Source organism: Hymenobacter sp. DG25B, from assembly GCF_000801315.1.
Taxonomy (GTDB): domain Bacteria; phylum Bacteroidota; class Bacteroidia; order Cytophagales; family Hymenobacteraceae; genus Hymenobacter.
Genome location: NZ_CP010054.1, coordinates 1,205,270 through 1,262,940, shown reverse-complemented (window position 1 = coordinate 1,262,940; position 57,671 = coordinate 1,205,270). Strand labels below are relative to the sequence as shown.

Annotated in this window: 44 protein-coding genes (1 of these 44 cut by a window edge); 29 read left to right on the top strand and 15 right to left on the bottom strand. The window is 58.2% G+C overall.

From position 1 onward, the window contains the following. Positions 1-215: 215 nt before the first annotated feature. The gene (gene msrB / locus PK28_RS05430; protein WP_044512205.1) at positions 216-761 is read right to left on the bottom strand and encodes a peptide-methionine (R)-S-oxide reductase MsrB; all 546 of its coding nucleotides are present in this window, start codon (positions 759-761) and stop codon (positions 216-218) included. Positions 762-1,103: 342 nt separating this feature from the next. Here msrB and typA point away from each other — a divergent pair, with 342 nt between their 5' ends. Then, a complete protein-coding gene (gene typA, locus PK28_RS05425) occupies positions 1,104-2,912 on the top strand; it encodes a translational GTPase TypA (RefSeq protein ID WP_044512202.1) in 1,809 nt (602 codons plus the stop codon). Positions 2,913-3,053: 141 nt separating this feature from the next. After that, positions 3,054-3,800, top strand: a complete 747-nt coding sequence (locus PK28_RS05420) for a YqjF family protein (protein WP_197070481.1) — start codon at positions 3,054-3,056, stop codon at positions 3,798-3,800. A 26-nt stretch (positions 3,801-3,826) separates the two neighbouring features. On the opposite strand, the gene PK28_RS05415 is transcribed toward PK28_RS05420, so the two are convergent. Further along, positions 3,827-4,099 carry an acylphosphatase gene (locus PK28_RS05415; protein WP_044512200.1) on the bottom strand — a complete coding sequence of 91 codons (273 nt, stop codon included), beginning with the start codon at positions 4,097-4,099 and terminating at the stop codon, positions 3,827-3,829. 144 nt (positions 4,100-4,243) lie between these two features. Here PK28_RS05415 and PK28_RS05410 point away from each other — a divergent pair, with 144 nt between their 5' ends. Beyond that, on the top strand, positions 4,244-6,436 hold the full coding sequence (locus tag PK28_RS05410; RefSeq protein WP_044512197.1) for a TonB-dependent receptor: 2,193 nt from the start codon (positions 4,244-4,246) through the stop codon (positions 6,434-6,436). A 70-nt stretch (positions 6,437-6,506) separates the two neighbouring features. Then, complete coding sequence (locus PK28_RS18865; protein ID WP_156126251.1) at positions 6,507-7,184, top strand: hypothetical protein; 678 nt, start codon at positions 6,507-6,509, stop codon at positions 7,182-7,184. Here PK28_RS18865 and PK28_RS05400 read toward each other — a convergent pair. Then, a complete protein-coding gene (locus PK28_RS05400; RefSeq protein WP_044512194.1) occupies positions 7,181-7,996 on the bottom strand; it encodes a TrmH family RNA methyltransferase in 816 nt (271 codons plus the stop codon). The genes PK28_RS18865 and PK28_RS05400 overlap by 4 nt on opposite strands. Before the next feature lie 91 nt (positions 7,997-8,087). Here PK28_RS05400 and PK28_RS19520 point away from each other — a divergent pair, with 91 nt between their 5' ends. From PK28_RS19520 to PK28_RS05365, 7 genes are all read left to right on the top strand, one after another. After that, positions 8,088-9,620, top strand: coding sequence for a sensor histidine kinase (locus tag PK28_RS19520; protein WP_052430524.1), 1,533 nt, complete (start codon positions 8,088-8,090; stop codon positions 9,618-9,620). A 17-nt stretch (positions 9,621-9,637) separates the two neighbouring features. Then, positions 9,638-10,048 carry a response regulator gene (locus PK28_RS05390; protein ID WP_044512191.1) on the top strand — a complete coding sequence of 137 codons (411 nt, stop codon included), beginning with the start codon at positions 9,638-9,640 and terminating at the stop codon, positions 10,046-10,048. 225 nt (positions 10,049-10,273) lie between these two features. Further along, entirely contained in the window at positions 10,274-11,158 is an 885-nt protein-coding gene (locus tag PK28_RS05385; RefSeq protein WP_044512188.1) for a hypothetical protein, read from the top strand. Positions 11,159-11,189: 31 nt separating this feature from the next. Further along, entirely contained in the window at positions 11,190-11,915 is a 726-nt protein-coding gene (locus PK28_RS05380; protein ID WP_044512185.1) for an endonuclease III domain-containing protein, read from the top strand. 60 nt (positions 11,916-11,975) lie between these two features. Beyond that, a complete protein-coding gene (locus PK28_RS05375) occupies positions 11,976-12,176 on the top strand; it encodes a hypothetical protein (protein WP_044512183.1) in 201 nt (66 codons plus the stop codon). Positions 12,177-12,179: 3 nt separating this feature from the next. Beyond that, positions 12,180-12,455, top strand: coding sequence for a DUF167 domain-containing protein (locus tag PK28_RS05370; RefSeq protein WP_044512180.1), 276 nt, complete (start codon positions 12,180-12,182; stop codon positions 12,453-12,455). An 11-nt stretch (positions 12,456-12,466) separates the two neighbouring features. Next, entirely contained in the window at positions 12,467-13,264 is a 798-nt protein-coding gene (locus PK28_RS05365) for a ZIP family metal transporter (protein WP_044512178.1), read from the top strand. A 2-nt stretch (positions 13,265-13,266) separates the two neighbouring features. Here the strand turns inward: PK28_RS05365 and PK28_RS05360 are convergent, their stop codons facing one another. The 4 genes from PK28_RS05360 to PK28_RS05345 form a co-directional block, all read right to left on the bottom strand. Continuing rightward, positions 13,267-14,658, bottom strand: a complete 1,392-nt coding sequence (locus PK28_RS05360; protein ID WP_048826290.1) for an ammonium transporter — start codon at positions 14,656-14,658, stop codon at positions 13,267-13,269. A gap of 293 nt (positions 14,659-14,951) precedes the next feature. Next, a complete protein-coding gene (locus PK28_RS05355; protein ID WP_231576223.1) occupies positions 14,952-17,702 on the bottom strand; it encodes an alpha-L-rhamnosidase-related protein in 2,751 nt (916 codons plus the stop codon). A 105-nt stretch (positions 17,703-17,807) separates the two neighbouring features. After that, positions 17,808-19,010 (bottom strand): threonine synthase, encoded by a 1,203-nt coding sequence (locus PK28_RS05350; RefSeq protein ID WP_044512175.1) that lies wholly within the window; start codon positions 19,008-19,010, stop codon positions 17,808-17,810. A 64-nt stretch (positions 19,011-19,074) separates the two neighbouring features. Continuing rightward, positions 19,075-19,980: a LysR family transcriptional regulator gene (locus tag PK28_RS05345; RefSeq protein ID WP_044512172.1), complete on the bottom strand. Its 906-nt coding sequence runs from the start codon at positions 19,978-19,980 to the stop codon at positions 19,075-19,077. A 240-nt stretch (positions 19,981-20,220) separates the two neighbouring features. Between PK28_RS05345 and PK28_RS05340 the strand changes: the two genes are divergently transcribed. Continuing rightward, on the top strand, positions 20,221-20,778 hold the full coding sequence (locus PK28_RS05340) for a hypothetical protein (protein WP_044512169.1): 558 nt from the start codon (positions 20,221-20,223) through the stop codon (positions 20,776-20,778). 155 nt (positions 20,779-20,933) lie between these two features. Here the strand turns inward: PK28_RS05340 and PK28_RS05335 are convergent, their stop codons facing one another. After that, complete coding sequence (locus PK28_RS05335) at positions 20,934-22,493, bottom strand: ArnT family glycosyltransferase (protein ID WP_044512167.1); 1,560 nt, start codon at positions 22,491-22,493, stop codon at positions 20,934-20,936. A 261-nt stretch (positions 22,494-22,754) separates the two neighbouring features. Here PK28_RS05335 and PK28_RS05330 point away from each other — a divergent pair, with 261 nt between their 5' ends. Both PK28_RS05330 and bamE read left to right on the top strand, forming a co-directional pair. Continuing rightward, on the top strand, positions 22,755-28,301 hold the full coding sequence (locus PK28_RS05330; RefSeq protein ID WP_197070480.1) for an alpha-2-macroglobulin family protein: 5,547 nt from the start codon (positions 22,755-22,757) through the stop codon (positions 28,299-28,301). Between the two features lie 233 nt (positions 28,302-28,534). Continuing rightward, a complete protein-coding gene (gene bamE, locus PK28_RS20340) occupies positions 28,535-28,810 on the top strand; it encodes an outer membrane protein assembly factor BamE domain-containing protein (protein ID WP_156126250.1) in 276 nt (91 codons plus the stop codon). Positions 28,811-29,016: 206 nt separating this feature from the next. Here bamE and argH read toward each other — a convergent pair whose 3' ends face one another. From argH to argB, 3 genes are all read right to left on the bottom strand, one after another. Then, entirely contained in the window at positions 29,017-30,318 is a 1,302-nt protein-coding gene (argH, locus tag PK28_RS05320; RefSeq protein ID WP_044512162.1) for an argininosuccinate lyase, read from the bottom strand. Between the two features lie 158 nt (positions 30,319-30,476). After that, positions 30,477-31,559, bottom strand: coding sequence for a M20 family metallo-hydrolase (locus PK28_RS05315; RefSeq protein WP_044512160.1), 1,083 nt, complete (start codon positions 31,557-31,559; stop codon positions 30,477-30,479). Next, positions 31,547-32,329 (bottom strand): acetylglutamate kinase, encoded by a 783-nt coding sequence (argB, locus tag PK28_RS05310; protein ID WP_044512159.1) that lies wholly within the window; start codon positions 32,327-32,329, stop codon positions 31,547-31,549. The genes PK28_RS05315 and argB overlap by 13 nt, the downstream gene beginning before the upstream one ends. 645 nt (positions 32,330-32,974) lie before the next feature. Here argB and PK28_RS20085 point away from each other — a divergent pair. The 12 genes from PK28_RS20085 to PK28_RS05250 all read left to right on the top strand — a co-directional run bounded on the left by PK28_RS20085 (position 32,975) and on the right by PK28_RS05250 (position 47,483). Further along, on the top strand, positions 32,975-33,559 hold the full coding sequence (locus tag PK28_RS20085) for a GNAT family N-acetyltransferase (protein ID WP_044512156.1): 585 nt from the start codon (positions 32,975-32,977) through the stop codon (positions 33,557-33,559). Continuing rightward, the gene (argG, locus tag PK28_RS05300) at positions 33,559-34,746 is read left to right on the top strand and encodes an argininosuccinate synthase (RefSeq protein ID WP_044512153.1); all 1,188 of its coding nucleotides are present in this window, start codon (positions 33,559-33,561) and stop codon (positions 34,744-34,746) included. The genes PK28_RS20085 and argG overlap by 1 nt, the downstream gene beginning before the upstream one ends. After that, positions 34,736-35,716: an N-acetyl-gamma-glutamyl-phosphate reductase gene (gene argC / locus PK28_RS05295; RefSeq protein WP_044512151.1), complete on the top strand. Its 981-nt coding sequence runs from the start codon at positions 34,736-34,738 to the stop codon at positions 35,714-35,716. The genes argG and argC overlap by 11 nt, the downstream gene beginning before the upstream one ends. Before the next feature lie 177 nt (positions 35,717-35,893). Continuing rightward, entirely contained in the window at positions 35,894-37,057 is a 1,164-nt protein-coding gene (locus tag PK28_RS05290; protein ID WP_044512148.1) for an aspartate aminotransferase family protein, read from the top strand. A 195-nt stretch (positions 37,058-37,252) separates the two neighbouring features. Beyond that, positions 37,253-38,338: a glutamine-hydrolyzing carbamoyl-phosphate synthase small subunit gene (gene carA / locus PK28_RS05285; RefSeq protein ID WP_044512145.1), complete on the top strand. Its 1,086-nt coding sequence runs from the start codon at positions 37,253-37,255 to the stop codon at positions 38,336-38,338. 165 nt (positions 38,339-38,503) lie between these two features. Beyond that, a complete protein-coding gene (carB, locus tag PK28_RS05280) occupies positions 38,504-41,740 on the top strand; it encodes a carbamoyl-phosphate synthase (glutamine-hydrolyzing) large subunit (protein ID WP_044512142.1) in 3,237 nt (1,078 codons plus the stop codon). Positions 41,741-41,817: 77 nt separating this feature from the next. Further along, positions 41,818-42,183: a hypothetical protein gene (locus PK28_RS05275; protein WP_044512139.1), complete on the top strand. Its 366-nt coding sequence runs from the start codon at positions 41,818-41,820 to the stop codon at positions 42,181-42,183. Positions 42,184-42,228: 45 nt separating this feature from the next. After that, the gene (locus PK28_RS05270) at positions 42,229-43,173 is read left to right on the top strand and encodes an N-acetylornithine carbamoyltransferase (RefSeq protein ID WP_044512137.1); all 945 of its coding nucleotides are present in this window, start codon (positions 42,229-42,231) and stop codon (positions 43,171-43,173) included. A 105-nt stretch (positions 43,174-43,278) separates the two neighbouring features. Further along, the gene (locus PK28_RS05265) at positions 43,279-43,602 is read left to right on the top strand and encodes a hypothetical protein (RefSeq protein ID WP_044512134.1); all 324 of its coding nucleotides are present in this window, start codon (positions 43,279-43,281) and stop codon (positions 43,600-43,602) included. Positions 43,603-43,909: 307 nt separating this feature from the next. Continuing rightward, positions 43,910-46,144, top strand: a complete 2,235-nt coding sequence (pbpC, locus tag PK28_RS05260) for a penicillin-binding protein 1C (RefSeq protein ID WP_231576222.1) — start codon at positions 43,910-43,912, stop codon at positions 46,142-46,144. Between the two features lie 209 nt (positions 46,145-46,353). Next, positions 46,354-46,926 carry a YMGG-like glycine zipper-containing protein gene (locus PK28_RS05255; protein ID WP_044512131.1) on the top strand — a complete coding sequence of 191 codons (573 nt, stop codon included), beginning with the start codon at positions 46,354-46,356 and terminating at the stop codon, positions 46,924-46,926. Positions 46,927-47,015: 89 nt separating this feature from the next. Beyond that, positions 47,016-47,483: a YybH family protein gene (locus PK28_RS05250; RefSeq protein ID WP_044512128.1), complete on the top strand. Its 468-nt coding sequence runs from the start codon at positions 47,016-47,018 to the stop codon at positions 47,481-47,483. 91 nt (positions 47,484-47,574) lie between these two features. Here PK28_RS05250 and PK28_RS05245 read toward each other — a convergent pair whose 3' ends face one another. The 3 genes from PK28_RS05245 to PK28_RS05235 all read right to left on the bottom strand — a co-directional run bounded on the left by PK28_RS05245 (position 47,575) and on the right by PK28_RS05235 (position 50,168). Then, the gene (locus tag PK28_RS05245; protein ID WP_044512125.1) at positions 47,575-47,973 is read right to left on the bottom strand and encodes a DUF779 domain-containing protein; all 399 of its coding nucleotides are present in this window, start codon (positions 47,971-47,973) and stop codon (positions 47,575-47,577) included. A 30-nt stretch (positions 47,974-48,003) separates the two neighbouring features. Further along, positions 48,004-48,360, bottom strand: coding sequence for a hypothetical protein (locus tag PK28_RS20335; protein ID WP_156126248.1), 357 nt, complete (start codon positions 48,358-48,360; stop codon positions 48,004-48,006). A gap of 281 nt (positions 48,361-48,641) precedes the next feature. Next, entirely contained in the window at positions 48,642-50,168 is a 1,527-nt protein-coding gene (locus PK28_RS05235; protein WP_044512121.1) for an aldehyde dehydrogenase family protein, read from the bottom strand. 243 nt (positions 50,169-50,411) lie between these two features. Between PK28_RS05235 and PK28_RS05230 the strand changes: the two genes are divergently transcribed. Together PK28_RS05230 and PK28_RS05225 are read left to right on the top strand one after the other, a co-directional pair. Then, positions 50,412-51,341, top strand: coding sequence for an AraC family transcriptional regulator (locus PK28_RS05230; RefSeq protein WP_044512119.1), 930 nt, complete (start codon positions 50,412-50,414; stop codon positions 51,339-51,341). 81 nt (positions 51,342-51,422) lie between these two features. Next, complete coding sequence (locus PK28_RS05225; protein ID WP_071885045.1) at positions 51,423-52,676, top strand: MFS transporter; 1,254 nt, start codon at positions 51,423-51,425, stop codon at positions 52,674-52,676. Positions 52,677-52,745: 69 nt separating this feature from the next. On the opposite strand, the gene PK28_RS19515 is transcribed toward PK28_RS05225, so the two are convergent. Next, positions 52,746-56,225: an Ig-like domain-containing protein gene (locus PK28_RS19515; protein ID WP_052430523.1), complete on the bottom strand. Its 3,480-nt coding sequence runs from the start codon at positions 56,223-56,225 to the stop codon at positions 52,746-52,748. 813 nt (positions 56,226-57,038) lie between these two features. On the opposite strand from PK28_RS19515, the gene PK28_RS05215 reads away from it, so the two are divergent. Continuing rightward, positions 57,039-57,671 carry the 5' portion of a hypothetical protein gene (locus PK28_RS05215; protein ID WP_044512116.1) on the top strand. It continues 45 nt past the right edge of the window, so only the first 633 of its 678 coding nucleotides appear in the window; the start codon lies at positions 57,039-57,041; its stop codon lies beyond the right edge, outside the window.

The following is a 57,671-nucleotide window of genomic DNA, read 5'->3' as shown; positions in this document are numbered from 1 at the left end:
AGGAGCCCCCGGCCAGCAGAAAAGGAAGAGAGTATTTCATGGAAGTAGCGGCAAATGCCGGCCCGAAAGCGGGTAGCTATGCTACAACGCAGCCGCCGGAAAGTGCGTTGCTTTTTAGCTCAAGCCATTATGAAGCCGGCTTGGTTTCCTTAAAAACAAAACGGCTCACCAGCATACATAGCCAGTGAGCCGCTTCAGTAGAAAGATTTAGTGGGTTATTTCGAAGGCACGAAAGCCATACCATCAGAATCCATGCAGTAGCGCAAGCCGGTAGGTTTGGGGCCGTCGGTGAATACGTGGCCGAGGTGGCCGCCGCAACGGGCACACACAATTTCGTCGCGGCTCATGCCTAAGGTATTATCCGAAGTGACTTTCAGGCTGGCTTCCGAGGCGGGTGCCCAGAAGCTGGGCCAGCCCGTCCCTGATTCAAACTTGGTATCGGAAGTAAACAGCAGGTTATGACAGCCGGCGCAGTAGTAGCTGCCTTTGGCGTGGTTATCAAAGTATTTATTGGCAAACGCCCGCTCCGTACCCTGCTGGCGCAGAATATAGTATTGGGCCGGCGTCAGCTGAGCCTTCCATTGGGCATCGGTTTTGCGCACCGGAAACTCGTCGGGGCGGCCGGTGCGGGGTTTGGCCTGCGGATAGGCTTTGGCTGCCGCGCCGGTTTGGGCTTTGGCTACGGGCGCATTTTTCTTTTGGGAGCAGGCCGAGCTTAGAGTAAGCACCGATAAAAGCAAAATCAGAAAGGAGGAGCGCATATCAGGAAAGGAGAAACAACAAATGGGAGGAAAAGCAGGCCGGCTAAAGCCATTTGCCTGCACGAAGAACATACGAAGCTGCCTCCCGGTTCGGGTTTACTTCCGCATAATCGGCCTGGGTTTATCTGCCCGCAGAAGCAGCGTATATATTCCTGGCTTTGGGTTAAAAACAAGGAATTGTATTCACCTGCTGCGTGTTACCTGCCCCGAGCCCAAAGCAACGACCAGGCAAAAAGCAATTGACCGGTTTCGGTCGGTTTAATCTTCATTGCTCAGTAGCAATTAATTACTGTGCGCTTTTGCCGCAACATTCCGTACCTTTGCGGCCGGAAAACCCATTGTATGCAGAACATCCGTAATATCGCCATCATCGCGCACGTTGACCACGGCAAGACCACGCTCGTGGACAAGATCATTCACGCCTCCAAGCTGTTCGACGAGCACCAGCACTTCGACGACCTGATCCTGGATAACAACGACCTGGAGCGTGAGCGAGGCATTACTATCGTTTCTAAGAACGTATCGGTACGTTATAAGGACGTTAAAATCAACATCATCGACACCCCGGGTCACGCCGACTTTGGTGGTGAAGTAGAGCGGGTACTTAAAATGGCCGACGGCGTACTGCTGCTCGTCGATGCCTTTGAAGGTGCCATGCCCCAGACCCGTTTCGTACTGGGTAAAGCCATCGACCTGGGCCTGAAGCCTATTGTGGTGGTGAACAAGGTGGACAAAGAGAACTGCCGCCCCGACGAGGTGCACGAGCAGGTTTTTGACCTCATGTTCAACCTGGGTGCCAACGAAGACCAGCTGGACTTCGTGACCCTGTACGGCTCTTCCAAGCAGGGCTGGATGAGCACCGACTGGAAAGTAAAAACCGACAGCATCATTCCGCTGCTCGACGCCGTGGTAGCTTCCATTCCCCCCGCTCCTACCCTGGACGGCACGCCCCAGATGCAGGTTACCTCGCTCGACTACTCGTCGTTCGTGGGCCGTATCGCCATTGGCCGCGTGCACCGCGGCACGCTGAAGGAAGGCGCTAACATGAGCCTGGTGAAGCGTGATGGCACCATCAAGAAAGTAAAAATCAAAGAGCTGCAGGTGTTTGAAGGCCTGGGTCGTACCAAGGTTTCGGAGGTTAGCTCCGGCGAAATCTGCGCCGTAACCGGCATTGAAGGTTTCGATATTGGTGATACGCTGGCCGATGCCGAAAACCCCGAAGGTCTGGCCGTAATCAGCATCGACGAGCCGACGATGAACATGCTGTTCACCATCAACAACTCGCCGTTCTTCGGTAAGGAAGGTAAGTTTGTGACCTCGCGTCACTTGCGTGACCGTCTGTTCAAGGAGACTGAGAAAAACCTGGCGCTGCGCGTAAAGGAAACCGATAAGGAAGACACGTTCCTCGTGTACGGCCGCGGTATTCTTCACTTGTCAGTACTCATCGAGACCATGCGCCGTGAAGGTTTTGAATTGCAGGTAGGCCAGCCCCAGGTACTGTTCCGTGAAGACGACAACGGCAACCGCACCGAGCCCATCGAGCACCTGGTAGTAGACGTACCAGAAGAAACTGCCGGTAAGGTGATTGAGCTGGTGACGATGCGCAAAGGTGAGCTGACCATCATGGAGCCGAAGGGCGACCTGCAGCACCTGGAGTTCAACATTCCCGCTCGTGGCCTGATTGGTTTGCGTAACAACGTGCTGACCGCCACCGCTGGTGAGGCCATCATGAACCACCGCTTTGCTTCCTACGAGCCCTACAAAGGCACTATTCCCGGTCGTATCAGCGGTTCGCTGATTGCTATGGAAACCGGCCCCGGCACCGCCTACACCATCGATAAGATGCAGGACCGTGGCGAGTTCTTCGTGGAGCCCGGTGAGGAAGTGTACGCTGGCCAGGTTATCGGTGAGCACACCCGCCCCAACGACCTGACCATCAACATCCAGAAAGGCAAGAAACTCACGAACATGCGTGCTTCGGGTACGGATGACAACGTGAAGATTGTGCCTAAGCGTCAGTTCTCGCTGGAAGAAGCCATGGAATACATCCAGAAGGATGAGTACCTGGAAGTAACTCCCAAGTCGGTGCGGATGCGTAAGATCCTGCTCGACGAGAACGAGCGTCTGCGCTCGGCCAAGAAAATAGACTAAGCTTTTATCTGGCTGATGGCTTCTGGCTGTTGGCAGATGCATAAAAACAAAAAGGGGCGCAGCCGTTGGCTGCGCCCCTTTTTGTTTTCCGACAACTCCTTCCGCCCTTCAGCTGTTAGCACTACCTATTCCCGCCGCGCCTTGTCTGACCTTTCTGTTTCCGCTTCTCCGCCCGGGCTGCCCTTGATGCGGCAGCGCTGGAGCCAGCTGCTGTTTGCGCACTGGCCCATGCCGCCGGAGCTGCTGCGTCCCTACCTGCCGGCCCGCCTGGAGCTGGACCTGTTTGAGGGCCAGGCATGGCTGGGCGTGGTGCCCTTTACCATGAGCAGTATTCGCCCGCTGGGGTTGCCGGCCATACCGGGCCTTAACCGGCTGCACGAGCTGAACGTGCGCACCTATGCGCGCCTGAACGGCGTACCCGGGGTGTGGTTTTTGTCGCTCGATGCCACCCAGCCGCTGGGAGTGTGGGCGGCGCGCACGCTGTTTCATCTCCCCTACCTGCACGCCAGCATCAGCCTGACCGAAACTGCCGGCACTCTCCGGGCCGTGGCGCGGCGGACGCACCGCGGAGCAGCGCCCGCCACGTTTGCCGCCACCTGGACGCCCGGGGCTCCCTTAGCCACAGCCCGGCCCGGTTCGCTGGCGCACTTCCTAACCGAGCGGTACTGCCTCTACACCGCCGGACCCGATCTGATGCCCGGAGTAGGCAGCGGGAATCTCTGGCGGGGCCGCCTTTTGCATGAGCCCTGGAAACTGCGCGAAGCCACTCTCACGGAGTGGGAATCCACGCTGGTGGAAAGCCACGGCCTGCCTACGCCAACGGGGGCTCCGCTGCTGTACGCCGCTGATGCGCTGGACGTGTGGGTGCAGGAGTTGCGGCACATCTGAGCCCATTCGGCGCCCCAGCCGTTGCTTTAGCGGCGTACTTCAAAGCCGGAGTAGTTCTGCGCGGGGCCACTGGCCACTTCTACTTTATCTACCCGGGCCGCGGCCGGGCCCTGGTGGCACCAGGCTTCCAGCTGATCCAAGGCAGCCGGTGGGCCTTCCGCTTCTATAGTCACGGTAGCGTCGGGGTTGTTGCGGGCATACCCGGTAAGGCCCAGCTGCTGCGCCTGCTGCCGGGCGCTCTGGCGGAAAAACACGCCCTGCACGCGGCCGTAGATGTGGAAAGTGCGATGTGCGGTCATGCAAGCGGTTGTGAAATGAGGCGAAATCCTGATGCCCACTGCTTACGGCGGATGCGGCGCAGTTGATACACCTGCATTTTCCGCGGCGGCGCAGCAGTTCTCCGGAATTAGCTCCCTCCTTTACAATGGTTTTCCGCTCTTCCGATGCGCTTATTACTTCCGTTAGTCTTCTGCTTTAGTCTGCTCACCAGCCTGGCAGCGCAGGCCCAGCACCCGGTCAGGGTAGTGGTGCGCGACAGCCTGACGCACCTTCCTCTGCCCGGCGTGAGCATGGCAGTAGCGGGCACCGGCCTGGGCACTACCTCCAATGAGCAGGGCCTGGCCACGCTGGCAAACGTGCCGGGCGAGGCCGTGGAACTTACCTTTGTTCTGCTTTCTTACCACACCAAAACCCTCACTATACAGCTACCCCAGCCGGCCGGGCCGCCTCCCACGGTGGTGCTGGGCCCGGGCAACCTGGAGCTGGCCGAGGTAGTAGTAACCAGCACGCGCACCAACTCCCGCATCGAGGACCTGCCCACGCGGGTGGAAGTGCTGGGCGCCGAGGAAATGGAGGAGGAAGGCAGTATTAAGCCCGGCAACATAGCCTCCCTGCTCGGCGACGTGGCCGGCATGCAGGTGCAGCCCACCTCAGCCACCACCGGCAATGCCGACCTGCGCATTCAGGGCCTGCAGGGCAAATACACCCAGCTGCTGCGCGACGGACTACCGCTGTTTGGGGGCTACGCGGGCAGCTTCGGCATTCTGCAGCTGCCCCCGCTTGATCTGCAGCAGGTTGAAATCATCAAAGGGGCCTCCTCTACGCTGTACGGGGGTGGGGCCATTGCCGGCATGATTAATCTGATTTCGAAGGAGCCCCGGCTGGGCCGCCCCGAGCGGCAGGTGCTGGCCAACGTTTCTACCCTGCAGGAAAGCAACCTGAACGGCTTTTTCGCCGCCCGCAGCCCGCGCCGGGGCTACACCCTGTTTGTGGGCGCCACCCGCCAGCAGGCGGTGGATGTAAACGGGGATGGGTTTTCCGACGTGCCCCGCCTGCGCAGCCTGACGCTGCACCCGCGCCTGTTCTTCTACCCCGCCAACGGGCACGGCAAGCTTGTGGTGGGCTACACCGGCCTCTACGAAACCCGCCGGGGCGGCGACATGCAGGTGCTGCGCGGGCAGCCCGATGACCAGCACCAGTTCTTCATCAACAATACCTCGTGGCGGCATACGGTGGACGGGCGCTATGAACACACCGCCGACGATGGGCGCCAGCTGACTCTGAAGAGCAGCCTGAGCTACTTTAGCCGCGACGCCCGCACCAGCACTACCGGCCTCCACGCGGGACAGCTATCCTACTACGCCGAGGGCAGCTACCTGCACCGCGCCGGCTCCCACGCCCTGGTGCTGGGTGCCAACATCACCGGCGAGAGTTTCCGGCCCCACCAGCCCGCGCTGCTGCTGTTGCGGGCCTACGACTACGTGACGCCCGGCCTGTTTATGCAGGACGACTGGCAACTGGCCCCGGCCTTCACCCTGCAAACCGGGCTGCGCGTGGACTACCACAACCACTATGGCCTCTTTGTGCTGCCCCGGATGAGCGGACTGCTGAAGCTGGGACGGCACTTCTCGTCGCGGGTAGGGGGCGGGCTGGGCTATAAGGCGCCCTCCTTTTTTGTGAATGAGCTGGATGAGCGGGACTTTGCCCGGGTGCTGCCCTTTGCGCCTGGGGTGCGGGCCGAGCAGGCGGCGGGGGCCGGCTGGGACGTGAACTACCAGGCCGTGGTGGGCGAAGGCGAGGAAGCCCTGACGCTGACCGTAAACCAGTCGTTTTTTCTGACGCGCATCAGTCACCCACTACTGCTCGACTCTGATGCCCGCACCGGCTTTCTAAACTTCAGCAACTCTCCCCAGCCCTTTCTGACCCGGGGCTTCGAGACCTACGTGCGCCTCAAGCAGGACGAGACGGAGCTTTACCTGGGCTACGTTTTTACCGATGCCCGCAAGCCCAATGACACCGTTAATCCCTATTTAAGCCTGATTGCGCGGCATAAAGTGGCCGCCGTGGGCACCGTGGAGCTCAGCTCCCACTGGCGCGTCGGCCTGGAAGCCTCCTACATCGGCCACCAGCACCTCGATGACGGCCGCCGTACGCCGGGCTACTTTATTGCAGCGGCGCTGCTGCGCTATGCTACCGGCCCGCTGGCCCTGGTACTTAATGCCGAGAATCTGCTTGACTACCGCCAGACCCGCCGCGAGGCTGTGATGCTCGATGACCTGCGCAACCCCACCTTCCGTCAGCTTTGGGCCCCACTGGAAGGCCGCGTTATCAATCTATCGGCAACGGTGAAGTTTTAAGCCGCAGGCAGCGGTGCGGCACCTGCAGAAGTAGTCATTCTTGCTTTATTTAGGCGACCAATACATAGCTATGAAGCCGCACTTCGCCCCGACTGACCTGCTCTACGCCCTAATGATTGTGTTGCCCCTGCTGGCTACCGCCCTGGCGCTCTGGGCCGGAGGCTGGTGGCGGCACTTGTATGTGTTTGGCGCCCGGCTGCTGCTGGGCGCGCTCATGCTGGGCGGCGGACTGTATAAGCTCTCCGAAAACCATATTCCGGGCCTCATGGGGCCGCCCATGAACCATGCGTGGCTGACGGCGCAGGGCCTGGTACTATTTGCGCAGTTTATCGGCGTAGCCCAGCTGCTGATTGGGGTGCTTCTGCTTACCCGGCGTTTTGCCCTGCTGGGCGCCGTGTTGCTGGTGCCCATGTGGCTGAACATCATCTTCCTGACCTGGTCGCAGAACTGGGTGGGCACGCCCTGGCTGACTACCGGCTTCCTGGTGCTGACGATTGGCCTGTTGCTGCATGATTTCAACCGCCTGCGCTGGGTGCTGTATCCGCCGCAGGATGCGGCGGCCCTGCGGGCTCTGCCGTGGCGCACCGGTGGGGCAGGCCTCGAAACCCTGTGGTGGCTGGGCATCGGGATTCTGCTGCTGGGCAGCCTGCTCTATTTTATCTCACTGCAGATAATGGTGGTTACTATGGCTGCGGGGGCCGCGCTGTTGCTGGCTGCGCTGGTTTGGGAATGGCGAATGCGCGCCTAGTCCTGCTGGCGCTGGCGCACGGCTTCAAACGTAAGAATAGCTGTAGCCGTGCTCACATTCAGGGAGTCAATGGCGCCGCGCATGGGAATGATGATGGTTTGGTCGCAGGCCTGCCGGAGCTCAGGCGTGAGGCCGTCGGCTTCGGTACCCATCACCAGCGCGGTGGGGCCGCGGAAGTCGCAGGTGGTGTAAGGAATGGCGGTATCCGTGAGGGCGGCGGCGTAGGTCCGGATGCCGTGCTGCCGGCACCAGGCCAGCAATTCCTCCCGCGTGGTAGCCACCGTGGGCACGGTAAAAATGCAGCCAATACTGGAGCGAATGGCGTTGGGATTATAAAGGTCGGTGCGGGGGTCACACACAATGACGGCATCGGCCTGGGCGGCATCGGCGGTGCGCAGAATAGCGCCCAGGTTGCCGGGCTTCTCTACGGCCTCCAGCACCAGCAACAGCGGGGCGGCGGGCAATTTTAGATTGGCCAGCTTGTGTTGCGGCGGGCGCACCAAGGCCAGAATTCCGTCGGAGCCTTCGCGGTAAGCCACTTTTTCAAATACCGGCCTCGATACCGTAAACCATTCTGATTCCCGGCTCAGCATCCCGGCCAAGGCCTCCTGCTGGGCGGGGCTGGTCAGCTCCGGGCACACAAACAAGCTGTGCACCGCTACCCCGGCCTGCCGCGCAATAGTCAGCTCCCGGAAGCCTTCAATAATGGTGAGGTTTTGCTGGCGGCGCTCCGCTGATTTCTGCTGCAAACGCAGCAGGTTTTTAATCCTCGGGTTCTGGGGGCTGGTAATGGCGTCGGGGGCAGCAGGCATGGGAAACGGGGCTGAACGGGAAGGCGAAGATACGGGGGAACCCGGCCGCCAAAATTACGTTGGTGGGCCAAGTTTCTTACGTTTGTAGCCTATGCGGTTAAATCTTACCAATAAAATTACGCTGGGCCTCGGTATGGCCGCCCTGGTGCTGCTGCTCACGGCGGCCATGGCCTACTACAGCAACCAGCGCCTGTGGTTCTACACCAAGCAGGTGTCGCACTCCTATCAGGTATTGCAGGCCACCGCCGATCTGCGCACGGAGCTGCGCGATGCCCAGGCGTCCGTCCGCAACTACCTGCTGCTGGGCGATACCTCCTACATCCGGCCCTTTCGGGAGGCCGAGGGGAAACTGAGCAAGCACTACGCCACCCTGCGCCTGCTTACCAGCGACAACCCCGTACAACAGACGCGCCTGGACACTCTACGCGCCGTTATTGACCAGCAAATGGCCGAGCTGGCGGGCTGGACCACCGTGCGGGTTACCTCGCCCACGGCCCGTACCATGATTGTGCGTACCCAGGCCCAGCTGGAACGCACCCGTAGCCTCCTCAATACCATCAAAAATGAAGAGGATGCCCTGCTGCAGGACCGGGACAACAGCCAGAACTTCTATGCCACTACTACCCCGGTAGCCTTGATCCTGTCAGCTTTGCTGGCCATTGCGCTGGTATTATGGCTGATGCGGCGCATTCTGCAGGAGCTGCGCGCCAACGATATTCTGCAGAAAGAGCTGGCAGACATTAATGCGGCTACCCGTCGGCGCATTTCCATTATTGATAACCTGGTAGAGCAGATTGTACAGGGCGACTACAGCATTAAAATAAAGGATGAGGAGCGCGACAGTCTGGGCCGCCTCACGCACTCCCTCAACCGCATGACCCGGCAGCTTTCCGAAGCATTCAGCGCTTTGCAAAACCGGAACCGCGAGCTGGATCAGTTTGCCTACGTGGCCTCCCACGACCTGAAAGCGCCGCTGCGGGGCATTATGACGGTGGTGAAGTGGATTGAAGATGAACTAGCCCAGGAACTCTCCCCCCAGATGCGGCAGTACTTGGACATGATGAAGGGCCGCCTGAGCCGGCTGGAAGACCTCATTAATGGTCTGCTGGCGTATGCCCGCGCCGGCCGCACCACCCCCCGCGTAGAAGCCGTGAACGTGGCCGAGCTGGTGCGCGAGGTGGCCGACATGGTGGTACCGCCTACCTTTCAGCTACAATTGGCCGAGCTGCCTACCCTCACCACAGACCGCCTGAGCCTGCAGCAGGTGTTTACTAACCTGTTCAGCAATGCGGTGAAGTACCACGACCAGGGGGCGGGCACCATTTACATCAGCAGCCGGGAGGTAAAAAAAATGTATGAGTTTACGGTGGCCGATGACGGACCCGGCATCGCCCCGGCCTACCGGGAAAAAATCTTCCTGATGTTCCAGACCCTGCGCGACCGAAACACGGCCGAAAGCACGGGTATCGGCCTGAGCATCGTGAAAAAGATAATTGACGAGCAAAAAGGCAGCATTCGCGTGGAAGAAGCTGCCCATGGGCGCGGCGCAGCCTTTATCTTTACGTGGCCCAAAGCCACCACCACCACGGCCGCTCCCGAGGCCGCGGTAGCTATTACCTCGTAACAAGTTCCTTTTTAGATATGCGCTCAGTACTGCTGGTAGAAGATGATTTTTTTGACACGATGACCGTGCAGAAATCCTTCGAAAAATTTAGTGTGCCGCACAAGCTGCACACGGCCTTTAATGGTCTGGAAGCACTGGATCTGCTTTTGGGCCGCAACGGCGTAGAAGCCATCGAGCCCCTGCCGGACGTGATTCTGCTGGACCTGAACATGCCCAAGATGAACGGGTACGAGTTTATGGCCGAAATACAGAACCACCCGCACCTGGCTCAGATTCCGGTGTTCATCATCACCACCTCCGCCATGGACATAGACCGGCTCACGGCCCAAAACCTGGGGGTGCGTGGCTACATTTTGAAGCCCCTGGATTTTGAAACGTCTACCGACATGGTGGATAGCATGAGCCTGCTGGAAACCCTGCTGAAATAAGCCGCCAACACCACGCACCGCCCGCCGTACGTAGAGCGGCAGAAGCCATACGGTTTCTGCCGCTTTTTGCGTTTTAAGACCAGCTCCTCGCAGAAAAGCATAAAAGCCCACGGCACGCAACCTTACACCGAATTTTATTCTCTTCCCTGTAGTTTTAGCACCATCCGGGCGCAGCCTATATCTTGGCTGCCCGGAGTGTATTTCACCGTTTCGCTCTTCCAATCTATGTCCATTCGTTCCTATGCTTTGGGTTTGATGTTGCTGGTGGGTACACCGGCGGCGGTGCTGGCGCAGAATACCCCCCGCCAGCTCAATACCCTTCCTTCCCTCCCCGACTCTACCCACCAGCGGGAACAGAATAAACAGCCCGCGCAGGCTCCCACGCCGGCTACTATCCCAGCCCCGCAGCCCGGCGGTATGGCCACCCTGCCTCCCGCCGAAAACTCCCGGTTTCGGGTGGGCCTGAAAAGCGGGCAGGAGCTACGCGCCCTGGATGTGGAGGTGCGGGAGCCTTTCCTGGGCAAAAGCTATTTGCTGCTGGATGGGCAGCAGCGCCTGGAGCTCAGCCAGATTCGCTATTACGAGGATGCCTCGGGCTTTTACGTGCGCACCAATCTGCCGGGCTCTTCCCGGGAAACCACCCTGCGCCGCGACCGGACCGGGCGCATCAGCCAGTATTCCATTACCCGCACCCAGTACGATAACAATGCCTTTAGCCCCTATGGCTACGGGCGGGGCGGCTATGGCTACCCTTACGGTTTTGGCGGCGGCTACCGCACTACCAAAGCCGAGTATTTCAGCAAAGACAATGGCCCGGTGCAGGATATGAGCCTGCGCAACCTCAGCATAGCCACCCAGGATAATGCCGGGGCGCAAAGCATGCTGAACCAGGCCCGCCGCTACCGCAACTATACCGCCTTCAGCTACGTGGGCGCCGGGGCCCTGGCCGTAGCCGGGCTGGTATCTTCCTTCAGTGGTTCGCAACAAAGTGTTTCGCCGCTGATTTATGCAACGCCGGTGCTGCTGATAGCCCCCCTGATTTTCCAGAGCAAGCAGCAGCAGCAGATCAAGCAGGCCATCAATCTGTACAACGCGCAGGCGGCCCGGTAACAACAAAGGCGGGTAGGCGCGTACAAGCGCTGTGCCTTCCCTATTTGATGCTGCTGAGTTTGCTGCCCGCCAGGCCAAAGCCTTGCTGGTGCATGAACGCCTGTGCCAGGAGTACGGCGCGCCCTTCCGGTTTTTCAGCCAGAAAGATGCCCTGAGCGAGCTGGTCAGCGCTGTGCTTTCCCACCGTACCAAAAACGCCGATTCCCACCGGGCCTACCAACAGCTGCGGGCGCGCTTTCCTGACTGGGAAGATGTGCGCGATGCACCGGTGGCGGAGGTGGAAGCGGCCATTAGCCCCTGCACCTGGCCCGAGCAGAAAGCGCCCCGCATTCAGGCCATGCTACGCGAAATCAGTGCGCGGTGCGGGGGGCCCTGCGACCTGGCTTTTCTGGCCGATATGCCCGTGGCCGAGGCCCGCGCCTGGCTGGAAAGCCTGCATGGCGTGGGGCCCAAAACCAGCGCCGCTACCCTGCTTTTCAGCACTCTGCGCATTCCGGCTATGCCGGTAGATAGTCACCACCACCGGGTGGCGCAGCGCCTGGGGCTGATAGCAGCTAAAATCGGCCCCGATGCGGCGCATGACCTGCTCTCGGCGCTGCTGCCGCCGGACTGGGATGCCCAGCAGGTATATGACCACCACGAGGCCTTTATGTACCACGGGCAGAAGTGCTGCTACTTTCAGGCGCCGGCCTGCGGCCGCTGTGTGGTGCTGGACCAGTGCCCGTATGGCCAGCAACGGCTGGGCCGCGCTTCGTAAAAGCCTTATTTCAGCGGCTTTGTCTATCTTTTGGCCGTATCTACCTTCCCACTAGCATTTATGAAAAAGACCTATGGCCTGCCAGCACTGCTTTCCATCTTCTTTCCCGGGTTGGGCCAGCTTATCAAAGGCCAGATTTTAAAGGCTTTTCTGATTTGGGCGGTGGGCGGCGCCGTCAGCTTTTTACTGTTCTGGACGCTGATAGCCCCCTTTGTTATCTGGGCCTGGAACGTGTATGATGCCTACAATGACCCGGCCTGAGCCGTGGCCACGCTACACATCAAAGCCAAACCCAATGCCCGCCAGAACGCCCTGCTGCTTTCAGCCGATGGCTCCATTACCGTTCGGCTGAAAGCTCCGCCGCAGGATGGCAAGGCCAATGCCTGCCTGCTGGAATACTTGGCCGGGATATTTGGCCTGCCCAAATCCAGCCTGGAGCTGCTGACGGGCCATACCGCGCCCTTCAAAAAAATTGCGGTGGCCGGCCTCACCGATGAGCAGGCCCTAGCCGTAGTGAGGCAACACGCCACCCTTTCCTAACCCCTGTTTTTATGCATTTTCCCATGTGGGCCATGGCCGGCTTCTGGGGGCTGGTTTCCGGCTCGGCCTTGCTGATAGGCGCGGCCATTGGCTTTTTCACGCATGTTTCACAGCGCGTAGTTGGGGCCATTATGGCTTTTGGCAGCGGCGTACTTATTTCCACGCTTTCCCTGGAGCTGATGGAAGATGCCTACGTGAAGGGCGGGTTCCATTCGGCGGCCATTGGTTTTTTAGGGGGTGCTTCCGCTTTTACGCTGGCCAACTGGGTACTGGCCCGCTATGGTGCCAAGCACCGCAAGCGCTCCGGCCACCACCAGGCCACGGAGCGGAAGCAGGTGCAGCAGGGCCAAACGGAAGGCAACGACCCCGGCGACGACAATAGCTCTGCGCTGGCCATTGGTGCCCTGTTAGATGGTATTCCGGAGAGTATTGTTATCGGGTTGAGTTTACTGGCCGGCGGTGCGGTGAGTACCGTGGCCGTGGTGGCTATTTTTCTCTCCAACCTGCCCGAAGGCCTTTCCAGCGCCGCCGGCATGAAAAAGGCCGGCCATTCGGCGCGCTATGTCATGCTGCTCTGGAGCGGCATTGCCCTGATATCGGGGGTGGCCTCATTGCTGGGGTACACGGTGTTCAGCCATTTCTCGGCGGAGGTAGTGGCCATTACCACCGCCGTAGCGGCCGGTGCCGTGCTGGCCATGATTGCCGACACCATGATACCCGAAGCCTTTGAAGTAGCCCACAACTTCACCGGGCTAATTACGGTGCTGGGATTCCTGCTCTCGTTTTTTCTGAGCAAGATGAGTATGTAGCCTTACTGGCTGCTGAGTACGCTACTGGCCTGCAGCTCCCGGCGGAAGCTTTGCTCAAACTCTTCATCCACGTGGTAGGTGGACTCCTCGTGCTGACTGAGGTCGAGGCCCAGCTCCTCTTCCGCTGATTTCACCCGTAGGGCAAAGAACCGGTCGGTGATTTTGAGCAGCACCCAGGCTCCCACAAAGGAATACGTAACCACAATCAGCAGGCCCAGCACATGGTAGCCGAAGGTGGTGAACGAGCCGTGCACCAGCCCTACTTTATCGGCAAACACGCCCGTGAGCAGCATGCCCACAATGCCACCCAGGCCGTGGCAGGGAAACACGTCCAGCGTGTCGTCAATGGTAGTGCGGCTGTTCTGCCAGTGCACGGCGGTGTGGCTTACCAGGGCACCTACCACGCCAATCAGCAGGCTTTGGCCGTAGGTAACATACCCGGCCGCCGGCGTAATGGCCACCAGGCCTACCACCGCCCCAATGCAGGCGCCCACTGCCGTGGGCTTGCCGTTGCGGGCCACTTCAATCAGCAGCCAGGCCACCAGCGCGGCGGCCGAGGCCAGGTTGGTATTCACAAAAGATGTAGCCGCCAGCTCATTCGCGCCCAGCGCCGAGCCGGCATTAAACCCAAACCAGCCAAACCAAAGCAAGCCCGTACCCAACAGAACAAACGGCACATTGGGCGTGGAGAAAGATGATTTACGCACGTGCGCGTTGCGCCGGCCCAGCACCATAGCGCCCGCCAGGGCCGCAATGCCCGCCGAAATATGTACTACCGTGCCACCGGCAAAATCCAGCACGCCCCACTTGCGCAGGAAGCCCTCGGGGTGCCACGTCCAGTGGGCCAGTGGACAGTAGATGAACAGGCTGAAAAGCACCATAAAGGCCAGATAGCCCTTAAAGCGCACCCGCTCGGCAAACGAGCCGGTGATGAGCGCCGGAGTGATAATGGCAAACTTCAGTTGGAAGGCGAAGTAGAGAATGAAGGGAATAGTGGCGGCAAACGCAGGATTGGGCGCCGTGCCCACATTGCGCAACATGATATAGGTAAGAGGGTTGCCGATGAGCCCATGCCAGGATTCGCCGTAGGCCAGCGAGAACCCCACAAAGTAGAAGACCAGCGAGATAACGCCCAGCGCCACGAAACTTTGCAGCATGGTACTGATAACGTTTTTAGGCCGCACCATACCACCATAAAAGAACGAAAGCCCGGGCGTCATAATCAGCACGAAGGCGGTGGCGGTGAGCATCCAAGCCACATCGGCGGGGTTTAAAGAGCCGGCCACGGCGCTAGGGTGCGGCAAATCCACAAACGCGGCCAGCAGGCACAGGACCACCAGCGTAAATAGCGTGAACAGACTTACACTCGGACGAAATACAGCAGGAGCCCTCATTTTTGAAAATATCTCAACCATTCAACCATCACCCTGTCAAATCGAAAGGCAATATACAGTTCAGTTGAAACATTAATCGAATACTACCCTAAATTTTAATGCCTTTACAATAATATCCGCATGATTTTTCAATACACCCCCTTCGTTTTAAAGTCATTTTATAAAATTCATATCTATTAATTCACCCCCCCCTTAAAATTCAACACCCCTCCAAAACAGATTAACTTTGTTTGGAAGGGGTGTTGAAGGATGTAAGCAGGGTAGGTTTGCCTTAACTGTACCGAAAGAAGCATTTATTGAATCCGGGTCAGGCGCAGATGGTCGAGCATGGCCTGATTCACCTCTCCGTTCATATTCTTATTAGCCGGCTCAAAGCTGAGCGTGAGCGTGGCGGTGCCTTTACTCAGGCGCACCGTGATGGGGTTGGTATAGCCCCAGTCCGACCACTCCTCCACCCCGCGCTGGGGCAGCACCACCGTTCCCAGCTGCTGCTTGCCCTGGCTTAGCGTGCGGATAGCGCATTTGTTGCTGGTATTGATGGGGCCATTGCCGTTGGCGTAGCGAAAATCCACGGCATACAGGCCATCGGCGGGCACGGGCACACGCAGCGTTAGGCGGCGGTTCTGGGTTTTGCTGATTTCCACGAAGCCCGGGCCGGTGGCACCTTTGTAAGCCTTGCCTGATTTATTGGCGGCAGTTTCTACCTCTACGGTGCTTCGGAACTTGTCCGGTTCCACGGCCAGCGGCTCACTGGCAAAGCTTTCGGCTTTCTGGGCATCTATAGCCACTACCTGGTACTCCGTGTAGGTTTGCGGGGCCGGCACCGGGAAAACGGGCTCGGTGGTGCGGCCGGCAAACTGTCCGTTGCGCAGGATCTGATACGCCGTGGCGCCTTCCACCCGCGCCCAGGCAAGGCGGCCGTTGGCGTAGCGCACGGCCGGCGTCATGGGGGACATGTGGTGCGCTACTTTATTCAGGGAAGAGGCGGCAAAAGCGGTGCTAGGGAGTTCAATTTTGATGTCGTGCGGACCGGTGAGCGTGGCCAGCACGGCGGCATCGGCTAAGGGCTGCCCATCCAGGGTAATGGTGCGGATACCCTGGCCAAAGCCCGTCATTTCAATGTTCAGCAAGGCCTGGCGGTATTTGAAACCGGTGAGTTTGCGGGTGCCCTGCAGTGCCTGCGGCACAAAGGGCTGGAATACGAGGCGGTCGGTTTGAAAATCCATACCAAACAAGCCCTTATACACCAGCGCCAGCGAGCCGGAAAGGCTCCAGAGCATGTTGCTGGAGTTGATTTGGGTGCCGGCAAAGTCGCCGTTGCTGGCCACGAAGTTTTCCTTGTTGGTGAGGAACAGCGCCGCGGGCCTGCTTACGGCCATCAGGCTCTCCATAAAGGCCATTTCGTTGCCGGTTTTGGCGGCGGCCAGGCCCCAGTAGCTCTGCACAAAGGGCCACACGGCATTGTTATGGTAAGGCGGAATTCCCGAAATCTGGGGGTAAATGCACGGAATACCGTAGTCCATAACGGGCGTGTGGGCCATTACCGTTTGGGCCCGGCTACCCTCCGTAGCCCCAAAAAGCACCGTCAGCGCCTCGCCCAGCGCTTCCGCCTTCGGCGAAACCAGGGCGAAATTGCGGCCGTAGCGGTACTGCGCGTAGTAGCCCTTGCCATCCAGCCACAGGTGCTGATTAATGCCTTTTTTAATGTTTTCGGCCAGCAGCCTGTGCATAGCAGCCACAAACTTGTGACCTAGCTTATCAGCCATCAGGGCCAGCACCTGGTTGGCCTGAAAATGCACGACATTCGTGCCCAGGTTTTCTGACTGATAAATATCGGCCGGCTGCATCCACTTTGGGTAAGTCTGCTCGCGCCAGTCCAGGAAGGAGGATTCGCCGCGTACCAGGCCGGTTTGCAGGTCGTAGGCATTCGGCACATCATCCTCAATCGATTTTTTAATGATGGGGTACGCCTTGCGCAGCCAGGCTTCGTCGCCGGTGGTTTTGTAGATTTCCCAGGCGGCGGTGGCCCAGATCATGCGGTCCGTGGAGCACGGATAAGCGCCGCCCGTGCCGGTATCCTGAATAATGCGGCCATCGGGCGTGACTTTGCGCAGCAGGCTGGTTTTGGCTACCTCGGGCTGCAGGGCGGCCTGGGCCAGGATGATACTGTAGCTGATATCCCGCGTCCAGACGCCGGCCCACTCCTGACCGGTACGGAAGGTGCCATCGGGCTCTACGGCGCGCTTGGCTTCTTCCAGGGCCAGGTTGTAGAGGGCATCCAGCAAAGGATAGTCGGAAGAATACTGAGGCATTCCGGACGTATCCAGCGTCTGCTTCCACTCGCCGGCGGTGGTTTTGGCGTCGGAGTGGGCATTCAGCACCACGGTGGTTTCATAGATGCCGTTGCCGTCGGGGTCTTTCAGCTCCAGCTGGGGCTTGTTGATGAGGTTATCGAAGTCCCAGCTCAGCGGGGCCGTGTTGCCGGCCACAAATACGTGCTTCAGGTCCTGCTTATAGAGTTTTTGGCCGTTGTAAAGCGGGTAGTAACCCTGCTTTTCAAACGCGGCCAGCACGGGGCGCAGATCCAGCCGGATTTTCAGCGGGGTATTGGGGGCGAGGTAGGTGTTGGCAGGCACCGGCGTGCGGTCCACGTACTGCTGCCCGAACACGATAAGCGGCGTTTCCAGGCCCGTGCCACCGGCCTGCGGCAGCGCCATAAACACGTGGTCCTGGCCGGGCTGCATTTCGTTGTCTTTGCCGTTTAGGCTGAACTTGAAGTTCACCTGCGGGCTCTGAAACTCGTTGGCCGGGCTTTGGTAGTTAGACGTCAATTCGGTGCGCGAGCGGGCGCGGGCAGTGTATCTACCCTGCACCAGGGAGTCGCGGTACACGGTATAAGCCGCCGACTGCCACACGGGCGGCACCGCCTGTCGGGTGGCAGAAGCTGAAACAGGCGGCATAGAAGGAGCTTTCGACATCTGACACGAACCCAGCAGGCCCAGAGCCAGCAGGAAACCGGTGGAATAAGAAGTTGGAGCGTGCATCCGGCAAAGTAACCAGTTTAGGCTTGTGTTGGTAGCGTCCTCCCTCCTGCTTTCCGGCGAAACAGTAACGGACTTTGGTACCGAAAATTACTGCCTGCCGGGCGGCTAGTCCTGAAATCGACCCATTACATTTTCCAGGTATTTCTGGGCCGAGCCGGTATTCAGCAGCACCACCTGCTCGTGCGGCTGCAGCCAGCCGGAAGCCAGCAGCTGGCGGGCGGCCATCCAAACGGCCGCGCCTTCTGGCGCTACAAACAGCCCCTCCTGCCGGGCCAGCTCGCGCATGCCTTCCAGCATCTGCTCATCGGTGATGCTAACGGCCGTGCCCCCCGACTCCCGCAGCACGCGCAGCATCAGCGCCTCACCCAACGGGCGGGGCACGGCCAGCCCGTTGGCAATGGTAGCCTGGCCCACATAGGCGTGGCAGTTTGCCTGGTGCCCGGCCAGCGTTTCAATCAGGGGGCAGCAGGTAGCGGCCTGCACGGCCACCATGCGCGGCAGCTTTACATCAGCCGCCAACCAGCCCAGCGCCCGCATTTCCTGAAATGCTTTCCAGATACCGATGAGTCCGGTGCCGCCGCCGGCAGGGTACAGCAGCACATCGGGCAACTGCCAGTTCAGCTGCTCGGCCAGCTCATAGCCCATGGTTTTCTTGCCTTCCAGGCGGTAGGGTTCCTTTAGCGTCGATACATCGAGCAGGGCATTATCGGCGTTCAGCTGACGAACCAAGGCGGCGCAGTCATTGATAAGGCCATCTACCAGGTGTACTTCGGCGCCGTACCAGTAGCACTCTTCCTTGAAGGCATTGGGCGTGTGGCGGGGCATCACTACCACGGCCCGCATACCTGCCCGGGCGCAATAGGCAGCCATAGCCACCCCGGCATTGCCGGCCGTGGGAATAATACAGCCAGTAACACCCAGTTCTTTGGCTTTGGAAATAGCCATACTCAGGCCCCGCGCCTTAAATGAGCCGGTTGGGTTCTGGCCTTCATCCTTCAGCAGCAGGCTACGCAGGCCATATTGGGCGCCCAGGCGTGGCAGGAGTAGCAGCGGCGTCCAGCCTTCGCCCAGTGTTACCCGGTGGGCAGCGTTCTGCAGGGGCAGCAGCTGCTGGTAACGCCACATGGAGTTTTCAGTGGGCTGAATACCATCGACCCGGGAAAGGGGCTCCTGCAGGCTGTATTCGGCCAACAGGGGCTGCTGACAGCACGGCGAAACGGACTGCAGCATATGGGGCGAGTAGGTCTGGTGGCAAGCTGCGCAATGCAGTTGCGCCAGACGAGTAGCGGTTTCGAGAAGAGTAAGCATAGGAGTACTGTTACGCAAAACTCCTCTTACCCTATTCCTAAAACAAATGGCTATTTAGACTGGCCTATTCCTGTTTGGAATAGTAGCGCTGTGCAAACTGCACGAAGCTTTTGTAGGGCACATTGTTTTCGGTGCCTTTGCGCTGCACAAAATCAAAGTGCCGCACCAGGTTCAGGTCCCGGACGGGTACCTCAATCAGTTCGCCCGAGGCCAGCTCTTTCATCACGGCCTGCCGGGGCAGAAAGGCCAGGCAGGTATCTACCCGCACAAAGTTTTTCAGGGCCTCGGTGCCGCCCAGCCGCACTTTCACTGGCAGGTCGGTGAGCTTGATGCGGTGCGTGGCCAGGGCTTCCTCCAGCACCGCCAGCGTGCCGGAGCCGGACTCGCGCAAAGCCACCGGAATGTGCAAAAGGTCCTGGGCTACCAGCTCTTCCCGGTGCAGCGGGTTGCGCGCGGAGCACACCGCCACTACCTCATCGGTGAGTAGAGGCGTGTACGTCACGTTGCTGACTTTATGAATTCCCTCGATAATGCCCAGGTCGATTTCATGTTCCAGCAGGGCTTTCAGGATGTTTTCGCTGTTGCGGTTTTTCAGGGTGAGCTGGGTGTTCGGAAACTTACTCAGATACGCCGACAGCACCGGCGGAATAATGTACAGGGAAATGGTGGTGCTGGCCCCGATAACCATGCGCATCTGCGGCGAGAAGTCTTCGCTGAGCGTGGTGAATTCCTGGTGCAGATCATGCTGCAGCTGTTTGGCCAAAAGCAGCTTTTGGTACAGCAGCTCGCCGGCTGGCGTGAGCACCACGCTATTGCCGAGGCGCTCAAACAGGCCCGTTTTGTAGTATTCTTCCAGCGCCTTCACCTGCTTGCTCACCGCCGACTGGCTGAGGAACAGGGCCTGCCCGGCTTTGGTAAAGCTCAGCAGCCGGGCCACTTCCAGAAATATTTCGTGTTGATGGGAAAGCATGGCAGCCGGAGCAGGAAGCTTGAGGCAAAAAGAATACAACACATTCCACCGCTACCAGCACCCGGGCAAAGCACAGCAGCGTGCGCATAGGGCTGAAAGGTAGAAAACTCCGGTTAAGCAAATGGCACTTATCTTTCCAGTCATAGTGCAGGTTTAAATATTGATAAGTCCGGTATGCTAGCGCCTTTTTCTACTCTTCTCGGTGCACTGCTGATAATTTGCCTGAGCTGGCTGGCCCCAATGGCGCCAAAGCCTCCGGCTTATTCCATTGGGGTGAAGGTAGCCGTAGGCTCGCGAAGCTTTAAGGTAAACCTGACGCGCTCCGCCTCCCGGATAAAGATTCTGTATGCCCGCTACGACAGCACCGCAAACGCCCTGAACCAAGATGCAGAATTGAAGGAGCTCATTGAGAATTTCCTCCATGACTCCACCCTTACCCAGCAGGAAAGAACGCAGAAATCAGCGCGTATAATTTCCTTATACGAGCACTATGCGCTTTATTCCTTGGACAGCCTAGTACTTACCCCAAAGCAGAACCGCGCTTTTTTTCAGCTTGCTGATTCCGTATACCAGAGCAGCACGGACTACTTAGTGAACAAAGAGAAAAACCGCATCGTGCTAGATGGACATAGCGTGTTTGTATGCATCAGCGGCAACGAGCAGCCCGAGCGGAGTTTTTATGTAAGCAATCCGACACGGGGCACTTTAATCTATCAGCTGCTCCATGAGTCGATGGAGCTGTACCGCCCCAAGCAGCCCAACCTGTTTCCCACGCGCCGGGCCACCCGGGGCTACTAACCAAGTATTTGCTTCCGCCGCCAAGCAAGCCTTTTGCCTTTGCATTTACGAAATGCCTACCCCAGGCCGGGCAAATTACTGGGTGCGGTTCAGGTTTACTTGCCGCTATTAATACTGGCTACTGCTATGCCAGGAAAAGCCGCATTTTATTTGATTTACTCCGGAATTGATTCTGTCGCTGGCCTGATGATTCCTACTTCCCAGAACTCGTTGGCATAATACACCTGCCGACGGCTTTTTTCCGTGTCCGGGAATTCGTTTTTGCGGGATAAATAGCCGTATTCCCGGTTCAGGTCCAGGTAGTCATCAGAAAACCTGTATTTACCAAACTGATGCACATTATACTCCCCGTTTTCAATCGTCATTTTCACCTCTTTCTGAAAAGCGGCCGGTGGATATTGCAGGTAGAACAAGGTGTATACGTAGGGCTGATGCATATCTTGCGTAATGCGCACCTGACTTACCGGAAGGCGGGCTACTGCGGCAAAAGCCTCCTGTAATCCGGCATTAAAATTTTCCCGAATGGCGCTACGGTTGTAATCAGAGAAATAATACCGGATAGCCAGACTACTCTCAACTACTATCCAAATTACTACCAGGCTGCTGATAGCTGCTCTTACCCAGGAGCTGCGCACACGCATAAGAACAAGACTAATCAGCCAGATACTGAGTGCAATACAGGGCAGAAAAAAGTGATTAAACCGGTTAACGTTCAGCTCAAACAGGAAAAGAAATGGCAGCGCAGAAATGGCCCACGCACCGAGCACACGCACCACTATATCTGCTGAGGTAAGGGTCCCTTTTTTGCGTACAGTCTGCACGGCGGCTATAAATAATGCCCCCACGCCTACTGGCCAGGTAAAAGTGAGCAGCAGCGGAAAGCCAGGCAATAAATTATAAACGGTATGATCGTTAAAACCAGACCGTAAAAACTGAAAATTAGTCCACAGAATATACTTCCGGTTTATACCGGCTACCTGCCCCAGCCGGTTACCAGGAAATAGCGGGGTAGAAAAGAATAAATCCTCCGCCCAGGCTACGTTATGGCCCAATAAATAATTCTCCAGGAAATAGATAAAAAAGGGGCTAGCTACTATCCCAAACAGCCCCAGCGCCCATAGCCAGCTCCAGGCATTACGGCGAATTCTGGGAAAGAACAGCAGCAGAACAAGCGCAAAAAAAAGGGGCAGCACTATTACAGTTGTGCCGTACGCATACAGCGCCAGCGCAAAGGGCAGCAGTGCGGGCACAATCCACCGCCTACGTCCCAGAATTAACGCCCGGGAAAGCACAGTGCAGCCCAACAGCATAAAAAACGGCAGCAGATTACTTTCCAGCCCCCAGCGCGACAACATAAAATGCCAGGGGACCACCGCCAGCAACAGTAAACCGGCATAAGCCGGGAACCGCCCCAGCGGCCGCAAACAATAAAAGAACAGGGGCAGTGTGAGGATACCAAACAGCAACTGCACCACCCGGGCCGTAGCAATAGAGAGGCCGAATACCTTGACCACCGGCACCGTTAAATAGGCGAGCAAAACGTTCTGCCCACTGCCCCAGGAAGGGAAATAAGCCGGCAAGGTATTTCCCCATTTATCCTGGCCGGTTTCGGCCAGGGAATAAGCCTCATAGGCACTACCGGCTTCGTCCTGATTTAGCCCGGCCGGAATATCCGGGAACTGTATCACCCGGATGCCAATACCCAGGCCCAGCAACAGAAGAAATAAAGCAGAATAGAGAAGATTACTTTGTCTCAAGCGGTAGCTGATAAAATTAATCAGGAACGATAAACTCTGGCAGGATTTGTCCCTGTAAATCCGGTAGCTATGCAGGCCCTTGCCGGGGCAGACCCGGATCAGTGGCCAAGTTAGTCAATGGCGGGGCTACGCCCGGCTTTTGCATTATATCCTTCTAAATCCATATCCATTCTCCAATTTTTCTACCTTTCCGCCACTATCCTCCCTATCCCCTATTCCATGTTGCGTCAGACTCTTTCTCGCCTGTCTCTGCTGGTGTTACTGGCCCTGTTCGGTGCCTGCTCCAAAACCGGCTCCAACGCTGGGTCTGATGCCAACGGCGAGGAAATTGACCCGTACCAGAACCTCGTTTTTCAGTTTGACGAGGACGTAGTGGGCAAGGAGCAGCAGGACCGCTGGGACACCATTCAGTACGTGCAGTTTGAGCCCGCCGTGCGCGGCAAATTCAAATGGAGCAGTGAGCGGGAGCTGATTTTCTCCCCGCTCACGCCTTTCCGCCCCAGCACTGCCTTCACCGCCAAACTGCAAACGGAAGCCCTGCCCACCGAAAAGCGCAATATCAGGCTGCCGGAGAACCGGGAGAAATTTCACACGCCCTATCTACAGCTGGACCCGCCGCAGGCCTTCTGGGGCCGCTCTGCCCGCGCCGCCGGCACCGCCGAAATGCGCGTGGAGTTGCCCTTCAACTACCCCGTGCGCCCCACGGATGTCAAGCCTCTGCTGCGCCTCACGCAGGACGGCCAACCCGTAGCGTTTGATGTACCCAACGCCGAGCCCGGCCAGAACGTCAGCGTGCATCTCACACAGCAGGTGCACGCTGGCAGCCCGCTCACGGTGGCGCTGGCCCCCGGCCTGCACGCTGTGGGCAGCGACCAGCCCACCGCCCGCGACTACTCCGCCGAAGTAACCGTGCCCGACCCGCAGGCCCTGGAGGTGCGCTCCATCACCGGCAACATGGAAACCGCCGAGGCCACCATTACCATTCTTACCAACCAGCCCGTCAGCCAGCAGGAGCTGCAGAGCAGCCTCACGGTAACGCCGCAGGCACCTTTTCAGATAGAGGAGCTGGAAAGCGGCGTGGCGCTGAAAGGTGGGTTTGAGGTGGGTAAAAGCTACCAGATAACGCTGCGCCACGGCCTTCGCGGGGCGCTGGGCGGGCAGCTGGCCGAAACCACCACCCAAACGGTGAGCTTCTCCGCTGAGCGGCCCAGCATTCAGTTTGCCGCCGCCGACAAAGCCATGTACCTCGATGCCCTGGGCACGCGCAACCTCGGCGTGCGCATCAACGAGGTGGCCAAAGTAAAGGTGACCATTGCCAAAGTCTACGCCAACAACATCCAGCAGCTGTTGCGCGGTGGCACCCAGTACGGCTATCCGGAGTACGACGAAACCGAATCCAACCAGCAGGAAGAAGGTGAATACGTTGACCGCTCCTTCCAGTATTACGACGTCGAAAACCTGGGCAACGTCCTCACCGAGCGCACTTATACGGTGAATGGCCTGCCCAAAGAGCAAGGCTTGCGGCTCTTGAATCTGAGTCTGAAAGACCTGGAATTTTCGGGCGGCATGAAAGGCCTGTACATTGTGAAAGTGCAGGATACTGAGCGGCAATGGCTGCAGGTCAGCAAGCTGGTGGCCGTATCGGATATCGGGCTGATTGTGAAGCAGGGCAAGGCTGGCAGCACGCTGGTTTTCGCCAACTCCATCCGCAATGCCCGGCCACTGGCCGGCGTTCAGGTGCGCTACGTGAGTACCAATAACCAGGTCATCGGCACGGGCATTACCAACCGGGAGGGCGTGGCCAAGTTCGATAGCACCGCTGCCAACAGCCGGTTCAGGCTGGGAATGATTGTAGCCCAAAAGGAGGCTGATTTCACGTTTCTGGACCTCACGCGCAGCCGCGTGGAAACCTCCCGCTTTGAGGTAGGCGGCCTGCAGAGCAACGCCGCCCGCTACCAGGCCTTCCTCTACGGCGACCGGGACCTGTATCGTCCCGGCGACACTATCCGCACCAACACCATCATCCGCACCGAAGGCTGGAAAAACCCGCCCGCCAAGCTCCCCGTCAAGATTCGGCTGCTGCTGCCCACCGGCAAGGAGTACGCCAGCCTGCGCAAGCAGCTCACCCCGGAAGGCACCTTCGAGGCCAGCTTCATTATGCCGCCCAGCGTGATGACGGGCATTTACACCCTGGAAGTACTGACCGGCAACGACGTGCTGCTCACCTCGCGCAAAATCAGCGTGGAGGAGTTTATCCCCGACCGCATGAAGGTGACAGTGAAAGCCGACCGCGCCGTAGCCAAGCCCGGCCAGACCGTTTCGGCCCTGATTACCGCCCAGAACCTCTTCGGCCCACCCGCCGCCGACCGCAAGTTTGAAGTAGAATTCTCGCTGAAGGAAAAGTCCTTCGCCCCCAAAAATTACCCCGACTACACCTTCGCCATCAACAGCGGCGAAAAGCAGCGCGGCAGCTACGGCGAGCAGGAATCCACCCCGATTTCCGCCCGCTTCGAGAAGACCATGCGCGAAGGCACCACTGATGCCAACGGCCGCGGCACCGCCACTTACGAAGTGCCTGATTACACCGACCTCGGCACGCTGGAAGGCGCGGCCTTTGCCACCGTGTTCGATGAAACCGGCCGGCCCGTCAACCGCCTCGCCACATTTGAGGTGCAGACGCAGCCGGTGATGTTTGGCGTGAAAAACCTGGACGAGCTGGTAGCCACGCGTACCCAGCTGCCGGTGCGGCTGGTAGCCCTTACACCGGCCGGCGCGCCTACCACGGCCCAGGCCCGCGTGCAGGTGGTGCGCCTGCTCTGGGAAACTGTAATTGAGCGCCAGGGCGGCCGCTACATCTACAACTCGCAGAAGCGTGAACAGGTGGTGCTCAGCCGCACTGTTATGGTACCCAGCGGTGGCGCTGATGCTGGTTTAAACTTTGCCCCCAACTACTCCGGCGAGTACGAAATCCGGGTTTCCCGGCCCGGTGCCAGCACCTACGTGGCCCGGCGCGTGTACGCCTATGGTTTCGGCGATACGCAGAGCAATTCCTTCGAAGTGAACAATGAAGGCGAGGTGACCATTGAAGCCGACAAAGCCAAATACCAACCCGGCGAAACGGCCCATCTGCTGCTGAAAACGCCCTTCCCCGGCCGCGTGCTGGTAACCGTGGAGCGAGACAGGGTGCTGGACCATTTCTACGTGAACACCGACGAGAAATCGGCCCGCGTGAGCATTCCTATTCGCGCCGGCCACGTGCCCAATGTGTACGTAACGGCCACTGCCATCCGCGAAATCAAGGACAACCGCCTGCCGCTTACCGTGGCCCGGGGCTTTGTGCCGCTGATGGTGGAAAAGCCCGAGGCCAGGCTGAAAGTCGCTATAAAAGCGCCCGCGCAAAGCCGTTCGCAAACCTGGCAAACCATTGAAGTCAGCACCGCGCCCAAAGCAAAAGTGACGCTGGCGGTGGTAGACGAAGGCATTCTGCAGATGAAGGACTACCGCACGCCCGACCCCTACGGCTACTTTTACCAGAAGCGCGCCCTGGAAGTGCAGGCTTACGATGTATACACCTTCCTGCTGCCCGAGTTGGGCACCAGCAGCACCGGCGGCGACGTAGGTGACCTGGCCCGCCGCACCACGCCCGTGCCCAACCGCCGCGTGAAGCTGGTGGCCAAATGGAGCGGCGTACTCACCGCCGATGCCAGCGGCAAAGTGCGCTACAAAGTGCGCGTGCCACAGTTCAGCGGTGCCCTCCGCGTCATGGCCGTGGCCTATAAAGACGATGCCTTCGGCTCCGCCGAGCACACCATGCGCGTGGCCGACCCGGTGGTTATCAGCACCGCCCTCCCCCGCTTCCTCAGCCCCGGCGATACGATTGATGTGCCCGTCACGCTGACGAATACGACAGAAAAAGAAATGAATGTCATTGCTACACTCAAATACAATTCGCTGCTTAGAATTCAGGAATTAAAGAATACATATGTGGCTGATAAAAGAAGTGGAGAAGTTATCAAATGGACTCCTATTCCAAATAACATACCTCAAACGCTAAAGCCTAATTCTGAAGGTCGAGTAGTATTTCATATTGTGGCAAATGGCATAGGGGCAGGTTCGGTCACAGTTTCTGTGAAGCCCACTGATTCAAAAGAAACCTTCACCGAAACCATAGAAATTCCCGTCCGCCCTGCCTCACCGCTGCAGAAACGCACCGGCGCGGGTGTGGTAGCAGGTGGTGCTAGTCAGCAGTTGAACCTGAAAACTGATTTCCTTCCCTCTTCCTTGCGGAGCCAGCTGGTGGTGAGCCGTTCCCCGATGACGGAGTTTGCCCGGGATTTGCGCTACCTGCTGCAATACCCCTACGGTTGCCTGGAGCAAACCGTATCGGCGGCCTTCCCGCAGCTGTATTACGGTGATTTGGCAGCCACGCTGGGTCAGAAAACCGGTATTTCGAAGGCGGTTATGTTTAACCCTAACTATCATGTGCAGGAAGCCATCCGTAAGGTAGAAGCCCAGCAGATGTACAATGGCAGCCTCAGCTACTGGCCCGGCGGCGACTTCGACAACTGGTGGTCCACGGCCTACGTCGCTCACTTCCTGCTGGAGGCCAGGCAAGCCGGCTTTGCTGTGAATGAGCCGGTGCTGGACCGGGTGCTGCGCTACCTGCAGGCCCGCGTGCGCAAGCGGGAAATGGAGACCTACAACGTCATCCTCACCAGCGGCCAGATTCAGCCCCTGGCGCAGGCCAAGCGCGAAACGGCCTACTCGCTCTACGTGCTGGCCCTGGCCGGCCGACCCGATGCCACCGGCCTGAACTACTACAAAGCCAACCGCCAGTTGCTCACTTCCGATGCGCGCTACCTGCTGGCCGCCGCGTTTGCCCTCAGCGGCAACCAGCGCGGCTACCAAAGCACGGTGCCCAGCCGCTACAACGCCGCCCCCACCGCTGCCTCCCGCGAGCTGGGCAACTCCTTCTCCTCCCCCATCCGCGACCAGGCCCTGGTGCTCAACGCCCTGCTGGCCGCCGACCCCGGCAACCCGCAAATCCCCGGCATGGCCCGCGAGTTGAGCCGCCAGGTAAAACGGGCCAGCTGGCTCAACACCCAGGAACGCGCCTTCTCCCTGCTGGCCCTGGGCAAGCTGGCCAGGAAAAACGCCGGCAGCACCGTAACCGCCAGCCTGCTGGCCGACGGCAAAGCCATTGGCAATTTCTCCGGCAAAGACCTAACCGTAACCAACGTAGCCAACCGGCAGCTGGCCCTCCGCACCCAGGGCCAGGGCAGCCTGTATTACTTCTGGGAAACCGAAGGCATCAGCCCCGGCGGGCAGGTGCTCGAAGAAGATGCTTACCTGCAGGTACGCCGCACCTTCCTAACCCGCACCGGTCAGCCCGTAGGTGCGCCCGCCTTCCGCCAGAACGATTTGGTGGTGGTCAAAATCACGCTGCAGGCCCCCGGCGCGGCCGGCGAAATCAAGAACGTAGCCATCACCGACCTGCTGCCCGCGGGCCTGGAAATCGAAAACCCACGCATCGGCGCCGTGCGCGAGCTGGCGTGGGCCACCGATGCCGCCCAACCCGACTACCTAGACGTGCGCGACGACCGGATTAACCTGTTCACTACCGCTACCGCCCAGCCCAAATCGTTCTACTACCTCTGCCGCGCTGTATCCAAAGGCACCTTCAAGCTGGGCCCCGTGAGTGCCGATGCCATGTACAACGCCGAGTACCACAGCTACAGCGGTGCGGGCGTGGTTCGGGTGCGGTAGCGCCTGTTTTGTACTGTATTTCCGACTTTATGCATTGGATAAACACCTTTGTCTATTCCGGCACGCTGCTTCTGCTTTGCTTGATAAGCCTGGCTGCTTTTTTAATCATTCGCCGCTTATTTCAGCGCTACTGGCCCCAACAAAAGCATCCTAACCGTCTGGCTGTTCTCACCACTTTTTTGGCGGTGCCTTTACTCTGCGCGGTGGGTTTATACTTAGTCCTTCGCACCTACTTGTATTATCCGCAACGGGACTTCACCACCAGCGCCTGGATGAGCAATACTATAAAGCGCTATGAGATGGTGAAGGACTTGCAGACCAGACACCCGCTCATTGGCTTTACGCAGCCACAAGTCGCCGCCTTACTTGGCCAGCCTGATTACAAGGATGAAACCCATTGGGTATATTTTCTGGGCCTGACGCCAAAACTTGGTTCTATTGACGGTGATGTTCTGGCCCTGGAGTTTCAGAATGGAACAGTAGTGCGCTACCGGGTGCGCCAGGAATAAGAGTGTGCCTGCCGATTGTCATGTCGAGCATGTGGTGCATCAAGCCAGAATCAAGACATCTCGCGTGGGGTCGTTGCAATAGCATACCACCCTATCTGTCATCCTGAGCCCAGCGAAGGACCTTATCACAACTGAACGATAATCGTAACACCGACTCGTTCTAACGGGAGAAGGTCCTTCGCTGGGCTCAGGATGACAGAAAGACCTTATTCTACCAGCTTACTGCCCTGTCTAAACCGCGCCACCTTTGCCTGAATTTCTTCCAGCCCAAGGTTATGCACGCTGCCTAGGTGCGTGGTGTGAAACTCACGGTGCGGCACGTAGCTGCCATCTTCTACTGCTTTCCCAACCTGCACATACGCGGTGCGGAAGGGAGTGCCGGTTTGAATAAGCTGGTTGATGTTTTCGACAGAAAACACCGCGTCGTATTTCGGTTGATTCAGCAGATTGGGCTTGATTTTGAGTTGAGGCAGGGCGAACAGCACGATGTCCAGAATATCCAGAAACTGCGTCATTGGCTCGAAGAGGATTTCCTTCAGAATCTGGAAGTCCCGGTGGTAGCCGCTGGGCAGATTGCTGGTGGCCAGCATGAGCGTATTGGGCAGCGCCTGCAGGGCATTGCAGCGGGCCCGAATCAGCTCAAATACATCAGGGTTTTTCTTGTGAGGCATGATGCTGGAGCCGGTGGTAAACTCCTTGGGCAGTTCCACGAAGGCCAGGTCCTGGGAGTTGTACAGCACCAGGTCGTAGGCCATTTTGGCGAGGGTGGCGGCCATGCCGGCCACGGCAAATGCCACGGTTTTTTCCGTTTTGCCGCGCAGCATTTGCGCGCCCACGCTGCTTACGGCCAGGTTACCGAAGCCCAGCTCCTGGGTGGTCTGCAGCCGGTCAATTGGGAAGGAGCTGCCAAAGCCGGCGCCGGAGCCTAGCGGGTTCTGGTCGGCTACGGTGTGGGCGGCTTCGAACAGGGCCAGATCCAGCAGCAGGTGCTCAGCGTAGGCCGAAAACCACAGGCCAAAGGAGCTGGGCATGGCGGCCTGAAAGTGCGTGTAGCCGGGCATCAGGTCGGTGCGGTGCTGCTCGGCTTTGTGGAGGAGCACGTCTACCAGCTCCAGCGCGCGGGCGGCGGCGCGCTCAGTGTAGTCTTTCAGGAACAGCTGAATGGCCGTCAGCACCTGGTCGTTGCGGGAACGGGCGGTGTGGATTTTCTTACCCGCGTCGCCGTAATGCTCCGTCAGGTACGACTCAATTTTGGAATGGACATCTTCGAAGCTCTCGTCGATGGTGAACGTGCCATTTTCCAGCTGCGCGGCCAGCTCCGTAAGGCCTTGCTGCAGCTGCTGATTTTCGGCTTCGGAAAGCAAACCGGCTTTGGCCAGCATATTCGCCTGGGCTTTGGAGGCCTGCACGTCGAAGCGCGCGAGGTACATATCCAGCTCCCGGTCGCGGCCCACGGTGAACTGCTCTATTTTCTTATCAACGGCAATGCCTTTGTCCCAGATTTTCATGCTTGGTGTGATGCTAAATACTAAAAGCTAGTTCCCCGCCTCAGCTGAGGAGGGGCTAGGGGTGGTTGAAATCGTCTGAGCAATGCTAGAGCTAGTTTCCGGAGGTGTTCAACACTATGGTCAACCACCCCTAGCCCCTCCTCAGCTGAGGCGGGGAACTAGTCTTTATTTTCTAGCTCCAGCCCCGTTAGCAGGTCTACGTAGCCTTGGATTCCCTGGCGGATTTCGCTGAGCAGAATGTACTCATCCGGCGTGTGCGAGCGGGCGGAGTCGCCGGGGCCGATTTTGACGGTGGTAAACGGCATCATCGACTGATCCGACAGCGTAACGGAGCCAAACGTGCGGCGGCCCAGGTCCAGGCCGCGCTGCACCAGCGGGTGCTCCGGCGCAATACGCGAGGAATTCAGGTGCATGGAGCGCGGCGTAACTTCTGAGCTGATGTATTGGCGTACCAGCTCCACCACTTCCGGGTTGGAATACAGCTCGTTGGTGCGCACGTCTACTACAAACGTGCAGCGGTCGGGCACCACGTTGTGCTGGGAGCCGGCCTGAATTTGCGTAACGGTCATTTTCACCGGGCCCAGCAGCTCCGATACCTTTGGGAAACGAAAATCCTTCAGCCACTGAATATCAGCCACAGCTTTGTACAGGGCATTTTCACCTTCCTCGCGGGCGGCGTGGCCAGTGCGGCCGTGCGCCACGCAGTCCAGCACCACCAGGCCTTTTTCGGCAATGGCGAGGTCCATTTGGGTAGGCTCGCCTACAATTCCCAGGGCAATTTCCCCCAGCTCTGGCAGCACGCTGCGGATGCCCCCGGCTCCGGAAATTTCTTCCTCGGCGGTAATGGCGCAAATCAGGTTGTAGGGCAGGTTTTCCTGCGCATAGAAATGCAGGAAGGTCGCCAGCAAGCTCACCGCTGAGGCGCCGGCATCGTTGCTACCGAGGCCCGTAAGCCGGTCTTCTTCCACCACGGCGCCGAACGGGTCGTAGGTCCAGGTGGCACCGGGCTTCACCGTATCATGGTGGGAGTTGAGCAGGATGGTTGGCTTGGTGGTGTCGAAATGGCGGTTGCGGGCCCACACGTTGTGGCCTTTGCGCTGGGGCTGAGCACCGTGGCGCGTCAGGAATTCGAAAATTAAATCGGCCGTTTGGGTTTCTTCCCGGGAGAAGGAAGGTGTCTGAATCAGCGCAATCAGCAGCTGAATAGCTTCTTCGGCCAACGTTGCGCTTACTGCTGGCATAGAATGGTCTTTATAGGCTCGTTGATCTTCAGCGCATTTTCAATGACCACGCGCTCCACGCCAGCTTCCAGCGCGGCAAAGGCGTTATCGAGCTTGGGCACCATGCCGGCCGCAATAATGCCTTCGGCTTTCAGCTGCTGATACTGCTCCGCTGTGATGCGCGGAATGACGGATTGCTCATCGTTGATATCGGCCAGCACGCCGTCTTTCTCGAAGCAGAAGTGCAGCTCTACTTCGTACAAATCGGCTAGGGCGCGGGCCAGAGTGCTGGCAATGGTATCGGCGTTGGTGTTCAGCAATTGGCCCTGCCCGTCGTGGGTAATGGCGCAGAACACGGGCATGAGGCCGGCGCGCAGCAACTGATTTACCAGCACGGTGTTGATGCTGTCCAGGGGCAAATCCCCCACAAATCCGTAATCGATTTCCTTGACCGGGCGCCTGGTGGCCCGGATGGCGTTGCCATCGGCCCCGGACAAGCCCAGCGCATCTACCCCAAAACTTTGGAGCAGGGCCACTACCTGCTTGTTGGTTTTGCCGGCATAGAACATGGTAACGATATCCAGCGTGGCGGCATCGGTAATGCGGCGGCCCTGCACCATCTTCGGCGCAATGCCCAGATCGGTGAGCATCTGGCTGGCTCCTTTGCCGCCGCCGTGCACCAGAATCTTTTGTTCGGGCACCTGCGCCAGCTCGGCCAGGAAAAGGCGCAGCTGTTGCTCATCATCGATGATACCGCCACCAATCTTGAATATTTTCAGGATGTTACTCATTATTGAGGGGAAAGAAAAAGGGCACACACGGCACCAAAACGCCCAAATTTCTATTTAAAACGAGAACCGACGTCAGTATAATATTTTACTGGCCGCGCATTTTTTTTGGATTGATCCAGCAAAGTTTCCGAAAAAAAACGTCTAGTTTTGCAACGATTTCAGGGTCTAACGCATTTTAGACCGCAGAAACCCATCCACCGCGCTGCGGTACTGGTACTTGTCATGATTCGTCTCTCTTTTATTGCACTTACGCGTCGTACCACCTTACTGGTGCGAATAATGCCAGCTTAACCGCTGGCTTGCAATACCTCGTCTGCGTTCCACTGCGAACTGCCAACCGACGAAGCCCGCGCACGTAAAGCGGGGCTAACCAAAGAGAAATCCACGACAACTGACTGACACGAGTGTAGGCCTAAGAGTATGTTTCCACTGCGGGTGAAAGTATGTCCCCGCCTGGCGCGACGCTAACGCGCGTCTCCGCTCTGCCATCCTCCTTTTTTCTGGCACATTCCCCGGAATACTGCTTCTCCCGAGAAGCGGTTGCGGCAACTCCGTCTGCGGGCGGTTTGCCCCGTGCATCTGCTACTTCCCCTCCCCGACTTTCTGCCGTTTCCTGTCCGGATAGGCCCCATCGTCACTTTTCCCATGATTCTACGAGTTGCGAATGCTGCCGACGCGCAGTATGTGGAAACGCTTTGTCAATGGTACGAGCAGTCGGCCAAGCAACGGGGCGTGGGCATCGCCAAGCGCGACCCCAACTATCTGATTAAGAAGATGGAACGCGGCGACGCCATCATTGCCTTTCTGGACGACCAGCTGGCCGGCTTCTGCTATATCGAGACCTTTGAGGACAACAAATTTGTCGTCAACTCGGGTCTGATTGTGAACACCGATCTGCGGAAGGAAGGCCTGGGCCGCGCCATCAAGCACCGCGTGTTTGAGCTTTCGCGCACCAAGTACCCGCAGGCCAAGATCTTCGGTATCACTACCAGCGGGCCTGTGATGAAAATCAACAGCGAGCTGGGCTACCGCCCCGTTACGTTCCAGGACCTGACCCAGAGCGACGACTTCTGGAAAGGCTGCGCCAGCTGCAAAAACTACCAGATTCTGCAGGACAACAACCGCAAAATGTGCCTGTGCACGGGCATGGTCTACGATAACCTCAACGACCAGTACGCCCAGCAGCCCCAGGAAACCATCAACTTCATCGAAGAACCTCAACAGCACTAATGAAAAAGGTAGTTCTCGCCTACAGCGGCGGTTTGGATACGTCTTTCTGCGCTGTGTACCTCACCCGCGAGCTGGGTCTGGAGGTGCACACGGTTATCGTCAACTCCGGCGGCTTTTCCGAGGAAGAGCTGGCCGCCATCGAGAAGCGGGCCTACGAGCTGGGCTCCTCCAAGCACGAGGTGATTGACGTGACCCAGCGTTTCTACCACGACTGCCTGCGCTACCTCATTTTCGGCAATGTGCTGAAAAACGACACCTATCCGCTGAGTGTCAGCGCGGAGCGCATGTTCCAGTCGCTGGCCCTGGCCGAGTACGCCCGGGAGCACCAGGCCGACTACATTGCCCACGGCAGCACCGGCGCCGGCAACGACCAAGTGCGTTTCGACGTGGCTTTCTCCGTGATTTCCCCCAACACGGAAATCATTACCCCTATACGCGACCTGAAACTCTCGCGCCAGGCGGAAATTGACTTCCTGAACCAACACGGCTTCGAGATGAGCTGGGAAAAGGCCAAATACTCCATCAACAAGGGTATCTGGGGCACCAGCGTGGGTGGCGTAGAAACACTTACCTCCAACCAGGCCCTGCCCGAATCTGCCTACCCCACCCAGATCAGCGAAACCGAGCCTGCCAGCATTGAAATCACCTTTGAAAAAGGCGAGCCGGTGGCCCTGAACGGTGAATTGATGGACCCGGTAGCGCTGATTCAGGCGCTGAATGAGCTGGCCGGCACCTACGCCATTGGCCGCGACACGCACGTGGGCGACACCATTCTGGGCATCAAAGGCCGCGTCGGCTTCGAAGCTCCGGCCCCGCTGATTCTGCTGAAAGCCCACCACCTGCTGGAAAAGCACACCTCCTCGCGCTGGCAGCTGCTGCACAAGGACTATGTGGCCAACTGGTACGGCACGCTGCTGCACGAGGCCCAGTACCTCGACCCGGTAATGCGCGACTTCGAGGCCTTCCTCACTTCGTCGCAGGAGCGGGTATCGGGTAAGGTGTTCGTGACCCTGAAACCGTATCAGTTCGAGCTGCAGGGCATCGAGTCGAAGTACGACATGATGCGCTCCAAAGTGGCTACCTACGGCGAAGAAAACGACGCCTGGGACGGCCGCGACGCCAAAGGCTTCATCAAAATCTTCAGCAATCAGCTGCGGATTCACTCCTCTTTCAACGATGAAAATTAAGGTTGGCATCGTGGGCGGCGCCGGCTATACCGCCGGGGAGCTGATCCGTATTCTGCTGCACCACGAATTTGTGGAGCTGGGCGGTATCGTGAGTTCATCTAATGCCGGTAACCCCGTGTATCAGGTGCACGATGATCTGGTGGGCGAAACCGACCTAGTATTTGCCTCGGAGCTGGTGGGTGATGAGGACGTGGTATTTCTATGCCTGGGCCACGGTAACTCCAAAGCGTGGCTGGAAAAGCACGAGCTGCCGGAAACTACCCACATCATCGACCTGAGCAACGACTTCCGCCTGGAAGCCGACGCCGAGTTTGCGGGCCGCGAGTTTGTGTACGGGCTGCCGGAGCTGAATAAAAGCCGCATACAGCAGGCCCAGAGCATTGCCAACCCCGGCTGCTTTGCTACGGCCATTCAGCTGGCCTTGCTGCCGCTGGCGCAGGCCGGTAAGCTGACGGATGATGTGCATGTGTCGGCTATTACGGGCTCCACGGGTGCGGGGCAGAGCTTGTCGGAGACGGTGCACTTCTCGTGGCGCACGAATAATGTGTCCATCTACAAGCCCTTCACCCACCAGCACCTCAGCGAAATTGGGGAGAGCCTGGCGCAGCTGCAGACGCCGCTGGACCTGGACATCCACTTCATTCCCTACCGCGGCAACTTCTCACGCGGCATTTTCGCCAGCGTTTATACACCGTCGGACCTGACGCAGGAAGAGGCGCGGGCGCTGTACCAGAAGTTCTACGCCGATGCACCGTTCACCACGGTTTCGGACAAGGAAATTCATTTGAAGCAGGTGGTCAACACCAACAAGTGCCTGCTGCACGTGCAGAAATTCGGCAAGCAGCTGCTTATCACCTCGGTTATTGACAATCTGGTGAAAGGCGCTTCCGGCCAGGCAATCCAGAATATGAACCTGCTCTTCGGCCTGCCCGAAACGACGGGCTTGAATTTGAAAGCAGGACTGTTCTAACCCACTATACGTCATTCCGAGCGCAGCCGAGGAATCTCGCGTGCTGACGTCCGGATTACTACTGCAACATCAGCACGCGAGATTCCTCGGCTGCGCTCGGAATGACGTTCTTTTTCTGATTTCTGACGACTGCCTCTAAGTTCTAACCTCTCAGCTCTCAGCTCTCACTTCTATACTATGGAGCTTTTCAACGTATATCCACTCGTCAACATCACGCCGGTAAAGGCGCTGGGCGCGAAACTCTGGGACGATAAGGGCCAGGAATACCTGGATTTCTACGGTGGCCACGCCGTGATTTCCATTGGCCACAGCCACCCGCACTACGTGCAGCGCCTCACCGAGCAGTTGCAGAACATTGGCTTCTACTCCAACTCTGTGCAGATTCCGATTCAGCGCGAGCTAGCCCAGAAGCTGGGTAAGGTATCGGGCTATGAGGACTACTCGCTGTTCCTGTGCAACTCCGGGGCTGAGGCCAACGAAAACGCCCTGAAACTGGCGTCCTTCCACACCGGCAAGAAGCGTGTAGTCGCCTTTAAAGGCGCTTTCCACGGCCGTACGTCTGGCGCAGTGGCCGCTACTGATAACCCCAAAATTGTAGCGCCTTTCAACGCTGACCACGCCATTTCCTTCGTGGAATATGACCTGGCGGCAGTAGAGCAGGTGCTGCAGGGCGGCGACGTTTGTGCGGCCATCATCGAGCCGATTCAGGGTGTGGGCGGCATTATTATGCCTTCCGATGAGTTCCTGCAGGGCCTGGCCGCACTGTGTAAGCAATATGGCGCGCTGCTGATTGCTGATGAAGTGCAGAGCGGCTACGGCCGTAGCGGCAAGTTCTTCGCGCATCAGTACGTCGGCATCCGGCCCGATGTTATTTCGGTAGCAAAAGGCATGGGCAACGGCTTCCCCATCGGCGGCATCCTGATTGCGCCGGAGCTGAAAGCCTCCTACGGCCTGCTGGGCACCACATTCGGCGGCAACCACTTGGCCTGCGCCGCTGCGCTGGCCGTTCTGGAAGTTATTGAGCAGGAAAACCTACTGGCTCACGCCACCGAAATGGGCCACTACCTCCGCACGGAGCTGGAAGCCAATGCCGGTGCTGAAGAAATCCGCGGCCGCGGCCTGATGGTGGGCATCAAGTACGATTTCCCCATCAAAGATGTGCGCGACAAGTTGCTCTCGGACTACCACATCTTCGTAGGCAACGCCTCCGACCCTACGGTGCTGCGCTTGCTGCCGCCGTTGAATATCACCAAGGCTGAGGTTGACCGTTTCCTGCAGGCGCTGTATGCACTGACCGAGAAATCAGTAGAAGCAATTTCGCAGGCTTCGGCACTGGATTAGAGCTAAAAACTAGTTCCCCTCCTCAGCTGAGGAGGGGTTAGGGGTGGTTGAAACGGCAGAACGATTTTTAGAGCTAATGCTAAAAGTTATTCAACGATTGTCAACCACCCCGCCCTTCGGGCACCCCTCCTCAGCTGAGGAGGGGAATTGAATAGCCTCACACCGGCTACCACCACGAAGAATTTCCATCTATTGATGACCCAAACAGTAAAACTCATTCTGGAAGACGGCACCGAACTCGAGGGCCAATCGTTCGGCGCCTTTACCTCCGCCGCCGGCGAGGTCGTGTTCAGCACGGCCATGACGGGCTACCCGGAAAACCTGACCGACCCCTCCTTTGCCGGCCAGATCCTGGTGCTCACCTACCCCATGGTGGGCAACTACGGTGTGCCCGGCGAGGAGCTCTACGAGTCGATTTCCCGGATCTTCGAGTCGGACAAGGTGCACATTGCCGGCCTGGTGGTCAATTACTACTCCCAGGAGCACAGCCACTGGAACGCGGCCAAAAGCCTGGGTGACTGGCTGCAGGAGTATAACATTCCCGGCATCTTCGGTGTGGACACCCGGATGCTCACCAAGAAGCTGCGCGAGAAGGGTGCCATGCTGGGCAAAATTGTAGCCAAGGAAGATGTGCCCTTCCACGACCCCAACCTGGACAACCTGGTGGCCCAGGTCAGCCCCACGGAGGTCACCCGCTACGGCCACGGCCAGCACAAAATCGTGCTGGTGGACTGCGGCACCAAGACCAACATCATCCGCTGCTTTCTCGAGCGCGACGTGGCGCTCATCCGCGTGCCCTGGGACTACGATTTCACCACCCTGGAATACGATGGCCTGTTCCTGAGCAACGGCCCGGGCGACCCGAAGATGTGCCAGGCCACCATTGCCCACCTGCAGCAAGCCCTGCAGCAGGACAAGCCCATTTTCGGCATCTGCCTGGGCTCTCAGCTCATGGGCCTGGCCGCGGGCGGGGACACGTTTAAGCTCAAGTACGGCCACCGCAGCCACAACCAGCCCGTCAGGCTGACCGGCACGCAGCGCTGCTACATCACCAGCCAGAACCACGGCTTCGCCGTCGACCCTAAAACGCTGCCGGCCGAGTGGCGCGTGCTGTTCGAGAACCTGAACGACGGCACCTGCGAAGGCATCCGGCACGTGTCGAAACCGTTCTTCTCCACCCAGTTCCACCCTGAAGCCGCCGGCGGCCCCCAGGATACGGAGTTTCTGTTCGATGACTTTTTGACGGCAGTAGCAGAGTATAAGGCTGCTCAGCCAAAGTAAATAAGCCCGTCATGCGGAGCTCGTCGAAGCATCTTGCCCGCTGCGTTGAGCCAATCTGCTTACTCCCGAGGTAAAGATGCTTCGCTGCGCTCGGCATAACTCACTGTTAACCCGTCTGCCTTTCTAACACGACCATCCCTGGTGGTCTGTTACCCAACCCTTCGCATGAACAAACCCACGAAAGTCCTGATCCTTGGTTCCGGCGCGCTGAAAATCGGCGAGGCCGGCGAGTTCGACTACTCCGGCTCGCAGGCGCTCAAGGCCCTGAAAGAGGAAGGCATCCGCACCCTCCTGATCAACCCCAACATCGCCACCGTGCAGACCTCCGAGGGCCTGGCCGACGACGTGTACTTTCTGCCCGTGACGCCCTACTTCGTGGAGGAAGTCATCAAAAAGGAGCAGCCCGACGGCATTCTGGTGGCCTTCGGCGGGCAGACGGCCCTGAACTGCGCCGTGGCCCTGTACCGCGCCGGCGTGTTCGACAAGTATAACGTGCAGGTGCTGGGCACGCCCGTGCAGAGCATCATCGACACGGAGGACCGGGATATCTTCAAGGAGAAGCTCGGGCAGATTGGTGTGCTCTCGGCCCGCAGCGTGGCCGTCACCACGCTGGACGACGCGCTGGCCGCCGCCGAAAAAATCGGCTTTCCCATCATCGTGCGGGCCGCCTTTGCGCTGGGCGGGCTGGGCAGCGGCTTTGCCAACAACTTCGACGAGCTGCGGGCCCTGGCCCAGAAGGCCTTCACCACCTCGGACCAGATTCTGGTGGAGGAGTCGCTGAAGGGCTGGAAGGAAGTGGAGTACGAAGTGGTGCGCGATGCCTACGACAACTGCATCACGGTCTGCAACATGGAGAACTTCGACCCCATCGGCATCCACACCGGGGAGAGCATCGTAGTAGCGCCGTCGCAGACGCTGAGCAACCGGGAGTACCACAAGCTGCGCCGCCTCGGCATTCAGACCATCCGCCACCTGGGCATCGTGGGCGAGTGCAACATTCAGTATGCGCTGGACCCGAAATCCGAGGACTACCGCGTCATTGAAGTGAATGCGCGCCTCTCGCGCTCCTCGGCCCTGGCCTCCAAGGCCACGGGCTACCCCTTGGCCTTCGTGGCCGCCAAGCTGAGTCTGGGCTACTCACTGGCCGAGCTGAAAAACAGCGTGACGCAGACCACCTCGGCCTTCTTTGAGCCGGCCCTGGACTACGTGGTGGTCAAGCTGCCGCGCTGGGATCTGGGCAAGTTCGCGGGCGTGAACCGGCAGATCGGCTCGGCCATGAAGAGCGTGGGCGAGGTGATGGCCATCGGCAAAAGCTTTGAGGAAGCCATTCAGAAGGGCCTGCGCATGCTCGACACGGGCAAGCGCGGCTTTGTGGCCAACCGGGCCGAGGACGAGCTGGATAACGCCGCCATCGACCAGCTGCTGCGCGAGCCCAACGAGGAGCGCATCTTCGCTATCAATCTGGCCTTTGAGGCCGGCTACAGCATCCAGCAGGTCCATGAGCTGACCAAAATCGACTTGTGGTTTCTGCAGCGCTTATATACCATTTTCCAGTTAGGCCAAAAGCTTGCCGAAGGCCGTACCAACGGCGGCCTCGACGGGCTGGACACCGCGCTATTGCGCGACGTCAAAAAAGCTGGCTTTTCCGACCAGCAGATTGCCGTGCAGCTGCTGGGGGAAGGCGACGTGAAGGCCGACGAGCTGCGGGTACGCGCCCGCCGCAAAGCCCTGGGCGTGCTGCCCGTCATCAAGCAGATTGACACGCTGGCGGCCGAGTTCCCGGCCCAGACCAACTACCTCTACACCACCTACCACGGCACGGAACATGATTTAGCGCCGGAAACTGATAAGTCCGTCATGGTGCTGGGCTCGGGCGTGTACCGCATCGGCTCCTCCGTGGAGTTTGACTGGTGCGGCGTGCAGGCCGTGCAGACGGCCGCGGCCGAGGGTTACAAGACGATTATCATCAACTACAACCCCGAAACCGTCTCCACCGACTACGACGTCTCGGACCGGCTCTACTTCGAGGAGCTGAGCTTCGAGCGGGTGCTGGACATTCTGGACTTTGAACAGCCGGGCGGGGTGATTCTCTCCACGGGCGGGCAGATTCCCAACAACCTGGCCACCCGCCTGGCCGAGGCCAAGGCGCCCATCCTGGGCACCTCGGCGGCCATGATTGACCAGGCGGAAAACCGCCACAAGTTCTCCTCTATCCTCGATGAGCTGGGCATTGCCCAGCCCCGCTGGCAGGAGCTCACCTCGCTGGAAGCCATGTTCGACTTCGTAAATGAGGTGGGCTACCCCGTGCTGATCCGGCCCAGCTACGTGCTGTCGGGGGCGGCCATGAACGTGGTGTCCAATGCCTTCGAGCTGGAAGAATTCCTCAAAGCTGCGAAGGAAGTCAGTGCCGAATACCCGGTGGTGGTCTCCGAGTTCATCCAGGAGGCCAAGGAAATTGAGCTGGACGCCGTGGCCGACCGGGGCGAAATCGTGAGCTACGCCATTTCCGAGCACGTGGAGTTTGCCGGCGTGCACTCCGGCGACGCGACCATGTACTACCCGCCCCAGCGCGTGTACGTGGGCACGGTGCGCAAGCTCAAGATCATTGCCGAGAAGATTGCCAAGCGCTTTGAAATCAGCGGGCCCTTCAACATCCAGTTTCTGGAGAAAAACCGCGAAATCCGGGTGATTGAGTGCAACATCCGCGCCTCCCGCTCCTTCCCCTTCGTGAGCAAGGTCTCGGGCCACAACCTGATCCAGAAGGCCACCCAGGTACTGCTGGGGAAGAAAGTGACGCGCGACGCCAGCGAGCTGGTCTACGATCTGCCCTTCGTGGGGGTAAAGGCCCCGCAGTTCTCCTTCACCCGCCTGCCCGGCGCCGACCCGGTGCTGCGCGTGGACATGACCTCCACCGGCGAGGTGGGCTGCCTGGGCGACACGGCCGAGGAAGCGCTGCTCAAGGCCATGCTCTCGGTGGGCTATAAGATTCCGCAGAAAACGGTGCTGCTCTCCAGCGGCCCGCTGCTCTCGAAGGTGGCGCTGCTGGACTCGGCCCGCCTGCTGGTGCAGCACGGCTTCGCGCTCTACGCCACAGCGGGCACGCACCGCTTCCTGGCCGAGCACCAGGTGCCCAGCACGCTGGTCTTCTGGCCCGACGAGCGGCAGGAGCCCAACGTGCTGACGTATCTGAAGGAGAAGCAAATCGAGCTGGTGCTCAACATCCCCAAGAACCTGAGCAAGGGTGAGCTGGACAACGACTACCGCATCCGCCGCACGGCCGTGGACTTCGGCATTCCGCTGCTGACCAATGCGCGGCTGGCCAAGGCCTTTATTCAGGCTTTCTGCACGCTGGAGATGAAGGATCTGAAGATCAAGAGCTGGAAGGAGTATAAAGCCATGTAATTACTTTAAAGCTCAGGAACGTCATACTCATCGTGACTTTTCTGAGCTTTAAATCACATTATAGCAGTGACAATATTATGAAAGAGGCAATCAGCTTTTTTAAGAAAAACCGGGGAAAAGCTCTACTGTCTTTCTTAGGGTTTTGTCTTTTCGCCTTTGCTTTTTCAAAAGCTACACATCTGTACATAATCACCCAGACTCCTGATGTTATTCAGAATGCTGTCAATAATGCCAAGGTATCAGGCCGCATATTGAGTAGAACAGGAGATATATTTTCTGAAGAATATAGTTTCGAAAAGCAAAACTTAGAGCGTGATTCTCTGCAGTTTTCAATCAAGTTGAAAGGTGAAAAGGCAGCAGTATTAATTGAAGGTGTGGCGCGAAAGCAGTCAAATAATGACTGGAATATCTTTCGTAGCGACACCATTTTTACAGATAATTAAAAGCGTAAGAGCATAAGAATTGCACTTTGCGCTACACCATACCAAATGAAAAACTTCACCTCTTTCGCCGATGCGGGCGACTATAAAGCCCTGTTGCAGCAAGCTCTGGAAATAAAGGCGAATCCGTTTGGCTACCAGCACATCGGCAGGAATAAGACTGTGGGGCTGATTTTCTTCAACCCCAGCCTGCGCACCCGGCTTAGCTCGGTGAAGGCGGCCTACAACCTGGGCGCGCAGGCCTGGGTGCTCAACGCCGGGGCCGATTCCTGGACCCTGGAAATGGCCGATGGCGCGGTGATGAACGGCGGCACCCAGGAGCACATTAAGGAGGCCATTGCCGTAATGAGCCAGTACTGCGACGTGCTGGGCGTGCGCACCTTCCCCACGCTCAAGGACCGCGAGGCCGACTACAGCGAGGAAGTCTTCAACAAGATTCTGAAGTACGCCACCGTGCCCGTGGTAAGCCTGGAAAGCGCCACGCTGCACCCGCTGCAAAGCTTCGCCGACCTGATTACGGTAGCCGAGCACAAGCAGAAAGAGCGCGTGAAAGTGGTGCTGACTTGGGCCCCACACGTGCGGGCCCTACCCCAGTGCGTGCCCAACTCCTTCTGCGACTGGTTCTCGGAAGTAGACTGGGTGGACTTCGTCATCACCCACCCTGAGGGCTACGAACTGGACCCCAGATTCACGAAAGGCGCCCGCATTGAGTACGACCAGAAAAAGGCGCTGGAAGGGGCCGACTTCGTGCAGGCTAAGAACTGGAGCAGCTACCAGAACTACGGCCAGGTCATCAGCAACGACCCCGCGTGGATGCTGACGCCCGAGCACATGGCCGGCACCAACCACGCTAAATTTCTACATTGCCTGCCCGTGCGCCGCAACGTGGAAGTATCGGATGCTATTCTGGATTCGCCTAACTCCCTGGTGATACAGGAGGCCGGGAACCGGGTATTTTCCATGCAAACCGTGCTACATGAGCTGCTGAAGTAAAGTGTATAATTCGGGTACGATATAACAATGGACAGAATGCCCCGTTCAAGGCGAGGTCGAAATGGCGAAGCAGTCATTTCGGAACGTTCACCTTATCCCTTACCCATGAAGAAGGTATTTGTCCTCGCCGCACTCCTCGTAACCGGTGTTACTGCTGCTAACGCACAAACCAGCACCACCACTACCACCACTACCCAGCCTACGCAAGGCACCACCGTGGAAACTCAGGTAGGCACGGCCGTTCCCGCTGCTGCGGGCACCGTAAACACGACCGTAACCACCCCTACTACGACGGCTCCGGCTACCACAACTACCATAGAAACGCAAACGGGTACCGCCGTTGCTGCTGACGCAGTGGCAACTACTCAGCCTGCTGACGTGAAAAAAGTAAAAAACAAGAAGAAGAAGTCGAAGATGAAGGCGGAATAACCTGCTTTTACTTTAGCGCTTCTCAGAGCCCGACTCCAGTTCCTGGGGTCGGGCTTTTTATATGCGGCAATGGGCGTTCCGGTTCGATTTATAGGCTTTGTTTGAGGAGGAAAACCAGGCGGTATTTCCTCCGCAGCCGGCTGTGGTTCAGAGCAACGCTCCCCTGATTAAGTATCCGCTCTTACTGGCTGTTCTATATCTTGCGAGGGTGAAGCCCCGGGCATTTTTTGCATTCCTTTCTACTCCGCCTGGGCGGTGGCGGCGGTATGCGCTCCTACTATTGCTGGTAGTGGGCGGCGGCTTTCTTTTGAACTGGTTTTTCCCAATTCCACCACCGCCGCAGTACTCCCCTATTGTGCTGGCCGCCGATGGCTCGGTACTGCATGCTTACCTCAACCCCACCCAAAAGTGGCGGATGAAAACCGAGCTGCGCGAAATTACACCCGCCCTGCGCAAGGCCATAGTGGAAAAGGAAGACCGATGGTTTTACTGGCATTTGGGCGTGAACCCCGTGGCCCTGGTACAGGCCGCCGCGCGCAATATATTTGGCACAGGCCGCACCACCGGAGCCAGTACCATTACCATGCAGGTGGCCCGGCTATTGGAACCCAAGGAGCGCTCCTTCGGAAACAAGCTGCTGGAAATGCTGCGCGCCACGCAGCTGGAGCTGCATTATAGTAAGGCAGAGATTCTGCAACTCTACCTGAATTTGGTGCCCTACGGCGGCAACGTAGAAGGCGTAAAATCGGCAGCCCTGCTCTACTTCCAGCAGCCCCCGGATTACCTGTCGCTGGCTCAGACGGTAACGCTGGCCATTATTCCCAACCGGCCCCGGGGCCTGATTTTAGGTAAAAACAACGCGGCAGTGCTGCAGGAGCGCAACCGCTGGCTGCGGCGCTTTGCCCAGGCAGGGTTATTTCCCCAACAGGATATAGAAGATGCCCTGCTGGAGCCTTTGCAGGTACGGCGCCATGCGGCCCCGGCGCTGGCCCCGCACTTTTCGCGGCGGTTGGTGCGGCAGTTTCCCCAGCAGGCCATTATCAGGTCGGCGCTTAGTAGAAACAAGCAAAGCAAGGTCGAAGACCTCACGCGCAACTACGTGCGCCGCCTCTATGAGCGGGGCATTACCCAAGCCGCGGTGCTCGTCATCAATAACCGCACGCGGCAGGTAGAGGCCTACGTGGGCTCCGCCGATTTTCGGGACTTTGCCCACCAGGGCCAGAATGATGGCGTGCAGGCGGTTCGCTCGCCGGGCAGCACGCTGAAGCCGTTTCTGTATGCCCTGGCTATGGACCGTGGCCTGGTAACGCCCAAACGCATGCTGCCCGATGTGCCCACCAACTTTCAGGGCTACCGCCCTGAGAACTACGACAAGCATTGCAATGGCGAAGTGACGCTGGAGCGGGCCCTGGCTTACTCCCTCAACATTCCGGCCGTGCGCGTGCTGCAGGAGTTGGGCGTGCCCTCTTTCACGGATAAACTGCGGCAGGCGGGCTTCCGGAATATAACGCGCAATGCCCCGCGCCTGGGCCTAAGCAGTATTCTGGGCGGCTGTGGGGCCAGTCTGGAAGAGCTCACCAACCTATATGTTACGCTGGCTAACGGCGGCCGCTACTCTCATCTGAGGCTCACGGCATCGCCCAAAACCTCTTCCAACAGGCTATTTTCCGAGGCATCTGCTTTTCTAACGACCGATATTCTGGCCCAGCTTACCCGCCCCGATTTGCCGCTGGGAGCCGCCAGCAGCCTGCGCCTGCCCAAAGTAGCCTGGAAAACCGGCACCAGCTACGGCCGCCGCGACGCCTGGAGCATTGGCTACAACAAGCAATACACCATTGGCGTGTGGGTGGGCAATTTCAACGGCCAGGGCAGCCCGGCCCTCACCGGCGCCGATGTAGCCACACCCCTGCTCTTTGATTTGTTTAATGCCGTAGCCTACAACTCGCCTAACGATTGGTTTGTGCCGCCCGCCGCGCTGGATTTCCGGCTGGTGTGCGCCGAAACCGGCCTGGTGCCGGGGGAAAATTGCCCCAACCAGCTGATTGATTACTTTCTGCCAGGGGTTTCCTCGGGGCAGCGGTGCCAGCACCAACGGGAAGTACTGCTTTCTGCCGATGGTCATTTTACGTATTGCCGGGCCTGCGCGCCGGCAGCCGGCTTCCGGCGGGAGCTATACCCCAATCTGCTGCCGGAAATAGCCGCTTACAAAGAAGCACAAGGCATTCCTTACCGCCGGCTGCCGGAGCACAACCCCCAATGCCAGCTGGTACAGGCCGGTCCGGAACGGGCACCCAGCATTACCTCGCCCACCCCTAATACTGAGTATGTACTGAATAGCCACGAAAAGCAGCAGCTTCTACTCAGCTGCACCACCGACAACGAGGTGCGCCAGGTGTATTGGTACGTGAACGACCAGTTTCTACGGGCGGCCGGCGCTAATGAGCGGGTGTTTTTCCGGCCCCCAACCGGCCCGGTAAAAATATCCTGCGCCGACGACCACGGCCGCAATACCGATGTACTGGTAACGGTTACGCAACTCTGATATGCCCGAAAACGGGAGGCAAAACCGAGCTGTTTATTCGGCGTTATATGTGGCTGCGGCTAGCTAAAAAGGCCATTTCTATTACGCTGCAGCCCATATTTGTGCTTTTGCAGATGGAACCCCAACAGGTGGTTTCCCGTTATGGCACGGTGCTTGCAAAAGTGCTTATCACAAGCGTAACAATCTTCTGAAACCTAAAGTCTAGTATTATGAAAAAGGTCAGTCTGATTTTGAGCCTCGTATTTCTGCTCAATATAGCCTTTACCAATTTTTCTCAGGCGCAAACTAAGAAGCCCTGGAGCCCACAAGCTAAAGGCGCCATTATTGGTGGCGTGGGTGGCGCGGCCGCCGGTGCCCTCATTCATAAGCGTAACCGGGTAGTTGGTGGCGCAGTAGGCGCAGCCGCCGGTGCTGGTACCGGTTATGTAATTGGTAAGAGCATCGACAACAAGCGCAAAGCCCGTGCCGCTGAGGCAGCCCGCGTAGCCGCTAATAACCGCGCTGCCGCCGCCGAGCGTCAGGCCGCTGCCGCCCGTGCTGAGCGTAATGCCCTGGCTCGTCGTCAGCAGAACGCTTCCGAAAAGAACAATGGACTGGCCGTAGGTCAGCAGCAGCAATACCCTGGCATGGCTTCCGGCTTTGCCGCCGCTTCTATCCCGGCCATGATGTACGCCAGCAATGGCACGCCAATGCCCATGAACGCAGCTTATTTGCCGAATGCCTCGTATGGGGAACGTTCTACGGAATATCCTACCTCGGAATATCGTAGAAAGAGCTGGTAAGTCCGGATTCTCCGTTAGTTTCGCCGACTCCAGCTTAGTGCCGGAGTCGGCGAATTTCTTTTTATTCTTCACCAAACCCCCTTGGCTCTATGAAGCCCTATCTGTTGCTAATGCTCGCTACGGCAGCCCTTGCTTCCTCCTCCTGTACCAAAACAGAAGAAAAGACGGATGCCGCGAATGTTCAAACGCTGGACCAGCAGTTTGTTGGTGCCTGGAACAGCAAGAATGCCATGCAGCTGGATACGATGATGGCGGATGATGTGCATTACCTGCAGGGCGAAGCCCACTACCAGGGCAAGTCGGAGGTTTCTAACCGCTGGGTGCGGGAAACCATCAACACCATTTCCGACCTGCGCCTTAACCCGGTAAGCTCCGGCTCGGACACCCAAATGGCGTATGAGGCCGGTACTTTCTCGGTAGATGTACTGCCCGCCGCCCCCGGTCAGCCCATGGGCGAAGGCGAAGGCAACTTTGTTCTGATCTGGAAAAAGAATGCCAAAGGCCTTTGGAAGCTAAGCTATGCGCAGCTGGAAGGCCTGCCCGTTAAAGCCAAGTAAGCAGCGGCTCCGCTGCCTTGCAGTACAAAAAAACACCCCGTCAGTTATCTGACGGGGTGTTTTTTTTGTATTTCGGATCATTCCAGGTAGGTTAGGACGCCTGATTAGCCAGGTATTCTTCCCCTTCCAGCACCGGCGCCATATCCCGGGACTCTTCCTCTGTGAACAGCCGGGACCGAATCAGGAAGCGCACGCCCAGTGGTATTTCCAGTGAGAAGCTGGCACCCCGGCCTTTGGTTACGTCTACGGTGAGCTGGGTATGCTGCCAGTACTCAAACTGACTGGTGCTCATGAAGAAGTCGCAGCCGTGAATCTGGCCCAGCCATACGTCATTGCCGCCAATGCGGAACTCACCTTTGGCAAAGCACATGGGCGAGGAGCCGTCGCAGCAGCCACCGCTCTGGTGGAACATTAAAGGGCCGTGCTCATCGCGCAGCACATCAATGGTGGCTTCGGCGGCTTGGGTTACGAGGACGCGGGGCGTGGGCATGCGCAGGAATAGTTAGGTGAGTGACGCCAGCTAGCGCCTTTTGGGCTGGGCGCGCCGGAATATATAAAGGGTATCCGTGCGGTCGTCGCGCACGGTTACTTCCTTATCCGGAGCAATGGTTTGGCTGCCCGGGCGGCTGAGCCAGGTGTACACCAGCTGCTTTTTAGCATCCCAATGGTAATGCTGGTTGCCACTGCTGGCAATGCTTTTTTGCGCGGCGTTAGGCATCCGGTCGGTACCCATGCGCTGCACCGGCCACGGATACGTAGCAAGTGGCACTGCTTTTTTTATCGTCCAATCCGGGTTTGAGGTGCCGGGTACCGGCAATAATTGCGCGTGGGCAGAAAGTCCGAACAGTAGAGCAGCGGGCAGCAACAGAAATTTCATAGACAGATACCTTGGTTGTTAACATAGTACCCAACAAGCTACCGAAAAGATGCTTAGCTGCGGCTAGAAACCACAACGCCATACTGAGCGCAGGCGAAGCATCTCGCGGGCTGATGTTGCCAAAGAATCTGTCATCCAGAGCTTGGCGAAGGACCTTATGCCAGTTGAACAACCACGGAAACAACGACTCTTACTTGCGTGATAAGGTCCTTCGCCAAGCTCAGGATGACAGGTGATTTAGGATACTAGAAACAAAACTTCACCTTCCATCACTTCACTTGTTAAAAGAAGCCCAGTTTCTGCTGGCTGTAGCTGATGAGCATGTTTTTGGTCTGGCGGTAGTGGGCCAGCATCATCTTGTGGTTTTCGCGGCCAAAGCCGGAAGCTTTGTAGCCACCGAAGGGCGCGCCCGCGGGGTAGTCGTGGTAGCAGTTTACCCACACGCGGCCGGCCTGAATGGCACGGGGCATCTGGTACAGTTCGTGCGCATCGCGGCTCCAGAGGCCGGCGCCCAGGCCGTAGAGCGTGTCGTTGGCTAGCTCAATGGCTTCTTCATTGGTTTTGAAGGTAGTAACGGACAGCACCGGCCCGAAGATTTCCTCCTGGAAGATGCGCATTTTGTTGTGGCCCCGGAAGATGGTGGGCTTAATGTAGTAGCCGTCGGTTAACTCTGGATGGTCGTGGAAGTGGGCGTCTCCGCCTGTCAGCACCTCAGCGCCTTCGGCCTTACCAATTTCCAGGTAGCTCAGGATTTTCTCGTACTGGTCGTTACTGGCCTGAGCACCCATCATGGTTTCCATATCCAGGGGGTGGCCCAGCTTAATAGCCTCTACCCGCTTAATCAGGCGGGGCATAAACTCATCATAGATGTCTTCGTGGATGAGCAGGCGCGAGGGGCAGGTGCAGATTTCGCCCTGGTTCAGGGCAAACATGGCGGCACCTTCCAGGCACTTATCCAGGAAGTCATCATCGTGGTCCATCACCGACTTCGTGAAGATGTTCGGCGACTTGCCGCCCAGCTCCATGGTCACGGGAATGATGTTTTCGGCGGCGTACTGCAGAATCAGGCGGCCGGTGGTGGTTTCGCCGGTGAAGGCTACTTTCTGCACGCGCTTGTTGCTGGCCAGCGGCTTGCCGGCTTCCAGCCCGAAGCCGTTTACTACGTTAATCACGCCGGGGGGCAGCACGTCCTGAATCAGCTCCATCAGCACCATAATGCTGGCGGGCGTTTGCTCGGCGGGCTTTACCACCACGCAGCAGCCGGCGGCCAGGGCCGGCGCAATTTTCCAGGTGGCCATCAGCAGCGGGAAGTTCCAGGGGATAATCTGGCCTACTACGCCCAGCGGCTCCTGAATAACCAGGGAAAGGGTAGTTTCATTCAGCTCGGTAGCAGAGCCTTCCTCGGCCCGAATCACGCCCGCGAAATAGCGAAAGTGGTCGATGGCCAAGGGCAGGTCGGCGGCCATGGTTTCCCGAATGGCTTTGCCGTTTTCCACGGTTTCTACCGCCGCCAGGTGGGCCAGGTTGGCCTCCATGATGTCGGCAATTTTCAGCAGCACGTTGCTGCGCGTGGTGGCCGAGGCTTTACTCCAGGATTTAAAGGCTTCGTGGGCGGCATCCAGGGCCAGCTCAATGTCTTCTTTGGTGGAGCGGGCTACTTTGGTAAATGCTTTACCATCAATGGGCGAGGGATTCTCGAAATACTGCCCTTTCACAGGCGCTACCCATTTGCCGCCGATAAAATTATCGTAGTGGGTTTTAAATTGGGGACGGGCAACCAAGGTGGTGGGTTTTTCTAAGGTTTCCATGGATGGGGATTTTGTGTGGGTTTCGGATATCCCAAGCTAGCTTCTTATCCTGCCGAAATAGTTGTATTATACTCTCAGAAATGCCGCCTATTGTCGCAAGTTGCCGTTGGGCTTGTCACTCTGCTATAGGCCATTACGCTTCGGCAGTGGGCCTTGGAAATGAACAATTAGCGCCCGGCGGCTATTGTATATAGAGTAGCAGTGCTTTTCCCGCGTTCAGGCTTTCCATCGGACTCCCCACCCATGCCTACCCATCACCTGCCCGCTCCCATTTCCCTGCGCCAGCCAGAGCAGCTGACCACGCTGGTGGAAAACCGCACCGTGTACACGCTGGAAGCCTTTGAGCTGAACGTGTTTGAAACCCACCGCACGGCCCACCAGGTACCGCTCAGCATGGGCCACGTGGTGCTTACCACTATGTTGCGAGGCAAGAAAGTGATGCACCTGGCTGGCCGCCCGGCTTTCGATTACCTGCCGGGGGAGTCGGTAGTGGTAGGCAAGGATGAAACCATGGTTATTGATTTCCCGGAAGCCAATGAGGCCCAGCCCACGCAATGCCTGGCCGTAGCTATTCCCACCGATACCATCCGGCAAACCGTAGACCTGCTCAACGAGCACTCGCCCCGCGCCGAAGAGCACCTACCCTGGCAGCTGGACACCGCCGAGCACGCCCATTTTCAGAACACGCCCGAGCTTACCAGCACCCTGGAGCGCCTGGTGCTGCTTTCGCAGGATACGGGCCGCGTGAAGGATGTGCTGGCCAACTTCACCATTCAGGAAATGCTGGTGCGCCTGATGCAGACCCAGGCCCGGCAGCTGCTCTTTCATAACTATAAGGAGCACGTCACCTCCCACCGCTTTGCCCACGTGGTGCAGTACATCAAGCAGCACCTCACGGAGCAGATTACCATTGAGAAGCTGAGTGAGCTGGCCTGCATGAGCAAGGCCACCTTTTTCCGGGTGTTTAAGCGCGAGCTGGGCCTCACGCCCGTAGAATATGTGATTCAGGAGCGCCTGGCCGAAGCCAAGCGCCTGTTGCGCAACCCGCTTACCACCGTTACGGACGTGTGCTTCCGGACGGGCTTCAATAACACGGCGTACTTCCAGAAGCTGTTTAAGCAATATGAAGGCGTAACGCCGGGGCTGTACAAAAAGCAGTATGCAGCCGGATAGGCACAACCTTTTCGGCTGACTTGGGGTTGGTGTGAGGCCAGTAAAGCGGCGGCAATAATAGCCGCCGTAATTTTGCCTCCTATGAAAGATGCCGTAGTGGCTGCACCCCAGCCCGTGATAGAGGACGCTCGTCCTATTCCGTCCCACCCGCCTGTTGCTCCTGCTTTGGTATGGCTGATGGCCATTACCTGCGGGTTGGTGGTGGCTAATATCTACTACAACCAGCCGCTGCTGGCTGAAATAGGCAAAACCTTTGGTCTTTCCGATAGCCGGGTGAGTCTGGTAGCCACCATTACGCAGGTAGGCTACACGCTGGGGCTGCTGTTTGTGGTGCCCCTGGGTGATAAGCGGGAGCGAAAAAGCCTGATTCTGGCTTTGCTGCTGTGCGCGGCGGTGTGTCTGGCAGGGGCGGCCTTTGCGCCTTCCTTTGCGTTGCTGGTAGCTGCCAGCCTGCTGATTGGCATTTTCTCTTCGGTGCCGCAGCTGCTGATTCCCATGGCGGCTTCCCTGGCCAGCAATGAGGAGCGCGGCCGTGTGGTAGGTAAAGTTATGAGCGGTTTGCTTATCGGCATTCTCGTATCCCGTACCATCAGCGGATACGTGGGCGCGCATTTTGGCTGGCGCACCATGTTCTGGGTGGGCGCCGGCGTGATGGTGGTGCTCACCGGCATTCTGGCCCGCATGCTGCCGCGCAATCAGCCCACGTTTACCGGCAGCTACGCCAGCCTGCTTCGCTCGCTGGGCACCCTCACCCGCGACCTCCCTACGCTGCGCCGCTCGGCGCTGGTGGGCTTGTGCATGTTTGCCGGCTTCAGCGCTTTCTGGACTACGCTGGTGTTTTTCCTGGAAAGCAGCACCTACAACTACCATAGTGATGTAGCCGGCCTGTTCGGCCTTATTGGCGCCAGCGGGGCCCTGGCCTCGCCCCTTGCCGGCCGCTCCGCCGACCGCAAAGGCGCCGACTTTGCCCTCAACATTGGCATTCTGCTGTGTGTAGGGTCTTTTGTGCTCTTGCTGTTTGGTGGGTACTATCTGGTAGGGCTGATTCTGGCCGTTGTTATTCTGGATGTAGGCCAGCAGATGACCCACATTTCCAACCAATCACGCATTTTTTCCCTGCTGCCCGAAGCCCGCAGCCGCCTGAATACGGTGTATATGACGGCTGCTTTCATTGGTGCCTCCCTGGGCTCCTGGCTGGGCGGGCAGGCCTGGGCGCATTTCCACTGGCCGGGCGTATGCGCCGTGGGGCTGGCGTTTGGCGTGGCGGGCTACCTGGTTAACCGCTTTTATGGGCGGCCCGGTGCTGGTGTGGCTACTGCGCTGTCAGAAGAGTAGCCCCATACCCATAAAGCATAAAAAAGCCCCGACCATACAGCCGGGGCTTTCTTATGGTGCGTTCAAATACTAGTGGCTCACCACCAAACGCTTGGTAGCCACACCGTGGTCGGTTACCAGCTTCAGCAGATACACCCCGTTGGCGTACGAGGAAAGCAACAGCTCCTTGGCTATTTTCTGGTTGGCCGCCGCAGAACCGGCGGCTACTACCTGCACGCGGCTGCCTTTTAAGTCATACACAGCCAGGCTGTACTGACCCGAGACCAGCATAGAGAATGATACCGCCGTGCGGCTCTGTCCGGGGTTGGGATACACCGAGAAACCCTCCACCATGGAAGCTGGCTTGTTAGGCGTAGGCGTAGCGGCGCAGCTGGCGCCCACCACATACAAATGTGGTTTCTCGGCAGAGTTGCGCTCCGGCCCACCCGCGCCTACCTGGTAGGTGAAGTATACACTGGTTACTACACCTGTAGCAATTGTTTTGGTGAAGGTGAAGTCCCCGGCGGCATTCTTCTCCATGGTGTAGCCCGGATAAGCGCCTTCACTGCCTTCCCGAATGTAGATAATAGCCAGGTTGCCGCCGGCCGTGGCGCCCAGGGGATGCAACGTGTAGGTTACATTTTCGCCCATGGTTATGGCCTTAAAACTATAATCGTCGGTAGTAGCGCAGTAGCCATCAGTACCGGCCACGGTTATGGTTACCGCCGCTGAGGTGGTGCTTTTGCCGGCATTGTCCGTGGCCTTGGCGGTCAGCGCATAAGAGCCGGCGGACACCTTCACCCACTCATAGGAGTAGGGGGCCGTAGCATCTTCCCCCAGCTTGGTATTTCCCTGGAAGAACTCCACTTTCGCTATGGTCCCATCCGTATCAGCGGCCGTGGCCGTGAGCGTGATGGTGGCGGGCGCCACATACTGGCCGGTGGCCAGCGGGGCCGTGAGGCTAACCGTAGGAGCGGCATTATCGGGGCCGCTCGTATCGCAGCTCTGTCCCACGGTGTAGGAATGGGGCTTGTCAGCGGAGTTGCGCTCCGGACCGCCCGCGCCTACCTGATAGGTGAAGTAGAAGCTGGTGGCTATACCCGTGGCAATAGGCTTAGAGAAGGTGAAATCTCCCGCCGCATTCTTGGTCATGGGGTAGCCAGGGTAAGCGCCTACGCCGCCTTCCTGAATGTAAATCAGGCCCAGGTTGCCCCCGGCCGTAGCACCCAGCGGATGGAACGTGTAAGTCACATTGCCATCCTGGCTGAACACTTCGTAGCTGTAGTCGCCGTTGGCGGCCAGGCCGGTACAGGCCAGGGTTTTCACCTCTACCGCCACTGCCGCGGAGGTGGTAGTATTGCCATCATTATCGGTGGCGCGGGCCGTCAGGGAGTAAGCGCCGGCGGCCACGTTCTTCCATTCAAAGGAGTAGGGTGCGGTAGTGGCGGTGCCCAGCTTTGTATCACCGTTGTAGAATTCCACCATGCTGATGGTGCCGTTGGCATCTGCCGCGGTAGCCGTAAGCGTGAGGGTAGCCGGGGCCGTAAACTTGTCGGTAGCCAAGGGGCTGGTCAGGGTTACGGTGGGCTTTACCGGATCAGCCACTGTAATTGTAACGGCCGTTGAGGTGGTAACGGCGCCGCCATTATCGGTGGCTTTGGCCGTGAGGGCATAGGTGCCCGCCACCGCGCTGGTCCAAGTATAGGTGTAGGGGCTGGCCATGTCCGTTGCCAGCAGCATAGTACCCTGATAGAACTCCACCTTATAGATAGAGCCATCCGTATCAGCGGCGTTGGCCGTGAGGGTAATGCTGGCCGGGGTAAAGTAGCTGGCATTGGCTGCCGGGGCCGTCAGGCTAACGGTGGGCGCACTGTTGTTGGGAGCCGAGACAAACAGCGTCACCGGAACCGAGGTAGCCACGGAGCCCTCATTGTCGGTGGCTTTGGCGGTGAGGGTGTACACGCCGGCGGCGGCTCCGGTCCAGGCAAAGCTGTAGGGGCTGCTGGTATCGGTGCCCAGCAGCGTGGTGCCCTGGTAGAAATCTACCTTGGCTACACTGCCGTTTTCGTCGGCGGCCGTGGCCTTGAGCGTAATGCTGGCCGGCGTGGTTACTACGGCATTGTTCGCTGGAGCGGTGAGCGTAACGGTGGGCGCCGGGTTGGCGATTATCCCGCCGCTCAGGTACATATCATCAAAGAAGAAATCAGCCGTGCTGGAAGCAGCGTCGCCGGCAAACATGAACAGGCTGGTCATCGAGCCCAGATCAATGTGCATGCCTACGTTAGGCTGGTTAAAGGCACTCAGCGGAATGGTTACCTCGTGCCAGCTGCCATCCCGCACCAGGCCATACTGCGCAGCCCCGCCCGCCGGGAAATTAATCCAGCTTTCGCCATGGCCGCTTTTCACCCCAATCTTAAACTGGCCGGTGTAGGAGGTTTTGAACTGAAACCTGAGGGCGCCATCCTGCGCGAAATTAAGCAGGTTGATTGGGGCATGATCTACGCCCATGCCAAACCAGTCGCCGCTGCCGGCCCGCACCGCCAGCACCTGCGTGCCCTCGTAGGCCGCGGGCGTTGGGGTAATATTGGTCAGGTTATTCCAGTAATACAGCTCGGCTCCTTCGCCAAATACCAGCTTATTGGTAATAGATGTCTGCTCAGTATAGATGCCGAAGTTGCCGCCGAAGGCATGGTCTTTCCCCAGGTACAGCTCATCACCGGGGCTCTGATACAGCCGGATGTAGTCTACCAGCATTTTGGCGGGCAGCGTAGCGGTTATATCATTTACCGCAGGCAGGCCGGTATAATTGCCGCCCACGGCCATATTCAGCAGAATGTACTGCGACTTATGGAACTCCTCCATATCCTTCTCCGGGGTATTGGTGATATCCACGGAGAAGTACTGGGTGCCATCAATAAATACTTTGATGAACTGGGCATCCCACACCATTTTATAGACGTGGTAGTCGTCGGTTAAAGGCGTGGCGCTTTTGTAGGTTTCGCTATAGTCGGCCTGGCTGCCTTTATAGCTCCAGTGCAGGGCCGCACTTACCCAGTTATTCACGTTGCCAGGGTAAGAGGCCTTAGCTCCCATCTCCAGAATATCGGTTTCGCCACTGGCGGGCCAGTTGCCCGTAGTGCCCAGCAGCCAGAAAGCCGGCCACAGGCCATTTTTCAGATTCGGCACTTTAATGCGGGCCTCCAGCGTACCGTATTTGAACTGCACCCGACCAAACGTTTTCAGGCGGGCGGAGGTGAATTCCCGGGTCTGAAATTTTTCCTTACGGGCTTCAATTACCAGGCTACCATCCTCGATGCGGGCATTTTCTGTCCGGCTGGTATAGTACTGCAGTTCCTGGTTGCCCCAGCCGCAGACGCCCCGTTCGCACCCATCCCCAAAATCGTAGGTCCAGGAGTCGGGATTGATGGCCGTGCCGTCGAAATTATCTTCCCAGACCAGGGTTTGGGCCTGGGTAGTGAACGTAGCGGAAAGCAGCAGGGCCGCCGCGGCCAGCCGCCGCCGACTGGCTTGTGACCAGCCTGATAGGGAATGAGTAAAGGTTTTCTTCATGCGTGGTGGGAACTAGAAAGACTAAGAATGGAAAGACACGGGTAGCGGCAGATTCTTTCGAAAGGGAAGCGGCCCTTATTTGGGGTTGTCGATTTTTTTTAAGCTCGACGGCTAATAGAAGCCCGTCGGCCGCCTTTTATTGGCAGGTTAATTTTGTATTTGACTTGTGCGTATAGCGTTGCCATTTTGTACCTACCCGACTTATCAATTGACAACAATTCGCTTTTGAACAGCCTGACAAGCCTTTACCCTTATCAGGCAACGTGTGTATCAAGCGTATAGAAAAGTTTATTTTATAACTTTTCTAAGCCAAACCCATCCTCTAGTATACTGAAAATCACCCGGAAGGCCAATCTAAAGCCAGCTATTGTCTAGCGTCAAAACCGAAAAGAATCGGCGGCCAGCGGCCGCTTTACGGCGCGTGTTATCTGTAGATAGTCAGGTGGCGTGGGCTCGTTGCATCAGGGAAAACAACCAGAGGCTCCAGCAGACAATTTGCGCCGATGTCTTTCGCTCCCGCCCTCAATGTACCAAGCCTTATCCTGGGAGTTTAAAGAAAACAGAAGGTGACTTAGAAGGGTCTGCGGCTACTGTGCTGTGCCGTTTGCTTGTGGGAGAAAAGTCTCTTTCTGCGTGCTGGAAGGATCTTTCGAACAGCTCTATTTTCAGAAGTAAATGAGGAGCTGAAAACACCCGCAAACCCGATAAAAATACTGAACAGCATCGTTCAGTTTACGTATTGTGTATGATGCACTTAGGGCAGGAAATTCGAACTTAGCCCAGTTGCTTTTTTCATCTTTTTTCCTCTTCAAAATGGATACGCAAGATCATCCTACGCCGCTGCCTACCAACCAGGCTGCCCAAAACCAAGGCCCAAGCCAAGAGCCTGCCACTGCTCCCCTTCTTGCTCCAACTGCTGAGGCCAATCCTGCCCCAACCGCTGCTGCCCAATCTACTCCTGCCGCTGAAGTCAACCCCGCTCCCATAGCGCAGGCCAACCCGGCCCCAACCGCAGCGGCTAATCATGCGCCCACTGCTGAAACCACTCCAAACCCAACGGCTGCCGCTGCTCCTGTTGCGGCGGCCAACCCGGCTCCAGCTGCCGCCGTCAGCCCGGCCCCGGCTGCTGCGGCAGCTCCGGCCCCCGCCGCCGTTATTAGCATTCCGGTAGCTACTGTCAGCCAAGCCCTGGCGGCTGAGGCCGCTCAGCCTGCCAATGCTGCGGTAACCAACGCAGGCGCGCCCGCCACGCCGGAGAGCTCACCCAAGCTGACGCTTTCCATCCCGATAGAAATATCCGTCAGCACGCCCCTCCAACCAACCAACGCTGCAGCACAGCCTACCAACAGCACCCCGCCCCCCACCCCTACCAGCAATAACCCCGAAAATCCGAGTGCGGAAAAAAGCGTAATTGGTTTCCAATATGCCGCCGGCCGCAACGAAGCC

Coding starts and splice junctions, on each gene's coding strand:
- PK28_RS05355 (WP_231576223.1), bottom strand. CDS start 17,702: ATGCACGCTCCAACTTCTTATTCCACCGGTTTCCTGCTGGCTCTGGGC.
- typA (WP_044512202.1), top strand. CDS start 1,104: ATGCAGAACATCCGTAATATCGCCATCATCGCGCACGTTGACCACGGC.
- PK28_RS05315 (WP_044512160.1), bottom strand. CDS start 31,559: ATGCCAGCAGTAAGCGCAACGTTGGCCGAAGAAGCTATTCAGCTGCTG.
- argG (WP_044512153.1), top strand. CDS start 33,559: ATGAAAAAGGTAGTTCTCGCCTACAGCGGCGGTTTGGATACGTCTTTC.
- PK28_RS05350 (WP_044512175.1), bottom strand. CDS start 19,010: ATGCTTACTCTTCTCGAAACCGCTACTCGTCTGGCGCAACTGCATTGC.
- PK28_RS05360 (WP_048826290.1), bottom strand. CDS start 14,658: ATGAGGGCTCCTGCTGTATTTCGTCCGAGTGTAAGTCTGTTCACGCTA.
- PK28_RS05250 (WP_044512128.1), top strand. CDS start 47,016: ATGAAGCCCTATCTGTTGCTAATGCTCGCTACGGCAGCCCTTGCTTCC.
- msrB (WP_044512205.1), bottom strand. CDS start 761: ATGCGCTCCTCCTTTCTGATTTTGCTTTTATCGGTGCTTACTCTAAGC.
- PK28_RS18865 (WP_156126251.1), top strand. CDS start 6,507: ATGAAGCCGCACTTCGCCCCGACTGACCTGCTCTACGCCCTAATGATT.
- argB (WP_044512159.1), bottom strand. CDS start 32,329: ATGAGTAACATCCTGAAAATATTCAAGATTGGTGGCGGTATCATCGAT.
- PK28_RS05290 (WP_044512148.1), top strand. CDS start 35,894: ATGGAGCTTTTCAACGTATATCCACTCGTCAACATCACGCCGGTAAAG.
- PK28_RS05375 (WP_044512183.1), top strand. CDS start 11,976: ATGAAAAAGACCTATGGCCTGCCAGCACTGCTTTCCATCTTCTTTCCC.
- PK28_RS05225 (WP_071885045.1), top strand. CDS start 51,423: ATGAAAGATGCCGTAGTGGCTGCACCCCAGCCCGTGATAGAGGACGCT.
- carA (WP_044512145.1), top strand. CDS start 37,253: ATGACCCAAACAGTAAAACTCATTCTGGAAGACGGCACCGAACTCGAG.
- PK28_RS05235 (WP_044512121.1), bottom strand. CDS start 50,168: ATGGAAACCTTAGAAAAACCCACCACCTTGGTTGCCCGTCCCCAATTT.
- PK28_RS05330 (WP_197070480.1), top strand. CDS start 22,755: ATGTTGCGTCAGACTCTTTCTCGCCTGTCTCTGCTGGTGTTACTGGCC.
- PK28_RS05400 (WP_044512194.1), bottom strand. CDS start 7,996: ATGCCTGCTGCCCCCGACGCCATTACCAGCCCCCAGAACCCGAGGATT.
- PK28_RS20085 (WP_044512156.1), top strand. CDS start 32,975: ATGATTCTACGAGTTGCGAATGCTGCCGACGCGCAGTATGTGGAAACG.
- PK28_RS05255 (WP_044512131.1), top strand. CDS start 46,354: ATGAAAAAGGTCAGTCTGATTTTGAGCCTCGTATTTCTGCTCAATATA.
- carB (WP_044512142.1), top strand. CDS start 38,504: ATGAACAAACCCACGAAAGTCCTGATCCTTGGTTCCGGCGCGCTGAAA.
- PK28_RS05265 (WP_044512134.1), top strand. CDS start 43,279: ATGAAGAAGGTATTTGTCCTCGCCGCACTCCTCGTAACCGGTGTTACT.
- PK28_RS05410 (WP_044512197.1), top strand. CDS start 4,244: ATGCGCTTATTACTTCCGTTAGTCTTCTGCTTTAGTCTGCTCACCAGC.
- argC (WP_044512151.1), top strand. CDS start 34,736: ATGAAAATTAAGGTTGGCATCGTGGGCGGCGCCGGCTATACCGCCGGG.
- PK28_RS05245 (WP_044512125.1), bottom strand. CDS start 47,973: ATGCCCACGCCCCGCGTCCTCGTAACCCAAGCCGCCGAAGCCACCATT.
- argH (WP_044512162.1), bottom strand. CDS start 30,318: ATGAAAATCTGGGACAAAGGCATTGCCGTTGATAAGAAAATAGAGCAG.
- PK28_RS19520 (WP_052430524.1), top strand. CDS start 8,088: ATGCGGTTAAATCTTACCAATAAAATTACGCTGGGCCTCGGTATGGCC.
- PK28_RS05415 (WP_044512200.1), bottom strand. CDS start 4,099: ATGACCGCACATCGCACTTTCCACATCTACGGCCGCGTGCAGGGCGTG.
- PK28_RS20335 (WP_156126248.1), bottom strand. CDS start 48,360: ATGAAATTTCTGTTGCTGCCCGCTGCTCTACTGTTCGGACTTTCTGCC.
- PK28_RS05345 (WP_044512172.1), bottom strand. CDS start 19,980: ATGCTTTCCCATCAACACGAAATATTTCTGGAAGTGGCCCGGCTGCTG.
- PK28_RS05365 (WP_044512178.1), top strand. CDS start 12,467: ATGCATTTTCCCATGTGGGCCATGGCCGGCTTCTGGGGGCTGGTTTCC.
- PK28_RS05385 (WP_044512188.1), top strand. CDS start 10,274: ATGTCCATTCGTTCCTATGCTTTGGGTTTGATGTTGCTGGTGGGTACA.
- PK28_RS05270 (WP_044512137.1), top strand. CDS start 42,229: ATGAAAAACTTCACCTCTTTCGCCGATGCGGGCGACTATAAAGCCCTG.
- PK28_RS19515 (WP_052430523.1), bottom strand. CDS start 56,225: ATGAAGAAAACCTTTACTCATTCCCTATCAGGCTGGTCACAAGCCAGT.
- PK28_RS05340 (WP_044512169.1), top strand. CDS start 20,221: ATGGCGCCAAAGCCTCCGGCTTATTCCATTGGGGTGAAGGTAGCCGTA.
- PK28_RS05390 (WP_044512191.1), top strand. CDS start 9,638: ATGCGCTCAGTACTGCTGGTAGAAGATGATTTTTTTGACACGATGACC.
- PK28_RS05230 (WP_044512119.1), top strand. CDS start 50,412: ATGCCTACCCATCACCTGCCCGCTCCCATTTCCCTGCGCCAGCCAGAG.
- PK28_RS05275 (WP_044512139.1), top strand. CDS start 41,818: ATGAAAGAGGCAATCAGCTTTTTTAAGAAAAACCGGGGAAAAGCTCTA.